A 56,051-nucleotide genomic window follows, 5' to 3' on the forward strand; every position below is an offset into this window, starting at 1 on the left:
TTTGAAGCATGCGGCCTGCGCAGAGATGGCCGGGTTCAACCCGGCTCCTCCGGGAACAGTTCCGCCAGCGCCTCCTGCACCAGCGGGCGCGTCACCCGGCGTCCGCGTTCGAGCGCGAGCCGGTCGAGCCGATCGACGACCTGCCGCGCGGCGGCGAAGGAACGTTCCATCCGCATGGCCAAGCTGTCGATCACGGCGATATCGACCACGAGCTGGCGGTCGATGAAGAGCTTGACCAGCAGTGCCCGCAGCAGCCCGTCATCCGGCGGTTCGATCGTCGCGGCCGGCGCCAGCCGGAGTCGCGACAGCAGATCCGGCACGCTAACGCCCCAGAGATCGGGCGCGCTTCGCGCCGTCAGCAGCAGGAAGCCGCCGCGCGCCTTGATTGCGTTCATCAGGTGAAACAGGGCTCGCTCGTCGAGGCGGCCGGCATCGCAATCCTCGATCACCAGCGCCCCGCCGGACACGAGGTGGGGCACCTCCGCCTCGTTCAGCTCCGCTGCCGAAATCGTCCAGGCATGGGCGGCGCGGGCCCAGATCGCGGCAAGATGGGTCTTGCCGGCCCCTTCCGGCCCGGTCAAGCGCAGCCAGGCCTCCGGCCAGGCTGGCCAGCTCTCGATCAGGCTGTAAGCCGCCTCGTTGGAAGAGCCGACGAGAAAATCCTCGACGCCATGGCGGCTGTCGACCGGCAGGTCGAAGGCGAGCTGGCGCGGGCGTGGCGGAATGTCGGACATGGCGGCTCAGGCGTCGGCGTCGACGCGCGCCTTTGCCGCCGCAGAGCGGGTGGCATCGCCGCCGTGATAGAGATTGCTGGCGAGATATTGCCTCAGGGCAAAGCGGCAGAGCACGCCGATGACAGCCGCGAGCGGCACGGCAAGCAGCAAGCCCACGAAGCCGAACAGCGAGCCGAAGGCAAGCAGCGCGAACATCAGCCAGACCGGGTGCACGCCGATGGAATCACCGACGAATTTCGGCTGGAAGATATTTCCTTCGAGGAATTGCCCGGCCAGGAAGACGCCGAGCGTCGCCAGCGGCCAGGTCCAGTCCGGCCAGAACTGCACCGTCGCGACACCGACCGAAAGCACCAGCCCGGTCAGCGAGCCGACATAGGGAATGAAGGAGAGGAAACCCGAGATGATGCCGATCAGCGCGCCGAAATTCACGCCGATGACGCTGAGGCCGATCGCATAGAAGCCACCAAGCAGAACGCAGACCAGTGCCTGCCCGCGCAGGAAGCCGGCGATCGCCATGTCCATCTCGTGCAGCAGGCTGCGGATGGTGTCGCGATGGTCGAGCGGCAGCCAGCTATCGACGGTCGCGACCATGCGGTCCCAGTCGACCAGCAGGTAGAAGGCGATGACCGGCGTCAGCACCAGGAGCGAGAACACCCCGACGATGGCTGTGCCGCCGCTCCAAAGCGATTGCAGCAGGCCGCCGACCCATTTCATGCCGTCCCCGACGAGATTGCCGAGCGAGTTCTGCGCTTCCTTGGTCAGGTCGGCGCCGCCGAAGCGCTCCAGCCAGGGCGCCCCCTTCTCCAGCACCAGCGCCTGCAGCTTGGCGGCGTCGCCCGGAAGGCGGGCGACGAGCCCGGCAAGCTGCTGGCCGAGCAGCGGCGCCAGCAGCACCAGCCCCAGCACGAAGATGAGCAGGAATACGACGAGGATGACGATCGTCGCCGCCAACCGGTTCATGCCCATGCGCTCCAGCCTGTCGGCGAGCGGGTCGAGCAGATAGGCCAGCGCCAGTGCCGCGATGAAGGGCAGCATCACGTCCCGCAGCATCACCAGAACCAGGACGAATACGAGAAGGGAGCCGACCCAGAAGCCGATCTGGCGCTGCAACGTCATCGATCAGCCTCTCTCGCGTCTCACGGCCGGCGGGACAAGACAAATGTGCATCGAGGCCCGGGGTTCCAAGCCGCAATGGCGGATAAAGCCCCGTCAACCTGCCATGTGGCGCAGCCAGAAGGCGAGATAGGCCGTCATCGAGGCGACCGTCAACAGAGCGACGAGGAGTTCACAGACCAGAGCGGCAGCGCCGAGCTCGATCCCGAAGGCGCGCGAACCGAGCGCCAGCGCGGCGAAGCCGATCTGCGCGGCAGTGTTGAGCTTGCTGACGACGATCGGCGCGATCGTCAACGGCTTGTCGAGCAGCCAGGACAGGATCACCGCCGACACGATCATCAGGTCGCGCGCGACCACGAGGACGACGAGCCAGACCGGGATCGCGCCGACGATCGCCAGAGTGATGTAGATCGAGACGATCAGCGCCTTGTCGGCGACGGGGTCGAGCCAGGCGCCGAGCTCGCTCGCCATGCCGCAGCGCTTGGCGAGGAAGCCGTCGACCGCATCCGAGATGCCGGCGACGACGAAGAGGATGAAAGCTGCCTGCCAGTTCGCACCGACGATCATGACGATGACCAGCGGCACCAGGAACAGGCGACCGATGGTGATCAGGTTGGGGATCGTCATGGCGGCAGTTTCGCGCGAACCGCGGAAAAGACCAATGCTCTCCGGACAGAGATCCTGCGTCCAGTCGGAATGACGTCGCCTCGCCTGTGAGAAATCGACAAAGCCGGCGCAGATGCCTTGCCAGCGCGGGCGCGCTTGCCTATCGCTCGCGCGAGCAGAAGGAAGGCGAAACGCAATGAGCAAGCCCGGCGCAAACGGACTGACCTATGCGCAGGCAGGCGTCGATATCGACGCCGGCAACGCCATGGTCGACGAGATCAAGCCGCTGGTGCGCGCGACGCGCCGGCCGGGCGCCGATGCGGAGATCGGCGGCTTCGGCGGATTGTTCGACCTCAAGGCCGCCGGCTTCAGCGATCCGATCCTGGTCGCGGCCAATGACGGCGTCGGCACCAAGGTCAAGATCGCCATCGAAAGCGGGCTGCACGCAACGATCGGCATCGACCTCGTCGCGATGTGCGTCAACGACCTGATCGTCCAGGGTGCCGAGCCCCTGCTCTTCCTCGACTATTACGCCACCGGCAAGCTCGATCCGAAGGTCGGCGTCGAGATCGTCCGCGGCATCGCCGATGGCTGCCGCCAGGCCGGCTGCGCATTGATCGGCGGCGAGACCGCCGAGATGCCCGGCATGTATGCCGAGAAGGATTACGACCTCGCGGGCTTCGCCGTCGGCGCGGCCGAACGCGGCACGCTTTTACCGCGCGAGGACCTGAAGCCCGGCGACGTGGTCTTCGGCCTGCCCTCCTCCGGCGTGCATTCGAACGGCTATTCGCTGGTTCGCCGCATCGTCGAGGTCAGCGGTCTCGGCTGGCAGGCGCCCGCCCCCTTCGCTCCCGGAAAAAGCCTCGCCGAGGCGCTGCTGGAGCCGACCCGGATCTATGTGAAGCCGCTGCTGCAGGCGCTGAAGGCGACCGACGGCATCAAGGCGCTGGCGCATATCACCGGCGGCGGCTTCCCCGACAATATTCCGCGCGTCCTTCCGGAGGGGCTCGGCGTCGCGCTCGATCTCACCGCCATCCCGGTCCCGGCCGTGTTCGGCTGGCTTGCCCAGGTCGGCGGCGTCGCCGAACGCGAGATGCTGCGCACCTTCAACTGCGGCATCGGCATGATCGTCGCGGCTGATGCCGGCAAGGCGGATGAGGTTCTCGCCGCGCTGAAGGCCGCAGGCGAAGCGCCGGTGAAGCTCGGCGCGATCGTGCCTGTCGCCAGCGGCGAGGAGCAGGTCAGCTATCGCGGCAAGCTCTCGCTGTGAGCGCCATCCCTCCCCGCAAGCGCGTCGGGGTGCTGATCTCCGGGCGCGGCTCGAACATGGTCTCGCTGGCGCAAGCGGCGCAGGCGCCGGGCTATCCGGCGGAAATCGCGCTGGTCATCTCGAACATTCCCGATGTCGCCGGGCTCGACCGGGCACGCGATTTCGGCATCGCCACGGCGACGGTCGATCATCGCCCCTTCGGCAAGGACCGCGAGGCCTTTGAGCGCGCGGTGGATGAAGCGCTGCGGGTGAACCAGATCGACCTGCTCGTGCTCGCCGGTTTCATGCGGATCCTGACGCCCTGGTTCGTGGCGCGCTGGGAAGGCCGGATGATCAACATCCACCCGTCGCTGCTGCCGCTGTTCAAGGGCACGCATACGCATCGGCAGGCGCTGGAAGCCGGCGTCGCCGAACATGGCTGCTCGGCGCATTTCGTCGTACCGGAACTCGATGCCGGGCCGGTGATCCTGCAGGCGAAGGTGCCGGTCCTGCCCGGTGACGACGAGGAGACGCTGTCGCAGCGCGTCCTCGTCGAGGAGCACAAGCTCTATCCGGCGGCGCTGGCGGAGGTCGCGTCCGGCCGGGCCAAGCTCGAAGGCGGCGTCGTGATCCGCGGCTGAGCCGCAGCATCGCCCTCGCGCTTGCAGCGCTCCCATTCCTCCTTCGCCCTCTCCTCCTCCTTCTGCCAGCGGCGGAAGAGATCGGCACGGCGCGCGGGATAGCGCTCCTCCAGCGCGGCGAGGCCGGTCATGCGGTCGGTGCGGAAATGGCGGAAGGCCTGCCGAAGCTCGCACCAGGCGATGACGACGCGCACGCGCTCGTAGAACGTCATGCCGATCGGCCAGATCATCCGCTGCGTCGCCTGGCCGCTCTCGTCGCTGTAGTGGATCGAGAGCTTGCGGCCGTTGCGGATGGCGGCACGCACGGCTGCGACATCGACCTGATCGGCCGGGACGTCGCCGGGGTGGGAGGCCGCAAACAGCGCACCATCGAGCAGGATCGGCCGCAGATGCGGCGGCAGCACCGCCGCTACCTTGCTGACCACATCCTCGGCCGCACGCGCCAGCACCGGATCGGCCCGCTCGCTGAGCCAGCGCATGCCGACCAGCACGGCCTCGATCTCGTCGGGCGAGAGCATCAGGGGCGGCAGGTCGAAGCCTGCGTCAAGCACGTAGCCGATGCCGGCCTCGCCGCGCACGGGTACGCCCTGGCGCACCAGGGCGCCGATGTCGCGGTAGACCGTACGCACGGAGACGTCGAGCTCGGAAGCCAGCGTCTCGGCCGTCACCGGGCGCCTGCGGCGACGCAGGCTCTGGATCATGTCGAGCAATCGTTCAGCGCGCTGCACGGCGGCGTCTCCCCACTCGTCTCCCGATCCAGCACCCATGCCGTTCGACCGAGACGATCGAACGGGCAACGATGTGGACCTGCGGCAGAATGGCTCGACCGCGCTGACAGCTTCTGTCAGGAGCGTGTCAGCAGCAAGGCGGCCGTCGCGAGAGGGATGCCGCCGGCGAGCCGGCGCAGCCGTCAGTTCAGAACGGGCGCTTCAGCTTGCACTGGTCGATGAACTGCAGACCCTTCTGGCGGGCCGTGTCGTTGAAATAGCCGGTGTCGCGGAAGGCCTGGATCTCGTCCTTGGTCATCGCGTTGACCGTGCCCTTGGCGTAGCAGCTGCAGGGGGTGTGGACGGCTTCGCGCGTGGTGCCCATCAATTGCGACTGCGTGATCAGGCAGGCGTCGAAGGCGCGCAGCTGGATCATGTAGGGGGTCAGGTTCTTCGCCGTCGGGTCGGGCGGCGGCAAGGTCGTCGAGCTGCTTGCGGCATAGGCCGAAACGCTCGCCAGAATCGACAGTCCACCGGCCAGAACGACCGCACCCATCCGCCGCATCTTCATGATTCCGCCTGCCCTTCGAGAACGGAGCGCATCGAAGACCACGATGCCGAGCCCCTGCCCCGGCATGGCCATAGTGCGAGCCCGAGGTCAAGAGGCGGATCATCGCCGGACTACCGATTCATGGGTGGCGCGCGCCAGAGCAGGCGTTCGCAGCACTGGCGGCACAATCCGCTCGGAGCCCGCAGGTTCGGGGCATTTGGGAGGACAGCCTGCCCCTACGCCGACACGGTCAATGCGGCCGTTCCCGGTCCTGCATCGCCTTTCCCGAGAACCGCATGCCCCTTTTCGAGCCAAAGCTTCAGTCGGCCTCGGGCGCACTGTCCGCCAGCTCGAGGAACACGGCCGCACAGAGCAGCCAGAGGATCGCCAGTTCCATGATCGCCGCTGCTCCTGGAGCGCCTTTCGGCCGCCATTCCCGGCCTTGCGATCATTCTCCCCGTCATCGATTAACGGGCGGTATCCGGGCCTGCCCCGACCCGCGCCGCGAGCCCTGCCCGTCGCCTCTAGGCGGCCACAGGCACCGCCAGTCCGAGCTCGACCAGAATGGAGCGCGGGCACAAGCAGCCGAGCTGGCTGGGCGGCGGTCCCCAAGCGCCTTGCCACTCGAGGCCGCCCTGCTTCCACGCTTCGACGACCGCGCGCCACTGCCTCCGCTGTTCGGAGGATTTGCGCCGGCGGACCGAGCCGGAGTTCCTTTTTGCCATGTCAGCCTCACCGTCTAGCTGCGACGCAGCATAAATTGTGCATCGCAACGGAGATAAGAAGCCATCGAGCGATGCGCCACCCTCGTTTCGGCAGGGCCAGTATGCACGCGGAGGCTTGGCAGCCGGAGGCGGAGTGCTGTTTGGCGCTTTCGAACGGCTCGACATGGCGTGTCGGCCAGCCGGCAGCTTGGTCCCGCCTCGCCGCCGGGACAGAGCGAAACCGCGCAGAAGCTGATGGCGCGTGAAAGCCCCCTAAGATCAACCACTTGAAAATGTTGAAGATAACGAAATGGGAACCTTAACCGCGCATTAAACCTCCTCCGCCAGATTGCGGCATACCCTATCGGAGACGCCGTCGCGTCGGAGTTCTGGATCATGCGTTGCGTTGCGTATCTGGCGGGCCTTTCGGCCTGCCTCGCCCTGTCGCTGCCTGGCTATGCCCAGGCCCAGTCGAGCGACTACTCGACCCTGACTTCCCCCCAGTCGGCGCAGAACTGGTACATCACGGTCGGCGCCGGCGTACGCTACCAGCCCGACTACACCGGCTCGGACGATTACGTCTTCCGGGCCCGCCCGATCATCTCGCTGGGCAAGGGCCTGAAGAGCACCTGGTGGAGCGCCGAGGACGATACGATGCTCAGCATCGGCGTCTTCTCCGGCCAGGGCTGGCGCATCGGCTTCTCGGGCGACCTGCTCTGGAAGCGCTCGGCCAAGGTCAATCCGGCCCTCGTGGCAGTGCCTGCAACCAAGTTCGGCGCCGAGCTCGGCGGCTTCGCGGAGTTCTACCCGACCTCCTGGCTGCGCGGCCGCGTCGACCTGCGCCGCGGCGTCGTCGCGCATGACGGCGTCGTCGCCGATTTCAAGCTCGACGCCTTCTCGACCGTCGGACAATGGACGCTCGGCATCGGCCCGCGCATGCGGATCACCTCGGCCGACTACGTCCGGACCTATTTCGGCACCCGCGGCGCCCAGCCGGGCACCGGCGGCCTGCTACAGCGCTACAACGCCGGCGTCCACACGGTCGGCGCCCTGGCGCAAGTGACCTATCACTGGTCCGACCAGCTCAAGACCACGGCCTATGTCGAATACAAGCGCCTTGTCGGCGACGCCACGCGCTCGCCGATCGTCAGGCCGTTCGGCTCACGCGATTCGCTCACCTTCGGCCTGTCGGCGAGCTATTCGTTCGACACGGGAACGAGCTACTCCTTCGGGCTCTGACGAGCCGCCGCGCCATGGCGGGGGCTCCCCCTGCCATGACGTCCCCAAACCGCAAAAGAAAAGGCGGGCCGGATACCGGCCCGCCTTTCTGCTTTTCAAGCTGCGGCTGGGATCAGCCGACGATCTCGTTGCCAGCGAAGAACTGGGCGATCTCGATCGCAGCCGTCTCCGGAGCGTCCGAGCCGTGCACGGTGTTCTCGCCGACCGAGAGGGCGAAGAGCTTGCGGACGGTGCCCTCGGCAGCGTTGGCCGGGTTGGTGGCGCCCATCACTTCGCGATACTTGGCGATGCCGTCCTCGCCTTCCAGAACCTGCACGACCACCGGGCCGGAGGTCATGAACTCGACGAGCTCGCCGAAGAACGGACGGGCCGAGTGGACCGCATAGAAGGTCTCGGCCTGGGCCTTGGTCATCTGGATGCGCTTCTGCGCGACGATGCGCAGGCCGGCCTTCTCGATGACCGCGTTGACCGCGCCGGTGAGATTGCGCTTCGTCGCATCGGGCTTGAGAATGGAGAAGGTACGCTGGACAGCCATCGATCGATCCTTGGAAGGGGTACGGAGAAGGGAAATGTGGCGCGCTTATAGCGACCACCTTCGCACCCTACAAGGCTTGTGCGCCGGGCCATCATGCCCGGAATCCATGAGCCGGCGGATCAATTCCATGTTAGGATCGGGCGTTGACGACAAGGAGCCGATCCATGGTGCTCATTGCTCTCGCCTTCGCCAGCTGCCTGGCAATGCTTTGTCAAATCCTGCTCGTGACACCGGACTCCATCACCCGCGACCGCAGGGGCAACCAGCCCCCGCCTTCCGGCGGCATCGCGGCGTTCTGAACGGCGCAGCAGGGCGGCATCCTCCGGATACCGAGCGTGGCCTCAGTGCCGCGTCAGGAAAGCGCGGGCCTCGCGCAGCGCCGACGCGATCTGATCGCGATCCATTTCCAGCGCCAGTTCCTGACGGTGCGCCGCAGCCCGGGCGCAGCCGCGGGCAAAGGCGACGTTGAACCACATCTGCGCCTTGACCAGATCGACAGCTCCCGCCCGCCCCGAAGCGTGCATCAGTCCGAGTTCGTAATAGGCTTCCGCCGACACCTCCGCCGGGATCACCAGCGAAGCAGGAACAGCGCTCATCTCCATGCGTGCCATGACAACCACCCTCTTGTCGTTGTGCCGGCCACCCGTCCAAAGGCCCCGGCTGATGACTGCGAGAGTGGGTTCGATCTTTAAAATGCCTCCTAAATTTCGCGATGAATCGAGTCTCAACGAGACGTAAGCGGGCGGTTAAATCAACGAAGGATTCACCCCGGAATCGCGAAATTCGCAATAATCTCAATACCCTGATCTTGCGTCACCCTGGGGCGCATTGAGAATGGATTCACCTTGCGCGGCGGAAGCGGCGGAAACCTCTTCCGCTGCGGCAGCTTGGAGACGGGCTCGATCCCGGATATAGTTCATATCTGAACCATGCAGGCATAGCTGGTCGGACACGGGAGGATCGGATGCATCACGGAACCGGATCGAAGCTTGCCGCCTTCGCGACACTGGGCCTGCTGGCGAGCGTCACGACTGCTGCAGCGCAGGACGTGGTCGGCACCTGGGAGCGCGATACCGGCGCCTCGCGCGTGCGCTTCACGAAGTGTGGCGAGGCCCTCTGCGGCTCGCTCTCCTGGCTCAAGGAGACGAACGGGCCGGCCAAGGTCGGCCAGCGCATCTTCTACGACATGAAGCCTAACGGCGCGAACAAGTGGAGCGGCAGCGCCTTCAATCCCGAGGACGGCAAGACCTATTCGGGGACGATGACGCTCTCGGGCAGCACGCTGACCACCGCAGGCTGCGTCATGGGCGGGCTGATCTGCCGCTCGGTGAAGTGGAACCGGATGAACTGACGTTTTGCCGCCAACGGCGGGAAAACGTCATCCTCGGGCGTAGCGAAGCGCAGACCCGAGGATCTCATGCCGGAAGAGGCGACCTCTCGTCCTGAGATGCCCGGGTCAAGCCGGGGCATGACGGCCCGTGTTCAGCGCGCCTTCTGGCCGAACAGGATCGCCTTTTCCTCCGGCGTGCTGATGCCCGCCGGATTGCGCAGCTCTTCGCCGATCTTCAGCCCGCGCTGCACGGCCGGGCGCGCCTGCATGGTCTCCAGCCAGCGCGCGACATTCGGGAACTGCTTCAGATCCTGGCCCTGCTTTTCCCAGCCACGGGCCCAGCCGATGCAGGCCATGTCGGCGATGGAATAATCGCCGCAGATATAGTCGCGGCCTTCGAGACGCTTGTTCAGCACACCATAGAGGCGGTTGGTCTCGTTGGTGTAGCGATCGATGGCGTAGGGCACCTTCTCCGGCGCGTAGAGGCGGAAATGATGGGTCTGGCCGAGCATCGGGCCGAAACCGCCCATCTGCCAGAACAGCCATTCGTCGACTTCGACGCGGCCACGCTCGTCCTGCGGATAGAACTTTCCGGTCTTGCGCCCGAGATATTGCAGGATTGCGCCGGATTCGAAGACCGAGATCGGCTTGCCGCCCGGCCCGTCGGGATCGACGATCGCCGGCATGCGGTTGTTCGGGGATATCGCGAGGAAGTCCGGCTTGAACTGGTCGCCCTTGCCGATGTTCACCGGAACGATGGCGTAGGGCAGCCCGGTCTCCTCGAGCATGATCGTGATCTTGGTGCCGTTCGGCGTCGGCCAGTAATACAGGTCGATCGGCTTGGCGGGGGCTGCGGACATCGGTCGCTTCCTTTCAGGCGGGAGGCCTCGTCTCCGAACCTAGGAAGCTTCCGAAGGCCCCGTAAGGGGCTGCGGTGCGCTTTCGGCGCGACCGCGCCATGCCCTGACGGCGGGCTCGCTCAGGGCGAGAGCGCCATCTTGAAGCCTTCGTGGCTCTGCTCGAAGCCGAGGCCAGCGTAGAAGCGATGCGCGTCGGGCCGGGCCTTGTGCGAGGTCAGTTCGACGAGGCCGACGCCCTTCTCCGCGGCGAAGGCAAGCGCATGGCGCATCATGATCGCGCCGATGCCGCGGCCACGGCATTCCGGCGCGACATGGACGCTCTCGATCTTGGCGCGGATGCGCCCGCGCTCGGCCAGGCCCGGCAGAATGGTGATCTGGTAGGTGCCGATGACCTTGCCTTCATGTTCTGCGACGAAGAGCGTGTTGTAGGGGTTGGCCGCGATCACATCGAAGGCCTTGAGATAGACCGGGTCCTGCGCCTCGGCCACGATCTCTCCCGGCGTGCGCTTCTGCACGGAAGCGCCATGCATGATCAGCGCTGCGACGCGCGATACGTCGGCCCTGACCGCCTCGCGCATGCGGATTTCGGAAGCGTCGGTTTTCGTCATAGGCCTGTCTCGTTTGTTGGGTGCCTGCGTCAGGCGACGAAGAGGCGCTTCGCCATCAGGAGCGTATTGGGCGTATCGTCACGCCCGTCGAAGCGCGCCTGCCTTTGCAGGAAGAAGCCCATACGCTCGTAGAAGGTGATGGCCGGCTCGTTCTGGCTCTCGACCTCGAGCCGCGCCACCGGCGCCTCCGGAAAGCAGGCCAGCGCGACCTGCAGCAGAGTGCGCCCGATGCCGACGCCCTGCCGGGTCGGCAGGACATAGAGCCGCGTCAGCAGGGCCGCGCCGTCACGCTCCTGCCGGGCCGAGGCCGTCGCGACGATCTCCTCGCCGACCAGCGCGACGAGGAAGACACCCTCGTCGCGCCCGAGCTGCGCCTTCAGGTTCTCGAGAGAGTGCCAGGCATTGGTGATCTCGGCGACGCGCTGCCAGCCATAGATCCCGTCATAGGTGGCGTGCCAGGTCTCGACCAAAAGCGCCCTGACCGCCGGGAGATCGGCGGCTTCGGCGTCGCGGATGACGAGATCGGCTGGCGTCACATGATCACTCGATGCCGAGTTTCTGCTTCAGGATCTCGTTCAGGGCCTGCGGATTGGCCTTGCCACCCGAGGCCTTCATGGCCTGGCCGACGAACCAGCCCAGCATGGTCGGCTTGGCCTTGACCTGTTCGACCTTGTCGGGATTGGCGGCGATCAGTTCGTCCACGGCCTTCTCGATGGCGCCGGTGTCAGTGACCTGCTTCATGCCGCGGGTCTCGACGATCTCGCGCGGGTCGCCGCCCTCGGTCCAGAGGATCTCGAACAGGTCCTTGGCGATGCGGCCGGAGATGACGCCCTCACCGATCAGGTCGACGAGCCCGCCGAGCTGCGCGGCCGAGACGGGCGAGGTCGTGACGTCCTTGCCTTCCTTGTTGAGGCGGCCGAACAATTCGTTGATGACCCAGTTGGCGGCGGCCTTGCCGTCGCGCCCCTTGGCGACCTCCTCGAAATAATCGGCCTGCTCGCGCTCGGCGACCAGCACCGAGGCGTCATAGGGCGAGAGCCCGTAAGTCGCGATGAAGCGCGCCTTCTTGGCGTCCGGCAGTTCCGGCAGCGCGCCCTTCAGGCTCTCGACGAAGGCATCGTCGAATTCGAGCGGCAGCAGGTCCGGGTCGGGGAAGTAGCGGTAATCGTGCGCTTCTTCCTTGGAGCGCATCGAGCGCGTCTCGCCCTTGCCGGGATCGTAGAGACGGGTTTCCTGATCGATCGTGCCGCCATCCTCGATGATGCCGATCTGGCGGCGCGCCTCGGTCTCGACCGCCTGGCCGATGAACCGGATCGAGTTGACGTTCTTGATCTCGCAGCGCGTACCGAGCGGGTCGCCGGGCTTGCGGACGGAGACGTTGACGTCGGCGCGCAGGTTGCCCTTCTCCATGTCGCCGTCGCAGGTGCCGAGATAGCGCAGGATGGTGCGCAGCTTGGTGACATAGGCCTTGGCCTCCTCGGCCGAGCGCAGGTCGGGCCTGGAGACGATCTCCATCAGCGCGACGCCGGAACGGTTGAGGTCGACGAAGCTCATCGTCGGGTGCTGGTCGTGGATCGACTTGCCGGCATCCTGCTCCAGATGCAGCCGCTCGATGCCGACGGTGATCTGCTCGGTCGGCGACAGGTCGACCACGATCTCGCCCTCGCCCACGATCGGGCTCTTGTACTGGCTGATCTGGTAGCCCTGCGGCAGGTCCGGGTAGAAGTAGTTCTTGCGATCGAAGACCGAGCGGTTGTTGATCTGCGCGTTGAGGCCCAAGCCCGTACGCACCGCCTGCCTGACGCATTCCGCATTGATCACCGGCAGCATGCCCGGCATGGCGGCATCGACGAGGCTGACATGCTCGTTCGGCTCGGCACCGAAACCGGTCGAGGCGCCGGAGAACAGCTTGGCATTGGAGGTGACCTGGGCATGGATTTCCATGCCGACCACGATCTCCCAATCGCCGGTCGCGCCCTTGATCAGCTTCTTCGGGTCGGCGGGGCGGGCATGCGCGTTCATCTGGACTCTTCCGGCTGATAGAGTCGGATCCGATCACGTCGAAACCTGATCGATGAATCCGTCTCCAAGTTATATTAGAGGACGCGTGACCCGATCATATTGCAACGCAATCTGATCGGCGCGTGCTCCAGCGCCTACGCGTTACGATGTCGGCGGGCGGGCGGCAAGCATCCGTTGCACCGGCACGGCACTCACGAGAGGCGAAAATGGCCCACCGCGTTGCGCTCCTGCAACCAGATGGCGGGAATGTGGCTTATGTGGCGCTATATCGCGCCGATTGACGGGTGATGGTTCTTGACATTCGTCACTCGCCACCCCTTCTTGCGCAAAATGCCGGAAACCCTCATTGGTTGGGCCGGCTCGTTACCCGGAGTTCCGTCATGTCACGCAGCCGTTTCATCGGTCTGGTGCTCACCGCCATCTTCACGTCGACCGCCCTGACGGCTTTCGACGCCGCCGCACAGGGGGCTCCTCCGGCCCCTCCGGTCCAGAACGCCAACCCGCTCGCCAAGCGCATCACCAACTGGGACGAGTACACCGGTCGCTTCGAGGCCAGTGAACAGGTCGACGTGCGCGCCCGCGTCTCCGGCTTCATCGACAGCGTGCATTTCTCCGACGGCTCGCTCGTCCAGAAGGGCGACCTGCTCTTTACCATCGATCAGCGGCCTTACAAACTGGCCGTCGACGTGGCCCGCGCCGAAGTCGCGCGCGCCAAGGCCCAGGTCGAGCTCGCCCAGAACGAAGTCGAGCGCGCCGAGGGCCTGACCCAGAACCGCACGATCACGGCGCGCGACGTTGACCAGCGCCGCGCCAACCTGAACAGTGCGGTCGGGTCGCTGCAGGGTGCCGAGGCGAACCTGAAGAACGCCGAGCTCAACCTCGAATGGACCGAGGTGCGCGCGCCGCTCGCCGGGCGCATCTCGAACCGCCGCGTCGATCCGGGCAACCTGATCGCCGGCGGCCAGTCGGGCGCTTCGCTGCTGACGACCATCGTCGCGGTCGCGCCGATCTACTTCACCTTCGACGTCTCGGAAGCCGATTACCTGCGCTATGCCCGGATGAGCAATCCGCGCGACGGGGCCAGCAAGGATGCCGGGACGGTGGTCGAGGTGCGCCTGTCCGACGAACCCAAATGGGGCCGCCGCGGCAAGGTCAACTTCCTCGACAACGCGCTCAACGCCCGTTCGGCGACGATCCGCGGCCGCGCCGTGTTCGAGAACAAGGACCAGTTCCTGACGCCGGGCGTGTTCGGGCGCCTGCGCTTCTACGCCGGCGAATCCGACGCGCTGCTGGTGCCGGACACGGTCATCGCCTCGGACCAGGCCCACAAGATCGTGTTGACGCTCGGCCCCGAGAACAAGGTCGTGCCGAAGCCGGTCGTGCTCGGGCCGCTCAGCGAAGGTCTCAGGGTGATCCGGTCCGGGCTGACGCCCGAGGACAAGGTGATCGTCGGCGGCACCGCCAACCCGATGGTCCGCCCGGGCGTCACCGTCGCCCCGCAGCCCGGCGAGATCAAGGTCGCGACGACCAACTGAGCGCCTGCCGCACCGGCTTTCCGCAAAAGCCGGTGCCCGCCTCTCGGGCCCTGCCTGGCCCGGCATCGAAACACGGACGCCACCGGGCGCCCGCCCGCCTTATTCCGGCCAGGACATTCCCATGTTCCGCTTCGCCCATTTCTTCATCGACCGGCCGATCTTCGCCACCGTGCTCTCGGTGCTGCTGACGATCGCCGGCGCCATTGCGCAGCGCTCGCTGCCGATCGCCGAATATCCCGAGATCGCGCCGCCGACGGTGTCGATCACCGCGACCTATCCCGGCGCCTCGGCCGAGACGGTGGCCGCCACGGTGGCGACGCCGATCGAGCAGGAGGTGAACGGCGTCGACGACATGCTCTACATCACGTCGCAGTCGACCGGCGACGGGCGCGTGACCATCAACGTCGTGTTCAAGGCCGGCGTCGATGTCGACCAGGCCCAGGTGCTGGTGCAGAACCGCGTCTCGCAGGCCGAAGCGCGCCTGCCGGCGGAGGTGCGCCAGCTCGGCCTGCAGGTGCGCAAGGCCTCGCCCGACTTCCTGATGGTCATCAACATGATCTCGCCGGACGGGTCGCGCGACGCGCAGTACATCTCCAACTACGCCTCGCTCTACGTGAAGGACGTGCTGACCCGCGTCGACGGCGTCGGCGACGTGCAGGTCTTCGGCGCACGCGACTTCTCGATGCGCATCTGGCTGGACCCGGCCAAGGTGGCGGCGCGCAACCTGACGGCCGGCGACGTCGTCGCCGCGCTCCGGGCGGCGAACGTCCAGGTCGCGGCCGGCGCGCTGAACCAGCCGCCGGCGAAGTCGGACGAGGCCTTCCAGCTCTCGGTCAACACGCTCGGCCGCCTGACGGATATCTCCGAGTTCGAGAACATCGTCGTGCGCTCGGACGCCGATGGCGGCACGATCCGCGTCCGCGATATCGCCCGCGTCGAGCTCGGCTCGCAGGACTACACCACCAACGCCTATCTCGATAACAAGAACACCGTCGCCATCGGCGTCTTCCAGCGCCCGGGCTCGAACGCGCTCGCGACCTCGGACAAGCTGATCGCGACGATGGCCGACATGGCCAAGCAGTTCCCGGTCGGCCTCGAGCATCGCATCATCTACAACCCGACCGAGTTCATCGGCGAATCCGTCGACGCCGTCGTGCGGACGCTGCTCGAAGCGGTCGTGCTCGTCGTGATCGTGGTCATCCTGTTCCTGCAGACCTGGCGCGCCGCGATCATCCCGATCGTCGCGATCCCGGTCTCGCTGGTCGGCACCTTCCTGGTGATGAGCGCGGTCGGCATCTCCTTCAACACGATCTCGCTGCTGGCGCTCGTGCTGGCCATCGGCATCGTCGTCGACGACGCGATCGTCGTGGTGGAAAATGTCGAGCGTTATCTGGCCGAGGGCATGACGCCCAAGGAAGCCGCGCACAAGACCATGGACGAGGTCGGCGGCGCGCTGCTCGCCATCGCGCTCGTGCTTTGCGCGGTGTTCATCCCGACCGCCTTCATCAGCGGCCTGCAGGGCACGTTCTACCAGCAGTTCGCGGTGACGATCGCAGCCTCGACGGCAATCTCCTGCTTCGTCTCGCTGACGCTCTCGCCAGCGATGTCGGCGGTCCTGCTCAAGGCGCACAAGAAGCATGACGAGCACGAGCAGCACGGCTTCCTCTACAAGCTGGGCGCGCCGGTCCGCTGGTTCTTCCACTATTTCAACGCCGGCTTCGACTGGCTGTCGCGAACCTATGGCCGCGTCACCTCGCGGCTCATCCGGATCGCGGTGATCCTGCTGATCGTCTATTCCGGTCTGATCGCGGCAACCGTCTACGATATCCGCAAGACCCCGACCGGCCTCGTGCCGCAACTCGACCGCGGCTATTTCATCGCCGTGATCCAGTTGCCGCCGGGTTCCTCGCTGCAACGTACCGACACGGTGCTGCGCAAGGCCAACGAGATCCTGCAGTCGCGCCCCGGCGTGGCGCATACCGTCGCCTTCGCCGGCCTCGACGGCGCGACCTTCACGATCGCGCCGAACGCGGGCGTCGCCTTCGTCACCCTCTCTCCGTTCAAGGATCGCGAAAAGCAGGGCCTGACCACACAGGGCATCCTGAACGATCTGCGCCAGCAGATGTTCGGGATCACCGAGGCCTTCACCCTGCTGATCGAGCCGCCGGCCATTCCGGGCATCGGCACCGGCGGCGGCCTGAAGGGCTACGTGCAGGATCGCGGCGGACGCGGGCTTGCGGCGCTTGAGGGGGCGGCCTGGACCGTCGCCGGCTCGGCCGCGCAGGTCCCGGGCATCCAGCAGCCCTTCACGCTGTTCTCGACCAAGACGCCGCAGATCTATGCCGATATCGACCGCACCAAGGCGGAGATGCTCGGCGTGCCGGTGACGCGCATCTTCGAGACCCTGTCGGTCTATATGGGCTCGGCCTATATCAACGACTTCAACCTGCTGGGCCGCACCTTCCGCGTCACGGCGCAGGCCGACAACCCGTTCCGCCTGACCACGCGCGACGTCGCCACGCTCAAGACCCGCAATGCGGATGGCGAGATGGTGCCGATCGGCTCGGTCGCGTCCTTCCATGACACGACCGGCGCCTATCGCGTGCCGCGCTACAACCTGTATCCGGCGGCGGAGGTGCAGCTCTCGATGGCGCACGGCTTCTCGACCGGACAGGGCATCGCGGCGGTCGAGAAGATCGCGGCGGAGCGGCTGCCGGCCGGCTTCGGCTTCGAATGGACCGAGATCGCGCTGCAGGAGAAGCTCGCAGGCAACACCGCGGTGATCGCCTTCGGGCTGGCGGTGGTGTTCGTCTTCCTGCTGCTGGCGGCGCTCTACGAAAGCTGGCTCCTGCCGCTCTCGGTCATTTTGATCGTGCCGATGTGTATCCTGGCCGCGATGTTCGGGGTGAACTACGCCGGGCTCGACCGCAACATCCTGGTGGATATCGGCCTTGTCGTGCTCGTCGGCCTTGCAGCCAAGAACGCGATCCTGATCGTCGAGTTCGCCAAGCAGGCCGAGGACGAGGGCATGCACCGCCGCGACGCGGCAATCGCAGCCGCCAAGACCCGCCTGCGGCCGATCCTGATGACCTCGATGGCCTTCATCCTCGGCGTGCTGCCGCTGACAGTCTCGGTCGGTGCCGGCGCCGAGATGCGCCAGGCGATGGGCATCGCGGTGTTCTCCGGCATGCTGGGCGTGACCTTCTTCGGCCTCATCTTCACGCCGGTGTTCTACGTAATGGTGCGCTGGCTGGCGGATCTGCGCGGGACGAAGCGCAAGGCCGCGGCGGGGCAGCCGACCGGGGCGCATTGAGGCCACGGAAGGCCCGGGACAACCAAACAAGAAAGGGGCCGCAGCGATGCGGCCCCTTTTTCGTTCGCCGTCCCTGCCCGGTCGGCCTAGACCAGACGTCGTGCCAATGCCCGGCAGAGCGGCGCGAGGCCGGCGGCGATCACCGTGCCGATCGCTCTAGCGCCCAAATCCGGAATCGTCTCGCCACGCGCCATCTGGACGATCGTCAGCAGGATCATCAGCGCGGCGATGAGCACGAGCATGCCGGCGAACACCATCAGGCAGGCATAGGCCATCGCGCGGCTGACGATCATCGCCGTCTCCTTTGAAGAGGCAAGCAGCCTAACGGCCGAGCGCAGCTCATGCCATCCCGGGACGGGGCGGCTTCACCAAGCGTCCGGATGGCGAAGCATTCTGTCAGCAGCCCGGCGGCCGAACTCCGCTCAGCCCCACCAGCGCTCGGAGACCGGGAAGCGGCCCGCCGCCTGCTCGATCACTTCGCCGAGCGAGAACAAGGTCTCCTCGTCGAAGGGGCGACCGATGAGCTGAAGGCCCAGCGGCAGGCCCTGCGCGTCGAGGCCAGCGGGAACGGCGATGCCCGGCAGGCCGGCCATGTTCACCGTCACCGTGAAGATGTCGTTCAGGTACATCTCGACCGGATCGGCCGAGCCCTTCTCGCCGATGCCGAAGGCAGCCGACGGCGTCGCCGGCGTCAGCACGGCGTCGATGCCCTGCGCATAGACCGCCTCGAAATCGCGCTTGATCAGCGTGCGGATCTTCTGGGCGCGGACGTAATAGGCGTCGTAATAGCCGGCCGAGAGCACATAGGTGCCGATCATGATGCGGCGCTTGACCTCGGCGCCGAAGCCGGCGGCGCGGGTCTTCTCGTACATCTCGACGATGTCCTTGCCCTGCTCGCGCAGGCCGTAGCGGACGCCGTCATAACGGGCGAGGTTCGAGGAGGCCTCGGCCGGGGCGACGATGTAATAAGCCGGCAGGGCGTATTTGGTATGCGGCAGCGAGATCTCGACGATCTCGGCGCCTGCGGCCCTCAGCCATTCGATGCCCTGCTGCCAGAGCGCATCGATCTCGGCATTGAGGCCGTCCAGCCGGTATTCACGGGGGATGCCGATCTTCATGCCCTTCACCGAACGGCCGACCGCGGCCTCGTAATCCGGCACGGCCATATCCACCGAAGTGGTGTCCTTGGGATCGTGGCCGGACATGGAGCGCAGCATCACCGCCGCGTCGCGCACGGTCTTGGCGATCGGCCCGGCCTGGTCGAGCGAGGAGGCGAAGGCGACCGTGCCCCAGCGTGAGCAGCGGCCATAGGTCGGCTTGATGCCGACCGTGCCGGTGAAGGCGGCCGGCTGGCGGATCGAGCCGCCGGTATCGGTCGCGGTCGCGGCCAAGCAGAGACCGGCGGCGACGGCCGAAGCCGAACCGCCCGACGAACCGCCCGGCACGAGATGGTTGCCTTCGACGGCGCCACCGGCGCCAGAACCGACATTGGAACCATTGCGGCGCCACGGGTTCACGACATTGCCGAAAGCGCTGGTCTCGTTGGACGAGCCCATGGCGAATTCGTCGTTGTTGAGCTTGCCGAGCATCACCGCGCCGTCGCGCCAGAGCTGGCTCGTCACGGTCGATTCATAGGCCGGCACGAAGTTGCCGAGGATCTTCGAGCAGGCGGTGGTGCGCACGCCGTTGGTCGCGAACAGGTCCTTGATGCCGAGCGGCAGGCCTTCGAGCGGGCCAGCCTCGCCCTTGGCGAGCTTCTCGTCGGAGGCGGCAGCCTGCTTCAGGGCGTGCTCGGGAGTTTCCAGCACATAGGCGTTGAGGGCGCGGGCCTTCTCGACGGCGGCGGTATGCGCCTTCGTCAATTCGGTCGCGGAGAAGGTCTTGGCCTTCAAGCCGTCGCGGGCCTCGGTCAGCGTCAGGCGGGTGAGATCGGTCACGGGAGAATTCCGGAATTATCTGGTCGCAAGGGCCGGATCGCAACGCGCATCCGGGATGATCGAAAGCGCGCGGCTAGCGGCCGCTCACTCGATCACCTTCGGCACCATGAAATAGTTGTCCTCGGAGGCCGGGGCGTTGGCGACGATCGCGTTGGCGATCTCGCCGTCATTGACCACGTCCTCGCGCTGCATGATCGCCATCGGCGTCACCGAGGTCATCGGCTCGACGCCGTCGACATTCACCTCGTTGAGCTGCTCGACGAAGCCGAGAATGGCGTTGAGCTCGCCTTGCAGCTTGGGCAGATCGGCCTCCGGCACGGCGATGCGCGCGAGATGCGCGACGCGTTTGACGGTGGCGAGATCGACCGACATGGCGGACTCCTGGATAGGGCGCGGATCACGCGCCGGAAAACGGTTCGCCGCGCTATAGCGCGGCGAACGGGCAAACGTAAATCAGCATTGATCGATCAGGCCGGATTCTCCGGCTCAGATCGCGAAAGCCTCACCCTTCTTCGGCAGGATCACGTCGATGCCGCTGCCCTGCATGCCGGCGACGAAGGCGTCGGCATTCTGGTCGATGATCGGGAAGGTGCCGTAATGGCTGGGGATCGCCAGCTTCGGCTTGACGAAGCGGGTCATGGCCAGCGCGGCGACCTTGCCGCCCATGGTGAAACGGTCACCGATCGGGCAGATGCAAGCCTCGACGCCATGGATCTCGCTGAGCAGCGCCATGTCGGAGAAGATGTCGGTGTCGCCCATGTGCCAGAGCGTCTTCTCGCCCTTGGCCTTGATGATCGCGCCATTGGCGCTGCCGACGGGGACGTTGACGCCGCCCTCGCCCATGCCGGCCGAATGATCGGCGCGGGTGAGCGTGACGCTGAACGGGCCGAGATCGACCGTGCCGCCGGTGTTCATCGGGCTGAAATTCTTCAGGCCCTGCGAGGCCAGATGCATGGCGAGGTCGTAGTTCGTGATGACGGTCGCACCGTTCTTCCCGGCGATATCGAGCGTGTCGCCGACATGGTCGCCATGGCCGTGGGTGACCACGATATGGCTGATGCCCTTGGAGATCGCGGCGACATCGCCCTCGAAGGCCGGATTTCCGGTGAAGAACGGATCGATCAGGATGGCAGCGCCGTCGAGATCGACGCGGAAGGCGGAATGGCCGTACCAGGTGAGTTTCATGCGAAGGCTCCGGGCTTTCGAAATGCCGGCCTCTATCTAGGCCGATCCGGGCCGCCGACCAAGTCGACATTGCGGGCGGAGAGAGGCAGGTTGGCGCGATGTCAAACCTACGGAATCGTCCCATGACCGACGCAACCACGGTCTCCAGTCAAGAATTGGCCCGCCGGATCGCGCAGGGGCATGGCGACGAGCCGGCCGATCTCGTCGTCAAGGGCGCGAAGCTCCTAGACCTCGTCACCGGCGCGCTGGTCGAGAGCGATATCGCGATCTGTGGCGACACCATCGTCGGGACCTACGGGACCTATGAAGGCAGGCGCGTCATCGACGCCAAGGGTCTCATCGCCGTGCCCGGCTTCATCGACACGCATCTGCACATCGAGTCCTCGCTGGTGACGCCGCTCGAATTCGAGCGCTGCGTGCTGCCGCATGGCGTCACCACCGCGATCTGCGACCCGCACGAGATCTCGAACGTGCTCGGCACCGAGGGCATCCGCTATTTCCTCGCCTGCGCCGAGGCGATGCGGATGGATCTGCGCGTCAATCTCTCGAGCTGCGTGCCTGCGACGCATCTGGAGACCGCAGGCGCCCGACTCGAAGCCGCCGACCTGACGCCGATGATGGATCACCCCAAGGTGATCGGACTGGCCGAGTTCATGAATTTCCCGGGCGTGATCCATCGCGACCCCGGCTGCCTCGCCAAGCTCGAAGCCTTCTCGCATCGCCATATCGACGGCCATGCGCCGCTTGTCCGTGGCATGGACCTCAACGCCTATCTCGCGGCGGGCATCCGCACCGACCACGAGACGACCACCGCCGACGAGGCCCGCGAGAAGCTTGCCAAGGGCATGGCGATCCTGATCCGCGAGGGCTCGGTCTCGAAGGACCTGCATCAGTTGATCCCGCTGATCTCGCGCGATACCTCGCCCTTCCTCGCCTTCTGCACCGATGACCGCAACCCGCTCGATATCGGCGAGGAGGGCCATCTCGACTACATGATCCGCACCGCCATCGCCGAGGGCGCGGATGTTCTGGCGACCTATCGCATCGCCTCCTTGTCGGCGGCGCGGAATTTCGGGCTGTTCGATCGCGGCTTCATCGGGCCGGGCAAGCGCGCCGATATCGTGCTGGTCGAGGACCTCGCCGCCTGCTCGGTGAAGCAGGTCTTGACCGGCGGCCGGCTGGTCGAGGAGTCTCTGTTCGCGGACCGGGCGACGATCGCTCCGGTCGGACTCGGCAGCGTGAAGAGCCGCAAGCTCACCCCGGCCGATTTCGCGGTGAAGGCCCGCGACGGCGAGACGCCGGTGATCGGCGTGGTGCCCGGGCGGATCATCACCGAGCGGCTGGCGATGGCCCTGCCCTCGCGCGACGGCGAGGCCCTGCCCGACCTCGCGCAGGATGCGATCAAGGTCACGGTGATCGAGCGGCACGGCAAGAATGGCGGCATTGCGGGCGGCTTCGTCCATGGCTTCGGCATGAAGCGTGGCGCCATCGCCTCCTCCGTCGGCCATGACAGCCATAATCTCTGCGTCGTCGGCGTTGACGAGCCCTCGATGGCGGCTGCCGCCAACCGATTGATCGAGATCGGCGGCGGCTTTGCCGTGGCCGATGGCGGCAAGGTCGCGGCGGAACTGGCCCTGCCGGTCGCCGGGCTGATGAGCGAACAGCCCTTCGAGGCAGTCAGGCACGATCTTGAAAAGCTACGTGCCGCGGCGAAGACGCTCGGCGTCGTACTGGCTGAGCCCTTCCTGCAGGTCGCCTTCCTGACCCTGCCCGTGATCCCGCATCTCAAGATCACCGACAAGGGGCTGGTCGATGTCGACCGGTTCGATTTCGTGTGAGCTTTTGATGGCGAGCTGGAACGTTTGCTGAGCGCGCAGCGTCCGCGTTGCGGCGAACGCGGAGTTTCCGCTTGACGATGAATAGGGGCAGCGACAGTGTCGCGGGACATGCTCGGAAACCGGAACCTCTGTGATCGACGCCGACGTTGCTTCACACAAGCGGCGGCTCTTCCGGCTGCGCGTCGATCAGTGCCCTTCCGCATGATGACAGCCTCACCATAGGCTTCATCCGCCGAAGCGGCCCCCGACCCGTGTTCCCGAACCTCCGCAGCCCTCGGCTCCGGGGGTTTTCTTTTGCCCGAACCCCAGAAGGACATCATCATGAGCATTCGCGTCGGCATTGTCGGGATCAGTGGCTTCGGCGGCGGCGAAGCACTGCGCCTGATCGCGAGCCACCCGTCTTTCGAGCTGGTCTACGCGGCCGGCGACAGCAGCGCCGGCAGCCGCTTGGTGGATCGCTTCCCCGGTGTGCCGACCAAGCTGGCCGGACTGGTGATCGAGAAGTGGGAGCCTGCAACCTTGCCGAAGCTCGACGTGCTCTTCGCGTCGCTGCCCACGGGCGCCTCGGCCGACGCGCTGGCGCGCGTGCCCAAGGACGTGAAGATCGTCGATATCGGCGGCGACCACCGCTATGTCGAGGGCTGGGCATACGGCCTGGCCGACATCTGGCCGACGCAGATCGAGGGCCGGACCCGCGTTGCCAACCCCGGCTGCTTTCCTGCAGCGACGCTGAACGCGCTGGCCCCGCTGCTGGTCAACAAGCTGATCGAGCCCGGCAACATCGTGATCGACGTCAAGACGGGCATCTCCGGTGCCGGCCGGGGCGGCGACAGCAAGTTCGGCTATGCCGAGAGCAACGAGAACCTGGTGCCCTATGGCCTGCTCAAGCATGTCCATATGCCCGAGATTGCCAAGACGATCGAACGGCTGAGCGGCGGCAGCGCGGCCGGGCTGGTGTTCACGCCCCATCTGGTGCCGATGACTCGCGGCATCCTGGCCACCATCTACTGTCGCGGGCGCGCCACCACGGACCAGTGCCTGGACGCGGCGCGGCGCTTCTATGCCGAGCGGGCGTTCGTCCGCGTGACCAACAAGCCACCGCAGACCAAATGGGCGACCGGCTCGAATCTCGCATTCGTCAGCTATGCGGCCGACCCGGAGCGCGACCTGATCATCGCGATGGGCGTGGTCGACAATCTCGGTAAAGGCGCAGCTGGTCAGGCGCTGCAGAATGCGAACCTGATCTGCGGTCTACCGGAAAGCACGGGGCTGGACGGCGCACCTGTCTGGCCATGAAACGAGCCTCGAGGCGATTATTCAATCCGTTTCGAGGTTGGCCAGGGAGCGAAAGCCGTCGCTCCCGGCTGTCGAGATCGCCCTAAATCCGCTCGTCCAGCGCCGCCATGACCTTCTCGGCCACCAGCCCCGACACCCGCCCGTTCGATTCCACCGTATTCCCGGCGATATGCGGCGTCAGAATCAGGTTCGGCGCCCCGGTGAAGACCTTGGCGGCGTCCTTGCCGAGCGGCTCCTGCTCGTAGGCATCGATCGCCGCGCCGCCGAGCTTGCCGGCCTTGAGCGCCTTCACCAGAGCCGCCTCGTCCAGAATGCCGCCGCGCGCCGTGTTGATCACGATCGCGTCCGGTTTCATCCGGGCGAAGGCCTTGGCGTCGATCATGCCACGGGTTTCCGAGGTCAGCGGGACATGCAGGCTGATGATGTCGGCCTGCGCCAGCAATTCGTCGAGCTCCAGCCGCCGCACGCCGCTCCAGGCCGGATCATCGATGGGGAGGCGCGGATGGTAGGCAGCGACCTCCATCCCGATCGCGCGGGCATGGTGGGCGACGTCGCGGGCGATGGAGCCGAAGCCGACAAGGCCCATCAGCTTGCCGGCGATCTCGCGGCCGATCAGCCTGGTCTTGGGAAACTCGCCGGCCAGCATCGCGGCATTGGCGTAATAGGCGCCGCGCAGCAGGGTCATCGTCGTGCCGATGACGTATTCGACGACGGAGAGGCTGTTGGCGCCGGTCGCCGGGAAGACGCGGATGCCACGGGCGGCGCAAATCTCCATGTCGAGATTGTCGAGGCCGACGCCGAGGCGGCCGATGACCTTGAGCGCCCTCGCCGCTTCCAGCACCTTGCCACGCACCTGCGTCTGGTTGCGCACGATCACGGCCGGGACATCGGCGAAAAGCCGCGCCATCTCGTCGATATCGGCATAGAGCTCGGGGTCGTAATGGACCGCGAACCGCGCTTTCAGGTTGGCGAGAGCGGTGTCGTCGATGAACTCGGTGATGACGATATCGGTCATGATGCAGTGCTGACGCTGAAACGGAGGCGTTGATCGGGGCCGTAGAGCGGCGCGACGAAGGTCTCGACCAGCCGCCCGCCATTCTTCTCGATGATGCGGCGCGAGGCCTGGTTGGTCGCGTCGCAGGTGATGCTGATCTCGGGCAGCCCGGCTTCGCGCGCCACGCCGAGCATCGCCGCAAGCGCCGCCGTCGCGTAGCCGCGCCCGGCGAAGGCCGGCAGGATGGTGTAGCCGACATGGCCGAGCACATGCTCCGGCAGGGCGAGGATCGGGCGACCCGCCGCATCCTCCTGCCAGCGCAGGTTGATCGAACCGATGAAGGGCCGCTCGGGACGATCCTCGGCGAAGATCCAGCGCGTCGGGCCGGGAATGCGGTCGACCTCGCGGCCATCCGGCAGGCGGATGCGGCCGGGGCCGCCACGGATCTCGGCGAGGAAAGCGTCGGGATCGGCGGCAATGGCAGCGAGATGCTCGGGCGCGACGTTGCGCGTCGTATTCGGCGACCAGCCGCCGCGCAACGCCGCCTGATAGGCGCCAAGCAGGTGCTTGTCGGGAACATGGAGCGAGATGCGCGCCGGCACGGTACTATCCTTTATGCGGCAACGCCGCTTTTCAAGCGCGCGGATATAGCCTGATAGCCGGCGATGCGCGATGGCTTCCGCGCTACAGCCGCCGGGAACTCGTCATTCTCCGGGCGCATCGGAAAAGGTATCGCTCGCGAGGCCGGCCGGCGCGTGATACCGCCATGCCATGACCAGCGCCGTCGTCCCGCTCGAAGCCTTCCTCGACCTGCCGGCGCATGCCCGGCTGCTCGGGCTCGATCTCGGCAGCAAGACGATCGGGCTGGCGCTCTCGGATGTGGAGCGGCAGATCGCGACGCCGCTGGAGACGATCCAGCGGGTCAAGTTCGGGCTCGATGCAGCAGCGCTGCTGAAGATCGCCGGCAAGCACCAGGTCGCCGGGCTGGTCATCGGCCTGCCGCTCAACATGGACGGCACGGAAGGACCGCGCGTGCAGTCGACCCGCGCCTTCGTGCGCAATCTCATTCCCCTCACCGAACTGCCGATCGTGTTCTGGGACGAGCGCATGTCGACGCTTGCCGTGACGCGGACCCTGCTCGATGCCGACGCCTCGCGCGCCAAGCGCGCCGCCGTCGTCGACAAGATGGCGGCCGCCTATATCCTGCAAGGCGCGCTCGACCGGCTGGGCCGGCTCGGACCGCAGGAGGACGGCGAAGACGAAAGCCAATACGACTGAAGGCCGCCCGCCGGATGGCGAAGCGGCCTTCGTGAAAGCCGTCCGCGCCAGCCAGGACCTATTGGAAGATCTGGCCGCGCTTGAACGCCTTCTTCTGCGCCTCGCGCTCGTTCTTGACCGCGCGCTTCTGCTCTTCAAGGCTCATCCCGGCCATCGGATTCTGCGTGCGGCGACCGTAGCCACCGCGCCCGTCGTCCCGGCCGAAACGCGAGCCACGATCATCGTCACGCCAGGAGTCGCGGCGTTCATAGCCGTTGCGTTGATAGCCGTTGCGCTCATAGCCGTTGCGTTCCTGGCCACGGCGCTCGTAGCCGTTGCCCTGGCCGCCGTAATACTGGGCGGCGGCCGGCTGAGCGGAAGCCCAGGCCAGCGCGACCAGACCGAGGCTTGCGACCAGTGTCTGTCGAAGCGATTTCATCGTGGCGATACCCCCATCGGAAAGTCCATGACCGCGCTTCATGACGCCAAATCCCAAATATATCGTCACACAGAAAGGCCCGCGCGATTGCGCGGGCCCTGCCGGTCTAGCTGCGATCCATCTCAGCGATAGTCGCGGAAATCATAGGGCTGATAGCCATAGGGGGCGTAGTAGCGCCTCGGCGCGACGTAGACCGGCGCCGGCGGCGCATAATAGCCATCGTCGTCGTAGTAGCTCGGCCCCGCATAAGCATTCCTGTTGGCCGCAATGGCCGCGGCCCCGAGGATGCCGAGACCGATCGCACCGGCAACCGCCGCGCCGCGCGACGAGCCGCGCCAATGGCCACGATAGCCATGACGGTAGCGATACTGCGTATATTCGGCCTGGGCCTTGTCGAGGCGCGCCGCGTCGAAGCCGCGCGTTTCGGCCGCCATGGCGGGAACGGCAAAGCTGCCTGCGGCAACGCTCGCGGCGGTCAGCGCAACAGCGACTTTCTTCTTCAGAGACATCATGACGGCATCTCCTTTCACGAGATCACCCAATGTTGAAGTCAGCATGGGGCAATCCGGTTGAATGGGACCTGAACCAATCGCGGCAGCATTGCGGCAGGGACAGGACGGTCCTTCTCCCGCGCCCTTGCCGGCCACGAGCGGGCATGACAGGGACAGGTCAGTTCGACAGTAAAACGGCTGCCCATCTCCATTGTTCCCGACAGCCTCTCGCCACGGCCTCCTGCCCCGCCCTCGTTTCCGGCCCCTCCATGCTCGATAGCCTGATCGCCGTCTTCCTCGTCATCGCGACGGGCTGGTTTTTGAAGGCGCGCAACATCGTCTCGCCGGCGCATTGGATCGGCGTCGAGCGCCTGACCTACCAGGTCCTGTTTCCGGCGGTGGTGATCCATACGCTGGCCATGGCCGACCTGCGCAGCGTTCCGGTCCTCGGCATGGGCGCGAGCCTCGTCCTCGCCATCCTCAGCGTCGCCGCCCTGCTCCTGCTCGCCCGCCCGCTGCTGTCGCAGGCCGGTATCGGGGGACCGGCCTTCACCTCGATCTTCCAGGGCTCGGTGCGCTGGAACAGCTTCGTTGGCCTCGCGCTGGCGGCCGGCCTGCAGGGCCGCACCGGCACGACGCTGATGGCGATCGCCGTCGCCACGATGATCCCGCTGCTCAACGTCATGTGCGTCTTCGTGCTCGCCCGGTTCGCCAGCGGCAAGCCGATGAGCCTGAGCGCGATGATCCGCTCGATTCTCTACAACCCCTTCATCTGGTCCTCGGCGGTCGGCCTCGTGTTCAACCAGGTGCAGTGGCTGCTGCCCACCGCCTTCACCGGCTATCTCGACGTACTCGGGCGCGCCTCGCTCGGCATCGGGCTGCTCGTGGTCGGCTCGGCGCTCGACCTCGACCGCCTGGCCCGGCCGCGGCTGGCGCATGCCGTTGCCGTCGGGCTCAAGCTCGCGGTCATGCCGGTGCTGGCCTGGCTCTATGCCGGCTGGTTCGGCGTCACCGGCCCGGCCCTTGCGATGACGGTGGTCGCAGGCGCCGTCCCGACGGCCACCGCCGCCTATTTCCTGGCGCGCGATCTCGGCGGCGACGCACCGCTGATGGCCGAGATCACGACGCTGCAGACGCTGCTCGCCCTGGCGACGCTTCCGGCAGCGGTCTTTCTTCTGGCATAGTATACGGAAACTTGAAATTCATTCATAAATGCAATCTATGCTTGCATATCTGTCCGGGAAGCAAAGCCCGCCGGACGAGTCGATCCCCGATTATGCGAGGGAATCCATTCGCCATGAAACACAAAGTCTCCAAGCTGGTCGCACTTGAGCCCGATCCGGGAGGGCTCAGCGAAGACGACATTCCCAGCCGGCCGATGTCGCCGCTGGAGGCCGCCTGCTTCATCGAGGGGATGGCGGCGGAACTCCGCGCCATGGCCCGCGATGCCAAGCTCAGCGCCCTCAGCTACTTTCTCGAAATGGCCAGAATCGAGGCCTCGGCGGAAATCGAGCGACTGGCATCGCCGCGCAGCGACCGTCATTGAAACCGGCCTGGCCGGTTCAGGGCAGGTTGCGCGACAATGCCCCGCCGGGGTGGCGCCGTATCGTTCCCGAGAGCTCCAGCTCGACGAGGATATGACCGATCTCGCGGGCCGCAAGCCCGCTGGCACGGACGAGATCGTCAAGCCCGATCGGAGTGGGGCCGAGAAGATCGAGCACCAGCCGGCCGGAATCGGCAGCGCCCTTCGCCTGCAATGATGACGGTGGCTCCGGCTCGAAGCCGTCTTCATGCCGGGCATAGCCGGGCGCCGGCATGATCTCGGGCAGGTCGAGTTCGTCCCACATCGCCTCGGAGGCGGGCTCTCCGATGACCTCGCGCATGGCTTGCACCGGGAAGGACAGGTCGAGCTCGCGCTGGCGCAAGGGCTGAAGCGCTTCGATAACATGGGCCGCCTCGGCGCAGAGCGTCGCCCCTTCCCGGATCAGGTGGTTGCCGCCCTCGGCGCGCGGATCGAGCGGCGAGCCCGGAACGGCGAAGACCAGCCTGCCCTGCTCGTTGGCGAAGCGCGCGGTGATCAGGGAGCCCGAACGGCGCGCCGCCTCGACCACGACCGTGCCGAGTGACAGCCCCGAGACCAGGCGGTTGCGGCGGGGGAAGTCGCGCGCCCGCGCGACCCAGCCGAGCGGCATCTCGCTGATCAGCGCGCCGCGCTCCAGGATGCGGCGGGCGAGCGGGATGTTCTGCGGCGGGTAGATCTCGTCGAGCCCGCCGGCGAGCACGGCGACCGTGCCGGTTTCGAGGCTTGCCTCATGGGCTGCCGTATCGATGCCGCGCGCCAACCCCGAGACCACGGTGAAATCGGCCTCGCCGAGCTCGCGGGCAAGCCGCGCCGTGAACTTCATCCCCGCGGCCGAGGCGTTGCGCGAACCGACCATGGCCACGCCAGGGCGTTGCAGGATGTCGCCGCGCCCGAGCACCGCCAGCAAGGGCGGGGCCGAATCGATCGCCTGCAGCGGGACGGGATATCCGACTTCGCCGAGCGCGATGAAGCGGCCGCCGAGGCGCGACAGTCCCTCGAATTCGCGCTCGGCCTCGCCTGCCGGGCAGATGCGGATGGCGCGGCCTGCCTGCCGGGCGAGGTCGGGCAGCGCATCGAGTGCCGCGGCCGCGCCGCCGCAGCGGTTCATCAGGGTGCGGAAGCTGCGCGGGCCGATGCTCTCGCTGCGGATCAACCGCAACCAATCGAGACGCTGGCGATCGGAGAGGACGATCCCAGCCATGCCCCTGTCAGCCCTTCTGGCCGATCTTGCCTTCGCGTCCGGCCAATAGCCGGGCGATGTTCTCCCGGTGCATGATCCAGAGCAGGACGGTGAGCCCGGCCATGACGAGCGCCGCCTTCGGCATCCCGACCCAGAACCAGAGCAGGAGCGGCGTCAACACGCTCGCGACCAGAGCCGAGAGAGAGGAATAGCGGAACAGATAGGCCAGGCTCAGCCAGATCGCGGCGAAGACCAGCGCGATCGAAGCCTTCACGCCGATCAGCACGCCAAGATAGGTCGCGACGCCCTTGCCGCCCTTGAAGCCCAGCCAGACCGGGAAGAGATGCCCGAGGAAGGCGCCGGCGCCGGCCGCCAGCGCGGCCTCGGGGCCGCCGAGGAAGCGCGCGCCGACCAGGACAGCCACCGTGCCCTTCAGCATGTCGCCGACAAGGGTGGCCGCCGCGAGCTTCTTGTTGCCGGTGCGCAGCACATTGGTCGCGCCGATATTGCCGGAGCCGATGCTGCGCAGGTCCGGCCCACCGGCGAGCCTGGTCAGGATGATGCCGAAGGGGATCGAGCCGAAGAGATAGCCGACGACGAGGGCGATCAGCGTGGCGGAGCCGGAGAGGCCCCAGTTCAGAACATCCGTCATGCCGCCCGTTCCCCCGGTTCGCAGGTAGCCTAGCCCGGCTCGGCTTCGTAGACCACCCGGCCGCCGACGAAGGTCGCCTGAACGATGCCTTCCAGCCGTGCCTCGTCGAAGGGCGAGTTCTTGGCGCGGGACTTGAGCTTGCGCTTGTCGACGACGAAGGGCGCCTCGGGATCGAACAGAACGAGGTCGGCGGGCGCCCCGACAGCGAGCCTGCCGGCGGAGAGCCCGAGCAAGGCGGCCGGCCGCGCCGACAAGGCGGCGAGCAATTGCGGCAGGCCGATCTGCCCGGCCTGGACCATGCGCTGGGCAGCCGAGAGCATGGTCTCGATGCCGAGCGCGCCGTCGGCGCATTCGGCGAAGGGCTGGCGCTTGGTCTCGACGTCCTGGGGATCGTGATCGGAGACGACGACGTCGATCACGCCCTCGGCCAGCGCCGCGACCATCGCGAGGCGGTCGTCCTCATGACGCAGCGGCGGCGTGACCTTGCAGAAGGTGCGGTACTCGCCGACGTCGTTCTCGTTGAGAGTGAGATTGTTGATCGAGACCCCGCAGGTGACGCGCACGCCGTCCTGCTTGGCACGACGCACCAGCTCGGCCGATTCCGCGCAGGAGATCATCGCGGCGTGGTAGCGGGCGCCGCTGGCGCGAGCGAGGCGGATGTCGCGCTCCAGCATCACCGTCTCGGCCTCTACGGGTATGCCCGGCAGGCCCTTGCGGCTGGCGAACTCGCCCTCGTTCATCACGCCCGAGCCGCGCAGCTCGGGGTCCTCGACATGGTTCATGATCAGGGCGTCGAAATTCCGGGCATAGATCATGGCGCGGCGCATGACCTGCGGATTGCGCAGGCCCCTGGCGCCGTCGCAAAAGGCGACCGCGCCGGCTTCCAGCAGCAGGCCGAACTCGGTGATCTCCTGGCCATGCAGGCCCTTGGTCAGGGCGGCACAGGAGAGGACGTTGACGACGGCCTTGTCGCGGGCGCGGCGCTTGACGAAATCGATGATCGCGGGGTCGTCGATCGGCGGATTGGTATCCGGGCGGCAGACGACCGTGGTGACGCCGCCGGCGGCCGCGGCCTGTGAGCCGGTACCGAGCGTCTCGCGGAATTCGGCGCCGGGCTCGCCCAGAAAGGCGCGGAGGTCGACAAGGCCGGGCGTCAGAACCTGGCCCTTCGCATCGATGCGGCGCACGCCCTCGCCCGTAGCCGGGGCGCCCTGCCATTCGACCGCGGCGATCGTGCCATTGCGGAGCAGGACGGAGCCCGCTTCTTCGCGACCGGTTGCGGGGTCGATCAGGCGAGCGTTGACGATCGCCAAGTCCCGCGTCGCGATGTCCTGCGTGTCAGCCATGTCCGCTCTCTTTACGCTTACGCATTCGGCAGATGCTGGGCCAGCGCGTCGAGCACGGCCATGCGGACGGCGACCCCCATCTCGACCTGCTCGCGGATCAGCGACTGGGCGCCGTCGGCGACCGCAGAAGAAATCTCGACGCCACGATTCATCGGGCCGGGATGCATCACCAGCGCGTCAGCTTGAGCGCGCTCCAGCTTCTCGTGGTCGAGCCCGTAATAGCGGAAATACTCCTTCGGCGAGGGCACGAAGGCGCCATGCATGCGCTCGAGCTGGAGGCGCAGCATCATCACGATGTCGGCGCCCTCCAGCCCTTTGTTCATATCGGTGAAGATTTCGACGCCCATGCGCTCGATGCCAACCGGCAGCAGCGTCGTCGGCGCGATCAGCCGGACTTTCGCGCCCAGCGCATTGAGGAGGATGATGTTGGAGCGGGCGACGCGCGAATGCAGGATGTCGCCGCAGATCGCCACCGTCAGGCCCTGGATGCGGCCCTTGTTGCGGCGGATCGTCAATGCGTCGAGCAGCGCTTGCGTCGGATGCTCGTGGGCGCCGTCGCCGGCATTGACCACCGAGCAGCCGACCTTGCGGGCGAGCAGGTTGACCGCGCCGGCTGCATGGTGGCGCACGACGATGATGTCCGGTCGCATCGCGTTCAGCGTCGCGGCGGTGTCGATCAGCGTCTCGCCCTTCTTCACCGAAGAAGAGGCGACGGACATGTTCATGACATCGGCGCCGAGGCGCTTGCCGGCCAGCTCGAAGGAGGCCTGCGTCCGGGTCGAGGGCTCGAAGAACAGGTTGATCTGGGTGCGGCCGCGCAAGGTCGCCGCCTTCTTCTCGACCTGGCGGGAGAGCGCGACATAGTCCTCGGCCCTGTCCAACAGCGCCTCGATGTCCAGATGGGACAACCCCTCGATCCCGAGGAGATGGCGGTGCGGATAGAGCGGTGCTGGCGATGTCATTTGAAGCAGGCTGTTTAGGCGCGAGTCGGGTGCGGCGCAAGCTCCTCCCGGCTGGGAGGACACATGTCCTGTGGGTGTTGTCTTGCGGGTCTTGGAGCTTTCGCCGAAACGGCGCTACCAATCGGGTTTTCCGCCGTGTGAGGATACCGCCTTGTCCAGCCCGACCGATGCCTTCGTTCCCGCCCCCAATGGGGCCCTCTGGCAGACGATCGCGCCCGCCGAGGCCGGCTTCGACCCGGAGAGGTTGAAGGCCGCGGTCGAGTTCGCCCACGAGCAGGAGAGCCCCTGGCCGCGCAGCCTGTACTATCCGGACGGCAGCTATGTCGGGAATGTCGAGTGGAACGAGCGCGGCCCCTGGACCGAGATCGTCGGCCCGGTGCGCGAGCGCGGCGGCCCGGCCGGCCTGATCCTGAAGGGCGGGTGCATTGTCGCCGAATGGGGCGACACCGCCCGCACCGACATGACCTTCTCGATCGCCAAGAGCTATCTGGCGGTCCTCGCCGGCATCGCCTTCGACGACGGGTTGATCAAGGATGTCGAGGAGCCGGTCGGTGCGACGGTCGCCGGCCCGGTCTTCGCCGGCGCCCATAACGGCCAGATCACCTGGCGGCACCTGCTGCAGCAATCCAGCGAGTGGCAGGGCGAGATCTTCGGCAAGTCCGACCAGGTCGACCATAACCGCCAGATCGGCCCCGGCGCCGACAACAGCCGCAAGGGCCAGCGCCGCGAACTCAAGACGCCGGGCTCCTTCTACGAATATAACGACGTGCGCGTGAACGTCCTCAGCTATGCGCTGCTGGAGCGCTTCCGCCGCCCGTTGCCGGAGGTGCTGCGCGAGCGGGTGATGGACCCGATCGGCGCCTCGCCGGACTGGCGCTGGGAGGGCTACAGCACCTCCTTCACGGATATCGACGGACGCTCGATCCAGTCGGTGCCGGGCGGGGGCCATTGGGGCGGCGGGCTGTTCATCGGCGCGCGCGACCATGCCCGCTTCGGCCTGCTGATCGGCCGCGAGGGCGACTGGGGCGGCCGGCAGATCCTGTCGCGCGACTGGGTCAGGCGCATGCTGACGCCCTCGCCCACCCTGGCCAATTACGGCTATCTCTGGTGGCTGGCGGCGCGCCCTGGCGTGCCGGCCGCGTCCTTCTCGGCGCTGGGCGCCGGCAGCAACGTGATCTGGGTCGATCCGGAGCAGGATGTCGTCGCGGTGCTGCGCTGGATCAACGGCGCCCAGACCGACGGCTTCATCGACCGGCTGGTGGCGGCGCGGGGCTGAGGCCCCCGCTTGCAAAGCCGGCGATCGCCCCCATGTCTCACCGCTGCATCAGCGGGCCGGCGATCGTCGTTGTCATCCATTCGGGGTTTGACAGAGCCGGCGCGCTGAACCACTTTCGCGCGCATCTTCCGAACCGCAGCGGTCTTGCGGGTCGCGGGACCGTCCGTTACGGCCGGTTCCGCGCTCTGATCAAGGCTGTTATCGAGACACGAAAATCATGAAGCTCCTCGTCGTCGAGTCGCCGGCCAAGGCCAAGACGATCAACAAGTACCTGGGCTCCGACTACGAGGTCATCGCCTCGTTCGGGCATATCCGTGACCTGCCGGCCAAGGATGGCTCGGTCGAGCCCGACAACGACTTCTCCATGAAATGGGAGATCGAGGGCCGCGGCGCCAAGCAGGTCGCCGAGATCGCGCGCGCCGTGAAGGGCGCCGAGAAGCTGATCCTCGCCACCGACCCGGATCGCGAGGGCGAGGCCATCTCCTGGCATGTGCTGGAGGCGCTGAACCAGAAGAAGGTGCTGAAAGGCATTCCCGTCGAGCGCGTCACCTTCAACGCCGTCACCAAGGACGCCGTGCAGAAGGCGCTGGCCAATCCGCGCCAGATCGACCAGGCGCTGGTCGATGCCTATCTGGCGCGCCGCGCGCTCGACTATCTCGTCGGCTTCACGCTCTCCCCGGTGCTGTGGCGCAAGTTGCCGGGCGCGCGCTCTGCCGGCCGCGTGCAGTCGGTGGCGCTGCGCCTCGTCTGCGACCGCGAGCGCGAGATCGAGGCCTTCCGGGCCCGTGAGTACTGGTCGCTGGTCGCGACGCTCGCGACGGAATCCGGCCAGACCTTCGAGGCCCGCCTAGTGGGCGCCGACGGCAAGAAGATCACCCGGCTCGATATCGGCAACGAGGAGGAGGCCAAGGCCTTCAAGGCGGCGCTGGAAACCGCCCTCTTCGCCGTCAGCGAAGTCGAGGCCAAGCCGGTCAAGCGCCATCCGCAGCCGCCCTTCCAGACTTCGACGCTGCAGCAGGAAGCCTCGCGCAAGCTCGGCCTCGCTCCGGCACGGACGATGCAGCTCGCCCAGCGGCTCTATGAAGGCGTCGATATCGGCGGCGAGACCGTCGGCCTCATCACCTATATGCGTACCGACGGCGTCGACATGGACCCCTCGGCGATCACCGCGGCGCGCAACGTCATCGGCAAGGAGTTCGGCGCCAAATACGTGCCGAACGCGCCGCGCAAATACATGGTCAAGGCCAAGAACGCGCAGGAGGCCCACGAAGCCATCCGCCCGACCGATCTCGGCCGCCTGCCGGCCATGGTCGCGCGCCAGCTCGAACCCGAGCAGGCCAAGCTCTATGAACTGATCTGGAAGCGCACCATCGCCAGCCAGATGGAATCGGCCGAGATGGAGCGCACGACGGTCGACATCGCGGCCAAGGTCGGCGCCCGCAACCTGGAATTGCGCGCCTCCGGGCAGGTCGTGCTCTTCGACGGCTTCCTGACGCTCTATCAGGAAAGCCGCGACGACGAGGAAGACGAGGACTCCAAGAAGCTGCCGGCGATGAAGGCCGGCGACACGCTGGAGAAGCGCGGGATCGCCGCCGACCAGCATTTCACCGAGCCGCCGCCGCGCTTCTCGGAAGCGAGCCTGGTCAAGCGCATGGAAGAGCTCGGCATCGGCCGGCCCTCGACCTATGCCGCGACGCTCTCGACTTTGCGCGACCGCGAATATGTCCGCATCGAGAAGAAGCGCCTCGTGCCCGAGGACAAGGGCATGCTGGTCACGGCGTTCCTGGAGAGTTTCTTCAAGCGCTATGTCGAGTTCGACTTCACCGCGAATCTCGAGGAGAACCTCGACCGCGTTTCGAACGCCGAAGTCGACTGGAAGGCGCTGCTGCGCGCGTTCTGGGACGAGTTCCAGGCCTCGATCGGCGAGACCAAGGACCTGCGCGTCGGCGATGTGCTGGAAGCGCTGAACGGCATCCTCGGCGAGTACATCTTCCCGAAGAAGGCCGACGGCTCCGATCCGCGGGTCTGCCCGACCTGCGGCAACGGCCAGCTTTCGCTCAAGCTCGGCAAGTTCGGCGCCTTCGTCGGTTGCTCGAACTACCCGGAATGCCGCTATACGCGGCCCCTCTCCGTCCCGGCCACCGATGGCGAGGCCTCGGCCGAAGGCGGCCAGGGCACGCCCGGCGTGCGCATCCTCGGCACCGATCCGGTGACGAACCTCGAAGTCACGCTGCGCGACGGCCGCTTCGGCCCCTATATCCAGCTCGGCGAGGGCGAGAAGCCCAAGCGCTCCAGCCTGCCCAAGGGCATGAGCCCGTCGAGCGTCACGCTGGAGAAGGCGTTGGCGCTGCTCTCCCTGCCGCGCGAAGTCGCCCGGCATCCCGAGAGCGGCGAGCCGATCCTCGTCGGCATCGGGCGCTTCGGGCCTTATGTCCAGCACGGCAAGGTCTACGCCAATATCGACAAGGACGACGACGTGCTCGAGCTTGGCGCCAACCGCGCCATCGACCTGATCGTCGCCAAGGAGGCCGGCGGCGGGCGCGGCGGCCGGGCGGCGACGCCGGGCCGGGCACTGGGCGATCATCCCGCCGGCGGGGCGCTGGAGGTCAAGGCCGGCAAATACGGCCCCTATGTCGCCTGGGGCAAGATCTTCGCGACCCTGCCCAAGACGATGACCGCGGAGAGCATCACGCTGGAACAGGCGATCGAGCTGGCGAACGCCAAGGCCGAGGCGAAGGGCGGCAAGGGTAAGCCGAAGGCCGCCAGCGGTGCAGCCAAGGCCAAGGCTCCGGCCAAGAAGGCCGCTGCAAAGAAGGCGCCTGCCAAGAAGACGGCTGCCAAGACGGCGGCGGCCAAGAAAGCGGCCGAGCCGAACGCGACGGAGAAGAAGGCGCCGAAGGCGGCGCGCGGCTAACCGCGCCGCGCCTCACGGAGAAGCCTGGATGCGGCGCGCGAGCTGGCTCCTGATCGGAGGCGGGGCGGTTCTCTGCCTCGTCGCCTTCGCGGGCTGGGTCGCGTTGAACTTCTTCGCCTGCGGCCTGCATTCGGGCGGCTGCAGCCTCTCCCGCTTCCGCTTTCGCTGGGAGGATACCGAAGCCCTTATGGTCTTCGTCCCGCCCTTCTTCCTGGGCTGCGTTCTGACCGCGATCGGAATCGCGTTGCGGACGGCAAATCGTCAGCGGCAGCCTTAGCGCAGTCGCCTGCGCTCAGAGGCTCGCCACCACAACGATGCGCTTGATCTCGCCGCGCAGGAAAGCCTGCAGGAAGCGATCGTAATCCTTGAAGGAAATACAGCCGTTCGAGTCGCCGCGCGGGCCGAGCAGATAGGTATGGGCGAGCAGCCCGGCCCGGCCGTGGATCGCGCCGCTGCCGCCGACCGGATTCAGGCGAATGGCGCGCACGCCGTGGAACAGCGCCTCGCGCTCGGTCAAGGTATAGGTGTGCGGCGGGGTGACGCCCTTCATCCGGACATGGGCGTAGCGGACATCGTCCATCATCTCGCCGAGGCCTGAATGAGCCTCCAGTCGCTCGCCATTCGGCAGATAGACCATCTTGGCCGCGATATCGTAGATCGCGGTGCCGGCCTCGGCGGTGCGCGTGGGGGTGCCGGCGGAGGGGCTGAGACGGGTGATGCGGCCACGATCGATGATGTCGTCCTGCGGCGCGGCATAGGCGAGCACGGTCCCGGCCGGCTCCTGCTGCTTCTGCACGCCGAAGAGCTTCTCGAAGAAGCTGCGGTTGTCCCCGGGCGTCGGCGCTGCGGCGGCCGTCCGGTTGCGACGCGACGTCGTCGGCTGGGCGACGCGCGGCTGGGCTTGTTGCGGCTGGAGCTGCTGCGGACCGGCCTTCGGCAGTAGATCCAAGGGGCGCGGCACCGGCATGGGCGCGGCCTTCTCCGCCAGCGTGACCGGGGGCTGCGGCGGCAGCGGCAAGGCGGGCTCCGCGGGCGCGACAGCGGCGAGCGACGAGGATGGCGGCACCGGGGCCGCCGGCTGGAACGCGGAGCGGACGGGAGCGCCCTGGACGAAGGACGCACCCTTGCCGCCCGACAGGGAGGGATCGAGCAGGCCGCTATAGGCCGGCGCCGGCTGCTGCGCGACATGACCGGCCGATCCCTTATGGGCGATTGCGGCGGGCATCTTCTCCGCATCGGGGCCGGGCGCGCCCTGCCCCAGCATCCAGAATCCGGACATGGCGCCGCCGCTCAGGGCGAGCGCGAGGAGAAGCCCCTTCAGCAAGGGCCTGCGGCGACGACGCGGCCGCACATAGGGCGCGCCACCTTCCCGCACATAGGTCGCATAGGTCATCCGCCGCACTCTCGATACGCTTACGCCACGCCCGGCGGCCGCAGGCACAGCACGGCCGCACGCGCCTCGACCGAGGGAGGCGCGGTGCGCATCGCGGTGTGACAGGACATGCCGGGAGAACCCAAACTTCGTTCCGTATCGATAAGGCGCCGCCTTGGTTAATCGCCGGTGAACCGGATCGATAATTTTTCGCGGTTCGCGCGCGGCGGCACTGGGCCCGGCGCGCGCCTCCAAGGCCACGCGAAGACGGCACGATCGAGACCGGACGATGGAGGAAGAAAGACGGGATTTTTTCGCGACCTGCCCCGATTGGCCCATTTTTTCGGGCGAGGCTGTCATTCCAACCTATTTCTCACCAACCGGCCTTCGAATCGGATATGTCGCAAGCATCGCAACCGCAGGAGTTGCAGCCGCCGGAATCGCAGGATTCAGTGGCCGCTGCGCCGGAGGCCGGGACCGCCGTGAGCCAGCCAGCCGAGCCCCGGACGAGTTCCGTCGCAGCGCTCGGCGCAATCGTCAGCGGCGCATTGATCCTGCAGATCGCCTCGACCATCGTGAACACGGTCGTGCCGTTGAAGATGGCGCTTGAGCAGAAGGCGCCGCTGCTGATCGGCCTCGTCGGCTCGGCCTATTCCGTCGGCTTCCTCGCCGGTTGCTTCGTCATCCCCGCCTTCATCCGCCGAGTCGGGCATATCCGCGCCTTCGGCGTCTTCGCGGCGCTGCAGGCGGTGCTGACGATCAGCTTCGCGCTCACATCGCTCGATTTCTGGGGCATCTCACGGCTCGGCATGGGCTTCGCCGGCGCCGGCCATGCGATCTGCATCGAGAGCTGGATCAGCGGCCAGGCCAAGGCCGGCCAGCGCGGGCGCCTGTTCGGCTTCTACCAGATCCTCAACCGCCTGGCGCTGATCGGCTCGCAGATCGGTGTCGGCTATGTCTCGCTGCAATCGCACGATGTCTTCCTGCTGGCGAGCGCGACCTTCTCGATCGCGCTGATCCCGGTCGGCATGACCCGCGCCAAGGGACCTGAATCGGGCGAGGTCGTCTCGGTCCGGCTCAACACGATGTGGCAATACGCGCCGGCCTCGGTGATCGGCTGTCTCTATGTCGGGCTGATGGGCGGCGCGCTGACCAATATCGCACCGGCCTACGGCATCCTGATCGGCCTCGACCAGGCCTGGGCGATCCTGCTGACCGCCGGCATCCAGATCGGCGCGCTCGTGCTGCAATGGCCGCTCGGGCTGCTGGCGGACCGCGTCGAGAGCCGCAAGATCATGCTGACCGCCACCGTCTCGGTCGTGCTCTGCTCGCTGGCGCTCGGCGTCGTGCTCTGGCTCTCCGTGCCTCATACGCGCTTCTGGCTGTTCGGGCTTTTCGCCCTGATCGGCGCAGGGGCGATGCCGATCTACACGGTCGCCGTCGCGCATGCCTATTTCCGGCTCGGCCGCGAACGGGCGCTCGGCCTCTCGGCGCAATTGCTCTTCCTCTGGGCGACAGGCTCGGCGATCGGCCCCCTGGTCGCCGCCGCCTTCATGCAGACGGTCGGGCCGAACGGTCTGCTGGCCTATCTCGGCCTGCTCTCGGCGGCGGCTGCGGCCTATCTCGCCTTCCGGCTGCGGCGCAACCCACCTTCGGCCAGCCCGTTCGGCGAGCGCCCTGCCACGGCGCCGACCATCCCGGAGGTTTCACCTTCCGGGCGTTCGCAGGGCGCAAAATAGAGTCTCAGCCCTCGATGACCGGCGCGTGGCGGCTGGGCTTGGCCTTGAGCTTCAGCGTCTCGAGCTCCTCGCGCTCCCGCGGCGTGTTGCGCATGAGCTGGTCCTTGCCGGGCCCGTACTGCACCGGCTGGTCGGCATCGACGCCGTACCAGGCGGCAGCGCGCAGCACGAAGGATGGATCGGCGAGGTGCGGCCGCCCGAGCGCGACGAGATCGGCGCGGCCGGCCGCGATGATGGTGTTGACCTGATCGGCTGTCGTGATGTTGCCGACGCACATGGTCGCCACCTGCGCCTCGTTGCGGATGCGGTCCGAGAACGGCGTCTGGAACATGCGGCCGTAGATGGGGCGCGATTCTGCTGCGGTCTGGCCGGTCGAGACATCGACGAGGTCGCAGCCCTCGGCGGCGAAGGCTTCGGCAATGGCGACGGAATCCGCCGCCGAGAGGCCGCCCTCGGCCCAGTCGGTCGCGGAGATGCGCACCGACATCGGCTTTTCGCGCGGCCAGGCCTCGCGCAGAGCCCGGAAGACCTCCAGCGGATAGCGCAACCGGTTCTCGACCGAGCCGCCGTACGCGTCCGTGCGCTGGTTGGTCAGCGGCGAGAGGAAGCTCGCCAGCAGATAGCCATGGGCGCAGTGCAGCTCCAGCATGTCGAAGCCGGCGCGCTCGCCACGCTCGGCCGCGGCGACAAATTCCGCCTTGACCCGGTCCATGTCGGCGCGGGTCATCTCGCGCGGCACCTGGCTTTCGGGATAGTAGGGCAAGGCTGAGGCTGAGACGATCGGCCAGGCGCCTTCCGGCAGCGGTCGGTCCATGCCCTCCCACATCAGCCTGGTCGCGCCCTTCCGGCCGGCATGGCCGAGTTGCAGGCAGATCTTCGCCGTCGAATGGACGTGGACGAAGTCGACGATCCGCTTCCAGGCGGCTTCCTGCGCATCGTTCCAGAGACCGGTGCAGCCGGGCGTGATGCGCGCGTCCGGCGCGACGCAGGTCATCTCGGTGAAGATCAGGCCGGGGCCGCCGATGGCGCGCGAGCCGTAATGCATCAGGTGCCAATCATCAGGCAGGCCGTCCTGCGCCGAATACTGGCACATCGGCGAGAGCGTCATGCGATTCTCGACCCGCATCTCGCGCAGCTTGAAGGGCTGGAAGGCCGGCGGCACCGGAGAGCCGTCCTTGCGGCGCTTGGCAAAGTCTCCGAGCCCGTCGGCGACGAGCCTGTCGACGGCCGTCACCATCTCCGGCGCGCGCAGCGCCAGATTGTCGTAGGTGATCGCCTTGGAGCGAGTCATCAGGCCGAAGGCGAAGCGCAAGGGCTCGAAATCCCAGAAGCGTTTCAATTCCTCGAACCAGACCAGCGAGACGTCCGCTGCATGCTGGGTCTTCTCGACCTCCTCGCGGCGCTGCGTCTCGAACAGCTTCAGGCCGGCCGCGACATCGAGCTTCGCCTGCCCCATCGCCCTGTGCAGGGCGATGGCATCCTCCATCGCGAGCTTGGTGCCGGAGCCGATCGAGAAATGCGCGGTCGCCTTGGCGTCGCCGATCAGCACGACATTCTCGACCACCCAATGACGGCAGCGGATCATCGGGAAATTGCGCCAGAGCGAGCGGTTGGTGATGAGCTCGTGGCCCTGCAGTTCCTCGGCGAAGACTCCTTCGAGGAAAGCGGCCGACTGCGCCTCGTCCATGGCGCCCAGGCCAGCCTTCGCGAAGGTCTCGGGGTCGGTCTCCAGCACCCAGGTCGAGCGGCCGGCCTCGTACTGGTAGCAATGGGCGATGAAGACGCCGTGCTCCGTCTCCTTGAAGAAGAAGGTGAAGGCGTCGAAGGGACGGGTCGAGCCCATCCACGTGAAATGGTTTGGCCGCAGGTCGGTTTGCGGCTGGAAGCGCTCGCGCCAGTTCTCGCGGATGCGGCTGTTGATGCCGTCGGCGCCGACGACGAGGTCGTAGTCGCGCTTCAATGTCTCGGCATCGGCGATCTCGCTGCCGAAATGCAGGTTGACGCCGAGCTCGCGCGCCCTCGCCTGCACCAGCATCAGGAGCGAGCGACGCGAGCAGCCGCAGAAGCCGTTGCCGGGCACGCGGAAGGTGTCGCCCTTGAAGTGGATCTCGATATCGTCCCAGTAGGCGAAATTGTCTCGGATCGCGGCATAGCTCTGCGCATCCGCAATCTTGAACGTATCGAGCGTCTGGTCGGAGAAGACCACGCCGAAGCCGAAGGTGTCGTCCGGCTGGTTGCGCTCGAAGACGTCGACCGTCAGCTCCGGCCAATCCCGCTTCATCAGCAGCGCGAAATAGAGTCCCGCCGGCCCTCCGCCCACGACCGCGATACGCATCGACGCCTCCATCCGGGAGCCGGGTCGATCCGGCTTGAGAAATTATTTTAAGCCTGAAATGTTTTTGTCCTCAAGAGGATTTTGCGGCAACCGCCGCGGGACCATGCCGCTCGATACTCAAAAGCGCCCCGCCGGATTACCAGCTTGCGTTCGAAATACTCTTGCATCGCGGCTGCCATCAGGCTGCTTGCAAATTCCTTCAGACTTAAAATATATTCTCATCCGGAGGTCGAGCGGCCATGACACTGCGGGAACAGCGTGCACTGGTGACGGGCGGCGGACGCGGCATCGGCCGGGCCATCGCCGCCGGGCTGACAGCAGCCGGAGCCAGGGTCAGTATCCTCGGGCGCGACGAGGCGACTTTGCGGGGTGCCGTCGCAGCTGGCCTCGCGGCCGATTACGCAACTTGCGACGTGCGCGACGAAGCCTCGGTTGCCGCGGCGCTGGACCAGCTCTCGCGCGAACCAGCCTTCGACATCGCCATCGCCAATGCCGGCGCGGTCGAGACCGGCCCGTTCATGCGCAGCGACAACGAACGCTTCCGTCGCATGCTCGACATCAACCTGATCGGCACGGTGAACCTGTTCCACGCCACTTTGCCGGCCATGCTGGAGCGCCGCCGCGGCCGCCTGATCGCCATCGCCTCGACGGCGGGGCATCGCGGCTACCCTTATGTCAGCGCCTATACGGCGGCGAAACATGCCGTGGTCGGGCTGGTGAAGTCGCTGGCGCTGGAGACGGCGCGCTCCGGCGTCACCGTCAACGCGGTCTGTCCGGGCTATGCCGATACCGACATGGCGACCGCCAGCATCGACAATGTCGCCAACAAGACCGGCAAGAGCCGCGAAGAGGCGCTGGCGGCGATGATCAAGGACAATCCGCAAGGCCGGCTGATCGCGCCGGAAGAGGTCGCCGCCGCCGTGCTCTACCTGTGCGGGCCGGGCAGCGATGCCGTCACCGGCCAGTCGCTCATGATCAATGGCGGGGAGTTCTGAGATGGAAACGCCCTCTTCCGCCCTCGTGCTGGACCGCGAGACCAAGGCCAGCGAGCGCCCCGGCGACCACAAGGACGAACTCCGCCTGTGGCTGAGGATGCTGACCTGCTCGACTCTGATCGAGACCGAGATCCGCAACCGACTCCGCGAGGAGTTCAAGACCACGCTGCCGCGCTTCGACCTGATGGCGCAGCTCGACAAGACGGCGGTCGGCATGACCGTCGGCGAGGTCTCGCAGCGCCTGATGGTCTCCAACGGCAATGTCACCGCCGTCGTCGCCGGGCTCGTGACGGATGGGCTCGTCGACAAGCGCTCCGCCCCGCAGGACCGGCGGGTGCAGATCCTCACCCTGACCGCACAGGGCCGCAAGATCTTCCGCGCCATGGCCGAGCGCCATGAGGACTGGATCGCCGAGTTGTTCGCCGGGCTCGACCAACCGGCCATCGCGCAGCTTTTCCGGCTGCTCGGAGAGACCAAGACCTCGCTGCATCGTGCCATCGCGGGGCGGATCGGCGAAGCCGCCAAGGGAGATGCCTGATGGCCGAGATCGCCAATGCCACGACCCTGCCTCTGGCGGGTTTCACGCCGGAGCATTTCAGCCTCTCGGTCTCCGGCAAGGTCGCGACGGTGACGCTGAACCGGCCTGAGAAAAAGAATCCGCTGACCTTCGCAAGCTACCGCGAACTCACGGATTTCTTCCTCGCCGCGCAGAAGGAAGAGGCGGTCAAGGCGATCGTCGTCACCGGCGCCGGCGGCAATTTCTCCTCGGGCGGCGACGTGTTCGAGATCATCGGGCCGCTGGTCGCGATGGAGACCAAGGACCTGCTCAAGTTCACCCGGATGACCGGCGAATTGGTCAAGGCGATGCGGGCCTGCCCGCAGCCGATCGTGGCGGCGATCGACGGTGTCTGTGCCGGCGCGGGCGCGATCGTCGCGATGGCTTCCGACCTCAGGCTCGGCACGGCCGGCAGCAAGATCGCCTTCCTGTTCAACCGCGTGGGCCTTGCCGGTTGCGACATGGGCGCCTGCGCGATGCTGCCGCGGATCATCGGCCAGGGCCGCGCCGCGGAACTGCTCTATACCGGCCGCGTGCTCAGGGGCGAGGAAGCCGAGCGCTGGGGCTTCCTCAACCGCATCTGCGCCTCCGAGGCCGTGCTGCCGGAAGCGCAGACGCTCGCTGCCGAACTGGCTGATGGCCCGACCTTCGCCAATGCGATGACCAAGCGCATGCTCGAAATGGAATGGGCGATGTCGGTCGAGAGCGCGATCGAGGCGGAAGCCGTGGCGCAGGCGCTGTGCATGCAGACCGAGGACTTTTCCCGCGCCTATCACGCCTTCGCCAACAAGCAGAAGCCGGTCTTCGAGGGCAACTGAGATGGCCAGCGCTTCTCGTCTCGGCCTCGACATCCTCGGCGACACGCTCGACTGGCCGTTCTTCGAGGAGAGCCACCGGAATTTCGCCACCGAGCTCTCCGGCTGGGCCGATTCCTACCTCGCCGACCTGCCGCATACGCAAGTCGACGAGGCCTGCCGGGCGCGTGTCGCGGCGCTCGGCGCCGCGGGCTTCCTGAAGGCTGCCGTGCCGGCTGCCTATGGCGGGCTCACCGAAAAACTCGATGTCCGCACGCTCTGTCTCGCCCGCGAAATCCTGGCGGCGCATGACGGGCTCGCCGATTTCGCCTTCGCCATGCAGGGACTCGGCACCGGCGCGATCTCGATCGCCGGCTCCGAGGCGATGAAGCGGCACATCCTGCCGGATGTCGCTGCCGGCAAGCGCATCGCCGCCTTTGCGCTGTCCGAAAAGGAAGCCGGCTCGGATGTCGCAGCGATGGCGACGACCGCGACGCCGGACGGCAATACCCATGTCCGCATCGACGGCGAGAAGAGCTGGATCTCTAATGGCGGCATCGCCGACCATTACGTCGTCTTCGTTCGCACGGGCGAGGCGCCCGGTGCCCGCGGGCTCTCCGCCTTCCTGGTCGAGGCCGATACGCCCGGCCTGACCATCGCGGAACGCATCGAAGTCATCGCGCCGCACCCGCTGGCGACCCTGCGCTTCGAGGGCTGCCGCGTGCCGCTCGAGAACGGCATCGGCGGTCCCGGCGACGGCTTCAAGGTCGCGATGGCGACGCTCGACATCTTCCGCTCGACGGTCGGCGCCGCCGCGCTCGGCTTCGCGAGACGGGCGCTGCATGAGACGCTCGCCCACGCCAATGGCCGCAAGCTCTTCGGCGGCACGCTCGGCGATCTCCAGCTTTCGCAGGCGGCCATCGCCGACAGTGCTGCCGAGGTCGATGCCGCCGCTCTCCTCGTCTACCGCGCCGCCTGGACCAAGGACCGGGGCGCGGCGCGCGTCACCCGCGAGGCAGCGCTGGCCAAGCTCGTCGCGACCGAGAACGCCCAGAAGGTGATCGACCGGGCTGTGCAGATCCATGGCGGGCTCGGCGTCACCAAGGGCGTCAAGGTCGAGGAACTCTACAGGGAGATCCGGGCGCTGCGGATCTACGAGGGCGCCTCGGAAGTCCAGAAGGTCGTGATCGCGCGCGACCTCCTGAAATCACATGCCGGAAGAGCAGATCGTTAGAGGCGGATTCACCGATCGGGCTGGCGGCCTGTTCGGATCGGGCTCTCGCAGGGGAACGCCATGACAGCAACCGGATTCGCGAGATCGGGGCATCAGGACAGCTTCGCGCGGGACAACCTGCCGCCGCGCGAAAGCTGGCCCGATCTGAGGCTGGAGGAGGCGGGGCTCACCTACCCCGAGCGGCTGAACTGCGTCGCGGAGCTGCTCGACCGGCATGTCGACGAGGGGCGTGGCGGACGCACCGCCGTGATCGCCAACGACCTGCACTGGAGCTATGCCGACCTCACTGAGGTGGTGAACCGCATCGCCAATGTGCTGACCCGCGATCTCGGCATGGTCAGCGGCAACCGCGTGCTGCTGCGCGCCGGCAACACGCCGATGATGGTCGCCGCCTATCTCGCCGTCATCAAGGCCGGCGGCGTCGCGGTCGCGACCATGCCGATGCTGCGGGCGGGCGAGCTTGCCTATCCCCTGCGCAAGGCCAAAATCACGCTCGCGCTTTGCGACCACCGCCTCACTGCCGAGCTGGAGACCGCCAAGGGGCAGGTGCCGGAATTGGCCCGCATCGTCGCCTTCGGCAGTGCCAAGAGCGAGCTGGAAGCTCTGATGGCGCAACCGGGCTACGAGCGTTTCGAGGCCGTCGACACCGCCCGCGACGATGTCTGCCTGATTGCCTTCACCTCCGGCACCACCGGCGAGCCCAAGGGCACGATGCATTTCCACCAGGACATGCTGGCGATCTGCGACTGCTACGGCGCGCGCGTGCTGAAGGCCTCTCCGGATGATCGCTTCACCGGCTCGCCGCCGCTCGCTTTCACCTTCGGGCTCGGCGGGCTCGTGCTCTTCCCGATGCGGATCGGCGCGGCGATGGTGCTGCCCGAGAAGGCCGGCCCGGCCGATCTGATCGACGCGATCGAACGCCACAAGGTCAGCGTCGTCTTCACTGCGCCGACCGCCTATCGCGCCATGCTCGACAAGCTCGACGGGCGCGACATCGCCTCGCTCCGAACTTGCGTCTCCGCCGGCGAGGCGCTGCCCAAGGCGACCTTCGAGGCCTGGCAGGCGCGGACCGGCATGCCGCTGCTCGACGGCATCGGCGCAACCGAGATGCTGCATATCTTCATCGGCGCGCCGCGCGAGGCGATTCGGCCGGGCGCGACCGGAACTCCGGTACCGGGCTATGAGGCGAAGATCGTCGACGCCGAGGGGCGCGATGTGCCGGACGGCACGCCCGGGCGCCTCGCCGTCCGCGGCCCGACCGGCTGCCGCTATCTCGCCGACCCGCGCCAGGCGGTCTATGTCCTGAACGGCTGGAACATCACCGGCGACACCTATCTGCGCGATGCGGATGGCTACTTCTGGTACCAGGCCCGCTCCGACGACATGATCGTCTCGGCCGGCTACAACATCGCAGGTCCCGAGGTCGAAGCCTGCCTGCTGACGCATGAAGCCGTGGCCGAATGCGGCGTGGTCGGCGCGCCCTGCCCCGAGCGCGGTCAGATCGTGAAGGCCTATGTCGTCTTGCGCGAAGGTGTCACTGGCGACGCAGCGCTGGTCAAGGCGCTGCAGGAGCATGTGAAAGCCGGTATCGCGCCCTATAAATATCCCCGCGCTATCGAATTCGTCCCGGTCCTGCCGAAGACCGCGACCGGCAAGCTGCAACGCTTCGCCTTGCGCCAGATGGCGCAAGGCGAGACCTGATTTTCCCATCGACAGAGCCTGAACGGCCGAAACCGAGGCGATACGCCATGTCCGAACTCCCGCAATCCCGCGCCATCCTGCCCGAAGGCTGGCCGCAGCCGCGCGGCTATGCCAACGGCATGGTGGCGGAAGGCCGCGTGCTGGTGACCGGCGGGCTCGTCGGCTGGGACGCGCAAGGCGTCTTCGCCGAGGGCTTCATCGGGCAGCTCCGCCAGACCTTTCTCAACATCAGGGCGGTGGTCGAGGCCGGCGGCGGGCGCGTCGAGGATATCGTGCGCCTGACCTGGTATGTCACGGATATCGCGACCTATCGCGCCAGCCTCAGGGAGATGGGGCCGGCCTATCGCGAGGTCTTCGGCCGGCATTTCCCGGCCATGGCGGTGGTCGCCGTCACCGCACTGGTCGAGCCGGAGGCGCTGCTGGAGATCGAGGCGACGGCGGTGGTCGGTGCCTGACCCCGCGCCCTAAATCCCCGCGCCGTCCTGCAACGCCCCGACCGGCGCCTTGCGCCAGAGCCGCATATGCAGCGCCCGCAAGCCAGGTCGCAGCAGGATGTCACCGAAGGCGAGCGCCAGGGATGCTGCCGCATTGGCCGTCAGCACGAAGGCCGCCGCGAACAGCCCGGCCGTGCTCAACACACGCCAGCTGATCCCGGCAAGCCATGCCCGGCGGTCCGGCGTGCCCCGCCGGCCGACGATGCGAAGGACGCCGCGTTGCGCCCGTACCAGCGCCCCGCCCTCGCCCACGGCCTGTCGAGCCTCGCCCTCGGCGGGTTCGACGAAGCCGAAGGCCACCGTCTCGTTGCTGATCCGGTCGATCAGGATGAAGCCGCCGAGCTGGTGGCTCTGCGCGTAGGGCAGCGAGACCAGCGGCCGATCGAGCCGGAGCGTGACGAGACCGATGCCGTTCATGCCCAGGCTCTGCGCCGGCAGCGGCTGGAAGCCCTCGATATCGATGCTGTGATGCAGCGTCTCGACCGTCGCGTTGGCACTCTGCGTCGCAAGCTTCACCAGAAATTGGCCGCCTTCGAGCATGGCCCGCTCGCCCGTCCAGAGCAGGCGTGCCTTCAGGCCGCGGCTCACCGGCAGCGCCGCCCCGGCAGCGGCGATGACGTCGCCACGCGAGATGTCGATATCGTTCTCCAGTGCGACCGTCGCGGCCTGGCCGGCAGCGATCTGGCTTGCCTCGCCGGCTGCGCCGATCAAACGTGCGATGCGGCTGGTGCGGCCAGAGGGCAGCGCGACGACGGGGTCTCCGACACGAGCGCGACCAGCAACCGGCGTACCAGCATAGCCGCGGAAATCGAGATCGGGCCGGTTGACCCATTGCACCGGCAGGACGAAGCCTTCGTCACTCGGGGCAGCGCGGGCGACCGCGACGCCCTCAAGATAGGGCAGTAGCGCCGGGCCATCATACCAGGGCATCAGCGTCGACGGGCGCATGACGTTCTCGCCGTCGCGGGCCGAAACCGGGATGAAGCGGATCGAGGCAAAGCCGAGGCTTTTCACCGCCGCGCGATAATCGGCTGCGATCCGCTCGAAAACCGCTTCGTCATAACCGACGAGGTCCATCTTGTTGATGGCGACGACGACATGGCGGACACCGACCAGCGAAACGATGAAGGAATGGCGGCGCGTCTGCGGCAACAGCCCTTTGCGTGCATCCACCAGGATAACAGCGAGATCGGCGGTGGAGGCGCCGGTCGCCATGTTGCGGGTGTATTGCTCGTGGCCGGGCGTGTCGGCGACGATAAAGCTGCGCGTCTGCGTCGCGAAATAGCGATAGGCGACATCGATGGTGATGCCCTGCTCGCGCTCGGCCGAGAGGCCGTCGACCAGCAAAGCGAAATCGGGCGCCTCGCCTTGCGTGCCGAACTTGCGGGAATCGCTGTCGAGCGCGCTGAGCTGGTCGTCGAAGACCGCGCCGGCCTCGTAGAGCATGCGGCCGATCAGCGTCGACTTGCCGTCATCGACCGAACCGCAGGTGATGAAGCGCAAAAGCGAATGCTGGCCGGTTTCGGATGATGCCGGCGCATCGTTGGCCGGAAGCGGCGTCTGCACCGGTTTCGGTGCCTTCTTTTTGGCGAGCGCGAAGCCCATCAGAAATAGCCTTCCTGCTTCTTCTGTTCCATCGAGCCCGAGCCGTCATGGTCGATGACGCGGCCCTCCCGCTCGGAGGATCGTGACGAACGCATCTCGGCGATGATGTCGGTGAGGTTGGCGGCCTCGCTCTCGACCGCGCCGGTCAGCGGGTAGCAACCCAGCGTGCGGAAGCGGACCATCCGGGTTTCGATGGTCTCGCCGGGGCGCAGTTCCATGCGCTCGTCGTCGCGCATGATCCAGGCGCCATCACGCCGGACGACCGGGCGTGGCGCGGCGAAATAGAGCGGCACGACCGGGATGTTCTCCAGCGCGATGTAGTCCCAGACATCGCGCTCGGTCCAATTGGAGAGCGGAAACACGCGAAAGCTCTCGCCGCGATGCTTGCGGGTGTTGAAGAGCTGCCAGGGTTCGGGCCGCTGGTTCTTCGGGTCCCAGCGATGCTCGGGTGAGCGCAGCGAGAAGATGCGCTCCTTGGCCCGACTCTTCTCCTCGTCGCGGCGCGCTCCGCCGAAGGCGGCGTCGAACTTGTGGAGATCGAGCGCCTGCTTCAACCCTTGCGTCTTCATCACGTCGGTATGGATGCGCGAGCCGGAGGCGAAGGGATTGATCCCGGCCTCGACGCCCTCCCGGTTGATATGGACGATCAGGTCGAGGCCGAGCCGCTGCGCCGTCTCGTCACGGAAGGCGATCATCTCGCGGAACTTCCAGGTCGTATCGACATGGAGCAGCGGGAAAGGCGGCCTGGCCGGATAGAACGCCTTCATCACGAGGTGCAGCAGGACGGCCGAATCCTTGCCGATCGAATAGAGCAGCACCGGCTTGTCGCAGGTCGCGACGACCTCGCGGATGATGAAGATCGCCTCCGCCTCGAGCTTCTGGAGATGGCTGAGCTGGATCACTGACGCACCTCCACAGCCGAGAGCCCGGCGTGCGCCAGTTTCCCGTCCGGCCCGACATGCAGGCCGCATTCCTTGGCCGCATCGTCCTCCCACCACCAGCGGCCGGCCCGCTCGGGCTCGCCGGGGCGGATAGCGCGGGTGCAGGGCTGGCAGCCGATGGAGACGAAGCCCTGCGCGTGCAGCGGATTGACCGGCACGTCGTTCTGCTGCGCGAAGGCGAGCGCGCGCTCTCGCGACCAGTCGATGAGCGGGCTCGCCTTGACGAGGCCGCGGGCCGCATCGGCCTCGGCCAGCTTCACCCCGCCTCGCGCCGCCGACTGATCAGCGCGCAGGCCGGTCAGCCAGATATCGGCGCCGGCGAGCGCTCGGCCCAGAGGCTCGACCTTGCGGATGTCGCAGCAGGATTTGCGGGCGTCGCGCGAGGCATAGAAGCCGTTGATGCCGTTCTGGCGGACGTGGAGTTCGAGCGTATCGTGGCGAGGGTAATACGGGCGGATCACGATGCCGTAGCGTTCCTCGGTCTCCTGCCAGAGCGCATAGACCTCGGGAAAGAGCCGGCCGGTATCGAGCGTGGCGAAAGTCACCGGCAGCTTCGCGGTCGCGATGAAATGGGTGAGGACCTGATCTTCGAGACCGAAGGAGGTGGTGAAGACTACTCGCCCGTTCGCTTCCGCGACGATGCCGGAAACGCGCGCGGGCACGTCCGCCTTGCCGAACGCCGCATCGAGCGCGGCCGCGCGATGCGCCAGCAGCGCCTCTGCCGGCGTTGTCGTCGAGGGTTCGTCCGAGCCGAAGCCGTTCGCCATGGTCGTGGCCGCCTGTTCGGTAAATCGAACGAACCACTTATACCCATGGCGGCAAAGGTTCAATTTACAGCAGGTAGCGTGTTTTTTCTTATTTTACTTCCATTGGAGAAGTTTGTTTTGGTGAGTGCTCTGCACGCCCCTTAGCTGCGCAAATTCAATGGAAATCCCGGGATTTCGGGAGAATGCGCACATTACGTGGGTGGCGGTGGCGCGGCAAAGGCGGGTTCTTCAGTTCGTCGATGGGCATCGGAACCTCGGCGCGGTGGGTATGCGAGAGCGAGAGCAGGTCGACCGAGCGGTCGGCGATACGCTGGGCCATGAGATGGGTGACGCCCTCGACGCTTTTCTGCACCCTGCCCTCGACCAGCATCAGCCGCGCGCCCATGACCTCGCGGCGGAAACGCTCGAACAATCGCGCCCAGATCACGACATTGGTGATGCCGGTCTCGTCCTCCAGCGTGACGAAGATGGCATTGCCCTTGCCCGGCCGCTGCCGCACCAGCACGATTCCCGCTGTGCGGACGAAGGCGGCATCGGGTTTCTCCTCGGTCTCGGCGCAGCTCAGCACGCCCTCGCGACGGAAGCGCGGGCGCAGGAGCTGCATCGGATGCCCCTTCAGCGAGAGCCGAACGGTCTGGTAATCGGCGACGATATGCTCGGCCAGCGGCATGACCGGCAGCGCCATGCCCTGTTCCGAACCCAGTTCGCGAGCCTGCGCGGCCTGGAAGAGCGGCAGCGCCGGATCATCCGGCAGGCGACGCACGGCCCAGAGCGCCTCGCGCCGGTCGAGCCCGAGCGAGCGGAAGGCATCGGCATCGGCAAGCAGGCGCATGGCGCGGGCGGGAAGATTGGCTCGGCGCATCAGTTCCTCGACGTCGCGATAGGGGCCGCGCACTTCCCGTTCCTCCGCGATGGCTTGGCCCCACTCATCCTTGAAGCCGTCGATCTGGCGGAAGCCGAGGCGCAGGGCGAAGGGATCCCGTTTGCTCTCCTGATGCGGCCGATCATGATAAGAACTTGATTCCGAAACAGCTTCCAAGCTGTTGTCCAAGAAGCTGGAATTGACATCGGCGGGTCGTGGTTCGACACCGCCGTTCTCCTCCGCCTCCCGCACGATCTGGGCTGGAGCGTAGAAGCCCATCGGCTGGGAATTCAGCAATGCGGCAGCGAAAGCGGCCGGGTAATGCTTCTTCAGGAAGGAGGAGATGTAGACCAGCTTGGCGAAGGAAGCCGCGTGGCTTTCCGGGAAGCCATAGCTGCCGAAGCCCCTGATCTGGTCGAAGCAACGCTGAGCGAAGTCGCGCTCATAGCCGCGCGCGACCATGCGCTCGACCATCATGTCCTGAAAATGATGGATCGTCCCGGCATTGCGGAAGGTCGCCATCGCCTTGCGCAGACCGTTGGCCTCGATGTCTGAGAATTTCGCGGCGACCATGGCGAGCTTCATCGCCTGCTCCTGAAAGAGCGGGACGCCCTTGGTCTTGTCGAGCACGGCAACCAGTTCGTCGGCCTTGCCATGCTCCGGTGAAGGCGACGGATAGGTCACCTCTTCGATCCCCGCCCGCCGTTTCAGATAGGGGTGGACCATGTTGCCCTGGATCGGACCGGGGCGGACGATCGCGACCTGGATGACGAGGTCGTAGAACTCCCGCGGCCTGAGCCGCGGCAGCATGTTCATCTGGGCGCGGCTCTCGACCTGGAAGACGCCGAGCGACTTGCCCTCGCAGAGCATGTCATAGGTCGCTTCGTCGCCGTCCTTGAAGTCGGCGAGCGCATAGTCCTTTCCCCCGTTCTCCCTGATCAGATCGAACGCCTTGCGGATGCAGGTCAGCATGCCCAATGCGAGCACATCGACCTTCATCAATCTGAGCTCGTCGATGTCGTCGCGGTCCCATTCGATGAAGGTCCGGTCCTCCATCGCGGCGTTGCCGATCGGCACGGTCTCGTCGAGGCGCCCGCGCGACAAAACGAAACCGCCGACATGCTGCGAGAGATGGCGCGGATAGCCCAAGAGCCGGGTGGCGAAATCGACGGCGCGGCGGATCGTCGGATTGGTCGGATCGAGCCCGGCCTGACGGACGCGGGCATCGCCGATCTCGCTGCCCCAGCTACCCCAATTCGTATCGGCGATGCGGGCTGTGACGTCCTCGGTCAGGCCCAGCACCTTGCCGGCCTCGCGGATGGCGCTGCGCGGCCGGTAATGGATCACGGTCGCGGCGATTCCGGCGCGATGTCGGCCGTATTTCCAGTAAATCCACTGGATCACCTCCTCGCGCCGCTCATGCTCGAAATCGACGTCGATATCGGGCGGCTCCTTGCGCTCGGTCGAGATGAAGCGCTCGAACAACACGTCGTTCTCGGCGGGGTCGACAGCGGTGATGCCGAGCACGTAGCAGACGGCGGAATTGGCGGCCGAGCCGCGGCCCTGGCAGAGGATACCCTTGCTCTCGGCGAATTCGACGATCTGGCGGATGGTCAGGAAATAGCGGGCGTATTCGAGCTTCCCGATCAGATCGAGTTCCTTCGCCAAGAGCTTCTCGACCTTCTCCGGCACGCCCTCAGGGTAGCGGATCAGGCAGCAGCGGCGGACCAGTTCGACCAGCCAGTCCTGATCCTTCCAGCCGGGCGGGATCGGCTCGTCGGGGTACTCGTATTTGAGCTGGCCGAGATCGAACTCGATACGGGAGAAGAGATGTTGCGTCTCGGTGATGGCCTCGGGCGCATCCCTGAAGAGGCGGGCCATTTCCTGCGGCGGCTTGAGATGACGCTCGGCATTGGATTCGAGCAGGCGCCCCGCCCGCTCGATCGTAGTGCCCTCGCGAATGCAGCTGAGCACATCCTGCAGGTCCCGCTGCGCGATGGAATCATAGAGCGCGTCATTGGTCGCGATCAGCGGGGTGCGGGTCGCGGTGGCGATAGTCTTGAGGCGCGCAAGGCGGCGGCGGTCGTCGCCGCGCCGGTGCATGCTGGCGGCGAGCCAGACCGCGCCGGGCGCTGCATCATCCAGCCGAGCAAGGAGCGCAGGCAGGCCATCGAGGCTGCGGCCGGGCATCAGGATCAGCAGCAGGTCGCGAGCATCGCTCAGGAGGTCGTCGAGGACGAGACGGCATTCGCCCTTCCTCACGCCGTCCTTCAGGTTGCCATGGCTGAGCAGGCGGCAGAGCCGGCCCCAGCCGTCACGATTGGCGGGATAGACGACGATATCCGGCGTGCCGTCGGCGAAGACGAGGCGGGTTCCGGTCGCGAGCTTGAAGCGCTTCGCCATCGCCTTCATCCGCTCGGGCGTGAAAGGCAAGGCGGCGAATTCGGCGCTCTCGGCCCAGTAATACTCCCCGGGGCTGCCGCCCTCCCTGACCTTGTCGGGCGCGGGCAAACCGTCCTCGCGCAACTGCTTCAGCGCCGCCCAGGCGCGCACGACGCCCGCCACCGTGTTGCGGTCGGCGATGCCGATGCCGGAATAGCCGAGCAGCAGCGCCGTCAGCACCATATGCGGCCCCGGCGAGGCGCCGCGCAGGAAGGAAAAATGCGAGGCGGCAACGGGTTCGGCGAAGGCATTCGCAATCTGATTCATGCGAAGAGCCCGTGCAGGAACCAACGCGGCGGGGCGCTGTCGGCCTCGTAGAAGCCGATCCGGTAGAGCCAGAAACGGCGCCCTTCAGCATCCTCGACGCGATAATAGTCGCGCATCGGCTCGTCCGAGCCGTCGCGCCACCATTCGGGCGCGATGCGCTCGGGACCTTCGGCGCGGGCGACGTCATGGATGAGGCGCCGCCAGCGGAAGCGGATCGGCGGGCCATCCGGTACTTCCGCGATGGCCTCGACCGGCTGGGGCGGCTCGAAGAGCTGGAGCGGACGGGCCGGCGGCTCCTGCGGTTCTGGCCCGGACCAGGACGCTTCCGGCAATGGCGCGGCCGCGGAAAGCGCTTTGGCGGCGCGGACGGGATGATGCGTGTCCTGCGCCGCGAAACGCAGCACCCGGTCGCGGCCGAAACGGGTGACGAGCCGGTCGACCAGGTCGGCCACCGCCTCCTCCTCGACCGCGCGGCCATCGAGGCTGTGCTGCGGCGTGTCGAGCGGCTCGCAGAGCGGCACTGCGAGCTTGATCGCATCGAAGCCGAAGCCGGGATCGAGCGGATCGGCCAGGGTCTCGATGCGCTCGCGATAGAGCCGGAGCAGCGCCTTGGCATCGCGCGAGGGCCGGCCGGTCTCGATGGCGAGGCGGCGTACCGCTCCGTCGCTGCGGAAGAAGCCGAGTTCGAAGATACGACCGCCCTCGCCGCGCATCTCCAGCACCCGCGCCGCCTCCCCGATCAGCCTGACGACCACGGCCTCAAGGCTCGCCGGATCGGCGAAAGGCTCGGCGAATTGGCGCTCGACCACGCAGTCGGGCGGCGGGCGCAAGGGCGTGATGCGGCGGTCCTCA

At 66.9% G+C, this 56,051-nt stretch carries 52 protein-coding genes (1 of these 52 only partly in view); 22 read left to right on the forward strand and 30 right to left on the reverse strand.

What is annotated here, in order from left to right; genetic code table 11:
• Positions 1-35: 35 nt before the first annotated feature.
• The 3 genes from AC1RLU_RS07725 to AC1RLU_RS07735 form a co-directional block, all read right to left on the reverse strand.
• Complete coding sequence (locus AC1RLU_RS07725) at positions 36-734, reverse strand: P-loop NTPase family protein (RefSeq protein ID WP_091855438.1); 699 nt, start codon at positions 732-734, stop codon at positions 36-38.
• A gap of 6 nt (positions 735-740) precedes the next feature.
• Positions 741-1,850: an AI-2E family transporter gene (locus AC1RLU_RS07730; protein WP_492794828.1), complete on the reverse strand. Its 1,110-nt coding sequence runs from the start codon at positions 1,848-1,850 to the stop codon at positions 741-743.
• A gap of 93 nt (positions 1,851-1,943) precedes the next feature.
• On the reverse strand, positions 1,944-2,474 hold the full coding sequence (locus tag AC1RLU_RS07735) for a CDP-alcohol phosphatidyltransferase family protein (protein WP_091855440.1): 531 nt from the start codon (positions 2,472-2,474) through the stop codon (positions 1,944-1,946).
• A gap of 175 nt (positions 2,475-2,649) precedes the next feature.
• On the opposite strand from AC1RLU_RS07735, the gene purM reads away from it, so the two are divergent.
• Together purM and purN are read left to right on the forward strand one after the other, a co-directional pair.
• Positions 2,650-3,723: a phosphoribosylformylglycinamidine cyclo-ligase gene (gene purM / locus AC1RLU_RS07740; RefSeq protein ID WP_492794830.1), complete on the forward strand. Its 1,074-nt coding sequence runs from the start codon at positions 2,650-2,652 to the stop codon at positions 3,721-3,723.
• A 56-nt stretch (positions 3,724-3,779) separates the two neighbouring features.
• Positions 3,780-4,343, forward strand: a complete 564-nt coding sequence (gene purN, locus AC1RLU_RS07745) for a phosphoribosylglycinamide formyltransferase (RefSeq protein WP_492795241.1) — start codon at positions 3,780-3,782, stop codon at positions 4,341-4,343.
• Here purN and AC1RLU_RS07750 read toward each other — a convergent pair.
• Positions 4,271-5,071, reverse strand: coding sequence for a helix-turn-helix transcriptional regulator (locus AC1RLU_RS07750; protein WP_113587397.1), 801 nt, complete (start codon positions 5,069-5,071; stop codon positions 4,271-4,273). The two genes, purN and AC1RLU_RS07750, sit on opposite strands and share 73 nt — an antisense overlap.
• A 187-nt stretch (positions 5,072-5,258) precedes the next feature.
• Positions 5,259-5,606 carry a hypothetical protein gene (locus tag AC1RLU_RS07755; protein WP_492794832.1) on the reverse strand — a complete coding sequence of 116 codons (348 nt, stop codon included), beginning with the start codon at positions 5,604-5,606 and terminating at the stop codon, positions 5,259-5,261.
• A gap of 1,094 nt (positions 5,607-6,700) precedes the next feature.
• On the opposite strand from AC1RLU_RS07755, the gene AC1RLU_RS07760 reads away from it, so the two are divergent.
• Positions 6,701-7,543 carry a MipA/OmpV family protein gene (locus AC1RLU_RS07760; protein ID WP_492794833.1) on the forward strand — a complete coding sequence of 281 codons (843 nt, stop codon included), beginning with the start codon at positions 6,701-6,703 and terminating at the stop codon, positions 7,541-7,543.
• Between the two features lie 112 nt (positions 7,544-7,655).
• Here AC1RLU_RS07760 and ndk read toward each other — a convergent pair whose 3' ends face one another.
• Positions 7,656-8,078: a nucleoside-diphosphate kinase gene (ndk, locus tag AC1RLU_RS07765; protein ID WP_061963812.1), complete on the reverse strand. Its 423-nt coding sequence runs from the start codon at positions 8,076-8,078 to the stop codon at positions 7,656-7,658.
• A 164-nt stretch (positions 8,079-8,242) separates the two neighbouring features.
• Here ndk and AC1RLU_RS07770 point away from each other — a divergent pair, with 164 nt between their 5' ends.
• Positions 8,243-8,377 carry a hypothetical protein gene (locus AC1RLU_RS07770; RefSeq protein ID WP_274532841.1) on the forward strand — a complete coding sequence of 45 codons (135 nt, stop codon included), beginning with the start codon at positions 8,243-8,245 and terminating at the stop codon, positions 8,375-8,377.
• 42 nt (positions 8,378-8,419) lie between these two features.
• Here the strand turns inward: AC1RLU_RS07770 and AC1RLU_RS07775 are convergent, their stop codons facing one another.
• Complete coding sequence (locus AC1RLU_RS07775) at positions 8,420-8,674, reverse strand: hypothetical protein (protein WP_492794835.1); 255 nt, start codon at positions 8,672-8,674, stop codon at positions 8,420-8,422.
• 368 nt (positions 8,675-9,042) lie between these two features.
• Here AC1RLU_RS07775 and AC1RLU_RS07780 point away from each other — a divergent pair, with 368 nt between their 5' ends.
• The gene (locus AC1RLU_RS07780; protein WP_492794836.1) at positions 9,043-9,429 is read left to right on the forward strand and encodes a DUF2147 domain-containing protein; all 387 of its coding nucleotides are present in this window, start codon (positions 9,043-9,045) and stop codon (positions 9,427-9,429) included.
• 131 nt (positions 9,430-9,560) lie between these two features.
• Here AC1RLU_RS07780 and AC1RLU_RS07785 read toward each other — a convergent pair whose 3' ends face one another.
• From AC1RLU_RS07785 to gatB, 4 genes are all read right to left on the reverse strand, one after another.
• The gene (locus AC1RLU_RS07785) at positions 9,561-10,268 is read right to left on the reverse strand and encodes a glutathione S-transferase N-terminal domain-containing protein (protein ID WP_492794837.1); all 708 of its coding nucleotides are present in this window, start codon (positions 10,266-10,268) and stop codon (positions 9,561-9,563) included.
• A gap of 119 nt (positions 10,269-10,387) precedes the next feature.
• Entirely contained in the window at positions 10,388-10,876 is a 489-nt protein-coding gene (locus AC1RLU_RS07790) for a GNAT family N-acetyltransferase (RefSeq protein WP_492794838.1), read from the reverse strand.
• 29 nt (positions 10,877-10,905) lie between these two features.
• Positions 10,906-11,412: a GNAT family N-acetyltransferase gene (locus AC1RLU_RS07795; protein WP_061963820.1), complete on the reverse strand. Its 507-nt coding sequence runs from the start codon at positions 11,410-11,412 to the stop codon at positions 10,906-10,908.
• 4 nt (positions 11,413-11,416) lie between these two features.
• On the reverse strand, positions 11,417-12,898 hold the full coding sequence (gene gatB, locus AC1RLU_RS07800) for an Asp-tRNA(Asn)/Glu-tRNA(Gln) amidotransferase subunit GatB (RefSeq protein ID WP_492794839.1): 1,482 nt from the start codon (positions 12,896-12,898) through the stop codon (positions 11,417-11,419).
• 380 nt (positions 12,899-13,278) lie between these two features.
• On the opposite strand from gatB, the gene AC1RLU_RS07805 reads away from it, so the two are divergent.
• Positions 13,279-14,433: an efflux RND transporter periplasmic adaptor subunit gene (locus AC1RLU_RS07805; protein ID WP_492794841.1), complete on the forward strand. Its 1,155-nt coding sequence runs from the start codon at positions 13,279-13,281 to the stop codon at positions 14,431-14,433.
• 121 nt (positions 14,434-14,554) lie between these two features.
• Positions 14,555-17,746 carry an efflux RND transporter permease subunit gene (locus tag AC1RLU_RS07810; protein WP_113587390.1) on the forward strand — a complete coding sequence of 1,064 codons (3,192 nt, stop codon included), beginning with the start codon at positions 14,555-14,557 and terminating at the stop codon, positions 17,744-17,746.
• Positions 17,747-17,832: 86 nt separating this feature from the next.
• Here the strand turns inward: AC1RLU_RS07810 and AC1RLU_RS07815 are convergent, their stop codons facing one another.
• The 4 genes from AC1RLU_RS07815 to AC1RLU_RS07830 form a co-directional block, all read right to left on the reverse strand.
• Positions 17,833-18,039 carry a hypothetical protein gene (locus AC1RLU_RS07815; RefSeq protein ID WP_061963828.1) on the reverse strand — a complete coding sequence of 69 codons (207 nt, stop codon included), beginning with the start codon at positions 18,037-18,039 and terminating at the stop codon, positions 17,833-17,835.
• A 129-nt stretch (positions 18,040-18,168) separates the two neighbouring features.
• Entirely contained in the window at positions 18,169-19,683 is a 1,515-nt protein-coding gene (gatA, locus tag AC1RLU_RS07820; protein ID WP_492794842.1) for an Asp-tRNA(Asn)/Glu-tRNA(Gln) amidotransferase subunit GatA, read from the reverse strand.
• 84 nt (positions 19,684-19,767) lie between these two features.
• The gene (gene gatC / locus AC1RLU_RS07825; protein ID WP_492794843.1) at positions 19,768-20,055 is read right to left on the reverse strand and encodes an Asp-tRNA(Asn)/Glu-tRNA(Gln) amidotransferase subunit GatC; all 288 of its coding nucleotides are present in this window, start codon (positions 20,053-20,055) and stop codon (positions 19,768-19,770) included.
• Between the two features lie 114 nt (positions 20,056-20,169).
• Positions 20,170-20,868 carry a metal-dependent hydrolase gene (locus tag AC1RLU_RS07830; RefSeq protein WP_492794845.1) on the reverse strand — a complete coding sequence of 233 codons (699 nt, stop codon included), beginning with the start codon at positions 20,866-20,868 and terminating at the stop codon, positions 20,170-20,172.
• Positions 20,869-20,990: 122 nt separating this feature from the next.
• On the opposite strand from AC1RLU_RS07830, the gene ade reads away from it, so the two are divergent.
• Positions 20,991-22,706, forward strand: a complete 1,716-nt coding sequence (gene ade / locus AC1RLU_RS07835; protein WP_492794846.1) for an adenine deaminase — start codon at positions 20,991-20,993, stop codon at positions 22,704-22,706.
• Between the two features lie 321 nt (positions 22,707-23,027).
• Positions 23,028-24,002: an N-acetyl-gamma-glutamyl-phosphate reductase gene (argC, locus tag AC1RLU_RS07840; RefSeq protein WP_492794847.1), complete on the forward strand. Its 975-nt coding sequence runs from the start codon at positions 23,028-23,030 to the stop codon at positions 24,000-24,002.
• A gap of 82 nt (positions 24,003-24,084) precedes the next feature.
• Here argC and AC1RLU_RS07845 read toward each other — a convergent pair whose 3' ends face one another.
• Together AC1RLU_RS07845 and AC1RLU_RS07850 are read right to left on the reverse strand one after the other, a co-directional pair.
• A complete protein-coding gene (locus AC1RLU_RS07845) occupies positions 24,085-25,017 on the reverse strand; it encodes a hydroxyacid dehydrogenase (protein WP_492794849.1) in 933 nt (310 codons plus the stop codon).
• Entirely contained in the window at positions 25,014-25,598 is a 585-nt protein-coding gene (locus AC1RLU_RS07850) for a GNAT family N-acetyltransferase (protein ID WP_244511864.1), read from the reverse strand. Before AC1RLU_RS07850 ends, AC1RLU_RS07845 begins: the two co-directional genes overlap by 4 nt.
• A 169-nt stretch (positions 25,599-25,767) precedes the next feature.
• Between AC1RLU_RS07850 and ruvX the strand changes: the two genes are divergently transcribed.
• On the forward strand, positions 25,768-26,274 hold the full coding sequence (gene ruvX / locus AC1RLU_RS07855) for a Holliday junction resolvase RuvX (protein ID WP_061963842.1): 507 nt from the start codon (positions 25,768-25,770) through the stop codon (positions 26,272-26,274).
• Positions 26,275-26,332: 58 nt separating this feature from the next.
• Here ruvX and AC1RLU_RS07860 read toward each other — a convergent pair whose 3' ends face one another.
• A complete protein-coding gene (locus AC1RLU_RS07860; protein ID WP_492794851.1) occupies positions 26,333-26,692 on the reverse strand; it encodes a hypothetical protein in 360 nt (119 codons plus the stop codon).
• Between the two features lie 122 nt (positions 26,693-26,814).
• Positions 26,815-27,204 (reverse strand): hypothetical protein, encoded by a 390-nt coding sequence (locus AC1RLU_RS07865; RefSeq protein ID WP_492794853.1) that lies wholly within the window; start codon positions 27,202-27,204, stop codon positions 26,815-26,817.
• A 248-nt stretch (positions 27,205-27,452) separates the two neighbouring features.
• Between AC1RLU_RS07865 and AC1RLU_RS07870 the strand changes: the two genes are divergently transcribed.
• Both AC1RLU_RS07870 and AC1RLU_RS07875 read left to right on the forward strand, forming a co-directional pair.
• Positions 27,453-28,367, forward strand: a complete 915-nt coding sequence (locus AC1RLU_RS07870) for an AEC family transporter (RefSeq protein WP_492794855.1) — start codon at positions 27,453-27,455, stop codon at positions 28,365-28,367.
• Between the two features lie 113 nt (positions 28,368-28,480).
• A complete protein-coding gene (locus tag AC1RLU_RS07875; RefSeq protein ID WP_492794857.1) occupies positions 28,481-28,729 on the forward strand; it encodes a hypothetical protein in 249 nt (82 codons plus the stop codon).
• 16 nt (positions 28,730-28,745) lie between these two features.
• Here AC1RLU_RS07875 and dprA read toward each other — a convergent pair whose 3' ends face one another.
• Genes dprA through AC1RLU_RS07895 form a run of 4 tightly spaced genes read right to left on the reverse strand, consistent with a single transcriptional unit; the run spans position 28,746 to position 32,905 of the window.
• Entirely contained in the window at positions 28,746-29,957 is a 1,212-nt protein-coding gene (dprA, locus tag AC1RLU_RS07880) for a DNA-processing protein DprA (RefSeq protein WP_142115847.1), read from the reverse strand.
• Positions 29,958-29,973: 16 nt separating this feature from the next.
• A complete protein-coding gene (gene plsY / locus AC1RLU_RS07885; RefSeq protein WP_061963852.1) occupies positions 29,974-30,597 on the reverse strand; it encodes a glycerol-3-phosphate 1-O-acyltransferase PlsY in 624 nt (207 codons plus the stop codon).
• A 29-nt stretch (positions 30,598-30,626) separates the two neighbouring features.
• The gene (gene pyrC / locus AC1RLU_RS07890) at positions 30,627-31,943 is read right to left on the reverse strand and encodes a dihydroorotase (protein ID WP_492794859.1); all 1,317 of its coding nucleotides are present in this window, start codon (positions 31,941-31,943) and stop codon (positions 30,627-30,629) included.
• A 17-nt stretch (positions 31,944-31,960) separates the two neighbouring features.
• The gene (locus tag AC1RLU_RS07895; RefSeq protein WP_091855463.1) at positions 31,961-32,905 is read right to left on the reverse strand and encodes an aspartate carbamoyltransferase catalytic subunit; all 945 of its coding nucleotides are present in this window, start codon (positions 32,903-32,905) and stop codon (positions 31,961-31,963) included.
• A 151-nt stretch (positions 32,906-33,056) separates the two neighbouring features.
• Here AC1RLU_RS07895 and AC1RLU_RS07900 point away from each other — a divergent pair, with 151 nt between their 5' ends.
• The 3 genes from AC1RLU_RS07900 (at position 33,057) to AC1RLU_RS07910 (ending at position 37,372) form a co-directional block, all read left to right on the forward strand.
• The gene (locus AC1RLU_RS07900; protein WP_492794861.1) at positions 33,057-34,181 is read left to right on the forward strand and encodes a serine hydrolase domain-containing protein; all 1,125 of its coding nucleotides are present in this window, start codon (positions 33,057-33,059) and stop codon (positions 34,179-34,181) included.
• Between the two features lie 217 nt (positions 34,182-34,398).
• Complete coding sequence (gene topA, locus AC1RLU_RS07905; RefSeq protein ID WP_492794862.1) at positions 34,399-37,095, forward strand: type I DNA topoisomerase; 2,697 nt, start codon at positions 34,399-34,401, stop codon at positions 37,093-37,095.
• Between the two features lie 28 nt (positions 37,096-37,123).
• Positions 37,124-37,372: a hypothetical protein gene (locus tag AC1RLU_RS07910; protein WP_492794863.1), complete on the forward strand. Its 249-nt coding sequence runs from the start codon at positions 37,124-37,126 to the stop codon at positions 37,370-37,372.
• A gap of 15 nt (positions 37,373-37,387) precedes the next feature.
• On the opposite strand, the gene AC1RLU_RS07915 is transcribed toward AC1RLU_RS07910, so the two are convergent.
• Entirely contained in the window at positions 37,388-38,488 is a 1,101-nt protein-coding gene (locus tag AC1RLU_RS07915) for a DUF2778 domain-containing protein (RefSeq protein WP_061963862.1), read from the reverse strand.
• A 461-nt stretch (positions 38,489-38,949) separates the two neighbouring features.
• Here AC1RLU_RS07915 and AC1RLU_RS07920 point away from each other — a divergent pair, with 461 nt between their 5' ends.
• Complete coding sequence (locus AC1RLU_RS07920; protein WP_162260047.1) at positions 38,950-40,206, forward strand: MFS transporter; 1,257 nt, start codon at positions 38,950-38,952, stop codon at positions 40,204-40,206.
• Positions 40,207-40,210: 4 nt separating this feature from the next.
• Here AC1RLU_RS07920 and AC1RLU_RS07925 read toward each other — a convergent pair whose 3' ends face one another.
• Positions 40,211-42,541 carry a bifunctional salicylyl-CoA 5-hydroxylase/oxidoreductase gene (locus AC1RLU_RS07925; protein ID WP_492794865.1) on the reverse strand — a complete coding sequence of 777 codons (2,331 nt, stop codon included), beginning with the start codon at positions 42,539-42,541 and terminating at the stop codon, positions 40,211-40,213.
• 239 nt (positions 42,542-42,780) lie between these two features.
• Here AC1RLU_RS07925 and AC1RLU_RS07930 point away from each other — a divergent pair, with 239 nt between their 5' ends.
• Genes AC1RLU_RS07930 through AC1RLU_RS07955 form a run of 6 tightly spaced genes read left to right on the forward strand, consistent with a single transcriptional unit; the run spans position 42,781 to position 48,276 of the window.
• Positions 42,781-43,536, forward strand: a complete 756-nt coding sequence (locus tag AC1RLU_RS07930) for an SDR family NAD(P)-dependent oxidoreductase (RefSeq protein ID WP_492794866.1) — start codon at positions 42,781-42,783, stop codon at positions 43,534-43,536.
• Between the two features lies 1 nt (position 43,537).
• Positions 43,538-44,074: a MarR family winged helix-turn-helix transcriptional regulator gene (locus AC1RLU_RS07935; RefSeq protein WP_492794867.1), complete on the forward strand. Its 537-nt coding sequence runs from the start codon at positions 43,538-43,540 to the stop codon at positions 44,072-44,074.
• On the forward strand, positions 44,074-44,910 hold the full coding sequence (locus AC1RLU_RS07940) for an enoyl-CoA hydratase family protein (protein WP_113587375.1): 837 nt from the start codon (positions 44,074-44,076) through the stop codon (positions 44,908-44,910). The genes AC1RLU_RS07935 and AC1RLU_RS07940 overlap by 1 nt, the downstream gene beginning before the upstream one ends.
• Position 44,911: 1 nt before the next feature.
• Positions 44,912-46,120 carry an acyl-CoA dehydrogenase family protein gene (locus AC1RLU_RS07945; protein ID WP_492794868.1) on the forward strand — a complete coding sequence of 403 codons (1,209 nt, stop codon included), beginning with the start codon at positions 44,912-44,914 and terminating at the stop codon, positions 46,118-46,120.
• Positions 46,121-46,180: 60 nt separating this feature from the next.
• A complete protein-coding gene (locus AC1RLU_RS07950) occupies positions 46,181-47,821 on the forward strand; it encodes a benzoate-CoA ligase family protein (RefSeq protein WP_492794869.1) in 1,641 nt (546 codons plus the stop codon).
• A gap of 47 nt (positions 47,822-47,868) precedes the next feature.
• On the forward strand, positions 47,869-48,276 hold the full coding sequence (locus tag AC1RLU_RS07955; protein WP_492794870.1) for a RidA family protein: 408 nt from the start codon (positions 47,869-47,871) through the stop codon (positions 48,274-48,276).
• 9 nt (positions 48,277-48,285) lie between these two features.
• On the opposite strand, the gene AC1RLU_RS07960 is transcribed toward AC1RLU_RS07955, so the two are convergent.
• From AC1RLU_RS07960 to AC1RLU_RS07980, 5 genes are all read right to left on the reverse strand, one after another.
• Positions 48,286-49,920: a sulfate adenylyltransferase subunit 1 gene (locus tag AC1RLU_RS07960; protein WP_492794871.1), complete on the reverse strand. Its 1,635-nt coding sequence runs from the start codon at positions 49,918-49,920 to the stop codon at positions 48,286-48,288.
• A complete protein-coding gene (cysD, locus tag AC1RLU_RS07965; protein ID WP_492794872.1) occupies positions 49,920-50,822 on the reverse strand; it encodes a sulfate adenylyltransferase subunit CysD in 903 nt (300 codons plus the stop codon). The genes AC1RLU_RS07960 and cysD overlap by 1 nt, the downstream gene beginning before the upstream one ends.
• Positions 50,819-51,628: a phosphoadenylyl-sulfate reductase gene (locus AC1RLU_RS07970; RefSeq protein WP_492794873.1), complete on the reverse strand. Its 810-nt coding sequence runs from the start codon at positions 51,626-51,628 to the stop codon at positions 50,819-50,821. Before AC1RLU_RS07970 ends, cysD begins: the two co-directional genes overlap by 4 nt.
• A 154-nt stretch (positions 51,629-51,782) precedes the next feature.
• Positions 51,783-55,199, reverse strand: a complete 3,417-nt coding sequence (locus AC1RLU_RS07975; RefSeq protein WP_492794875.1) for an error-prone DNA polymerase — start codon at positions 55,197-55,199, stop codon at positions 51,783-51,785.
• Positions 55,196-56,051, reverse strand: the 3' portion of a protein-coding gene (locus AC1RLU_RS07980; protein WP_492794876.1) for a Y-family DNA polymerase. The gene runs 689 nt beyond the window's last position; the window shows 856 of its 1,545 coding nt (coding positions 690-1,545); the start codon falls outside the window, past its right edge; its stop codon occupies positions 55,196-55,198. The genes AC1RLU_RS07975 and AC1RLU_RS07980 overlap by 4 nt, the downstream gene beginning before the upstream one ends.

This window comes from Allobosea sp. GW822-FHT05A11, assembly GCF_058800455.1.

Excerpts from the sequence above, each read along its gene's own strand:
- AC1RLU_RS07895 (WP_091855463.1), bottom strand. The coding sequence starts at position 32,905 with ATGACATCGCCAGCACCGCTCTATCCGCACCGCCATCTCCTCGGGATC.
- purN (WP_492795241.1), top strand. The coding sequence starts at position 3,780 with ATGGTCTCGCTGGCGCAAGCGGCGCAGGCGCCGGGCTATCCGGCGGAA.
- topA (WP_492794862.1), top strand. The coding sequence starts at position 34,399 with ATGAAGCTCCTCGTCGTCGAGTCGCCGGCCAAGGCCAAGACGATCAAC.
- AC1RLU_RS07950 (WP_492794869.1), top strand. The coding sequence starts at position 46,181 with ATGACAGCAACCGGATTCGCGAGATCGGGGCATCAGGACAGCTTCGCG.
- pyrC (WP_492794859.1), bottom strand. The coding sequence starts at position 31,943 with ATGGCTGACACGCAGGACATCGCGACGCGGGACTTGGCGATCGTCAAC.
- AC1RLU_RS07935 (WP_492794867.1), top strand. The coding sequence starts at position 43,538 with ATGGAAACGCCCTCTTCCGCCCTCGTGCTGGACCGCGAGACCAAGGCC.
- AC1RLU_RS07845 (WP_492794849.1), bottom strand. The coding sequence starts at position 25,017 with ATGACCGATATCGTCATCACCGAGTTCATCGACGACACCGCTCTCGCC.
- AC1RLU_RS07925 (WP_492794865.1), bottom strand. The coding sequence starts at position 42,541 with ATGCGTATCGCGGTCGTGGGCGGAGGGCCGGCGGGACTCTATTTCGCG.
- AC1RLU_RS07910 (WP_492794863.1), top strand. The coding sequence starts at position 37,124 with ATGCGGCGCGCGAGCTGGCTCCTGATCGGAGGCGGGGCGGTTCTCTGC.
- AC1RLU_RS07870 (WP_492794855.1), top strand. The coding sequence starts at position 27,453 with ATGCTCGATAGCCTGATCGCCGTCTTCCTCGTCATCGCGACGGGCTGG.
- AC1RLU_RS07830 (WP_492794845.1), bottom strand. The coding sequence starts at position 20,868 with ATGAAACTCACCTGGTACGGCCATTCCGCCTTCCGCGTCGATCTCGAC.
- gatC (WP_492794843.1), bottom strand. The coding sequence starts at position 20,055 with ATGTCGGTCGATCTCGCCACCGTCAAACGCGTCGCGCATCTCGCGCGC.
- AC1RLU_RS07775 (WP_492794835.1), bottom strand. The coding sequence starts at position 8,674 with ATGAGCGCTGTTCCTGCTTCGCTGGTGATCCCGGCGGAGGTGTCGGCG.
- AC1RLU_RS07975 (WP_492794875.1), bottom strand. The coding sequence starts at position 55,199 with ATGAATCAGATTGCGAATGCCTTCGCCGAACCCGTTGCCGCCTCGCAT.
- AC1RLU_RS07865 (WP_492794853.1), bottom strand. The coding sequence starts at position 27,204 with ATGATGTCTCTGAAGAAGAAAGTCGCTGTTGCGCTGACCGCCGCGAGC.
- AC1RLU_RS07785 (WP_492794837.1), bottom strand. The coding sequence starts at position 10,268 with ATGTCCGCAGCCCCCGCCAAGCCGATCGACCTGTATTACTGGCCGACG.
- AC1RLU_RS07915 (WP_061963862.1), bottom strand. The coding sequence starts at position 38,488 with ATGACCTATGCGACCTATGTGCGGGAAGGTGGCGCGCCCTATGTGCGG.
- AC1RLU_RS07735 (WP_091855440.1), bottom strand. The coding sequence starts at position 2,474 with ATGACGATCCCCAACCTGATCACCATCGGTCGCCTGTTCCTGGTGCCG.
- AC1RLU_RS07815 (WP_061963828.1), bottom strand. The coding sequence starts at position 18,039 with ATGATCGTCAGCCGCGCGATGGCCTATGCCTGCCTGATGGTGTTCGCC.
- purM (WP_492794830.1), top strand. The coding sequence starts at position 2,650 with ATGAGCAAGCCCGGCGCAAACGGACTGACCTATGCGCAGGCAGGCGTC.
- AC1RLU_RS07810 (WP_113587390.1), top strand. The coding sequence starts at position 14,555 with ATGTTCCGCTTCGCCCATTTCTTCATCGACCGGCCGATCTTCGCCACC.
- AC1RLU_RS07780 (WP_492794836.1), top strand. The coding sequence starts at position 9,043 with ATGCATCACGGAACCGGATCGAAGCTTGCCGCCTTCGCGACACTGGGC.
- AC1RLU_RS07960 (WP_492794871.1), bottom strand. The coding sequence starts at position 49,920 with ATGGGCTTCGCGCTCGCCAAAAAGAAGGCACCGAAACCGGTGCAGACG.
- AC1RLU_RS07875 (WP_492794857.1), top strand. The coding sequence starts at position 28,481 with ATGAAACACAAAGTCTCCAAGCTGGTCGCACTTGAGCCCGATCCGGGA.
- AC1RLU_RS07940 (WP_113587375.1), top strand. The coding sequence starts at position 44,074 with ATGGCCGAGATCGCCAATGCCACGACCCTGCCTCTGGCGGGTTTCACG.
- AC1RLU_RS07970 (WP_492794873.1), bottom strand. The coding sequence starts at position 51,628 with ATGGCGAACGGCTTCGGCTCGGACGAACCCTCGACGACAACGCCGGCA.
- ade (WP_492794846.1), top strand. The coding sequence starts at position 20,991 with ATGACCGACGCAACCACGGTCTCCAGTCAAGAATTGGCCCGCCGGATC.
- AC1RLU_RS07945 (WP_492794868.1), top strand. The coding sequence starts at position 44,912 with ATGGCCAGCGCTTCTCGTCTCGGCCTCGACATCCTCGGCGACACGCTC.
- AC1RLU_RS07770 (WP_274532841.1), top strand. The coding sequence starts at position 8,243 with ATGGTGCTCATTGCTCTCGCCTTCGCCAGCTGCCTGGCAATGCTTTGT.
- ruvX (WP_061963842.1), top strand. The coding sequence starts at position 25,768 with ATGACCAGCGCCGTCGTCCCGCTCGAAGCCTTCCTCGACCTGCCGGCG.
- AC1RLU_RS07725 (WP_091855438.1), bottom strand. The coding sequence starts at position 734 with ATGTCCGACATTCCGCCACGCCCGCGCCAGCTCGCCTTCGACCTGCCG.
- AC1RLU_RS07790 (WP_492794838.1), bottom strand. The coding sequence starts at position 10,876 with ATGACGAAAACCGACGCTTCCGAAATCCGCATGCGCGAGGCGGTCAGG.
- AC1RLU_RS07755 (WP_492794832.1), bottom strand. The coding sequence starts at position 5,606 with ATGGGTGCGGTCGTTCTGGCCGGTGGACTGTCGATTCTGGCGAGCGTT.
- AC1RLU_RS07955 (WP_492794870.1), top strand. The coding sequence starts at position 47,869 with ATGTCCGAACTCCCGCAATCCCGCGCCATCCTGCCCGAAGGCTGGCCG.
- AC1RLU_RS07730 (WP_492794828.1), bottom strand. The coding sequence starts at position 1,850 with ATGACGTTGCAGCGCCAGATCGGCTTCTGGGTCGGCTCCCTTCTCGTA.
- AC1RLU_RS07930 (WP_492794866.1), top strand. The coding sequence starts at position 42,781 with ATGACACTGCGGGAACAGCGTGCACTGGTGACGGGCGGCGGACGCGGC.
- AC1RLU_RS07805 (WP_492794841.1), top strand. The coding sequence starts at position 13,279 with ATGTCACGCAGCCGTTTCATCGGTCTGGTGCTCACCGCCATCTTCACG.
- AC1RLU_RS07860 (WP_492794851.1), bottom strand. The coding sequence starts at position 26,692 with ATGAAATCGCTTCGACAGACACTGGTCGCAAGCCTCGGTCTGGTCGCG.
- AC1RLU_RS07760 (WP_492794833.1), top strand. The coding sequence starts at position 6,701 with ATGCGTTGCGTTGCGTATCTGGCGGGCCTTTCGGCCTGCCTCGCCCTG.
- plsY (WP_061963852.1), bottom strand. The coding sequence starts at position 30,597 with ATGACGGATGTTCTGAACTGGGGCCTCTCCGGCTCCGCCACGCTGATC.
- argC (WP_492794847.1), top strand. The coding sequence starts at position 23,028 with ATGAGCATTCGCGTCGGCATTGTCGGGATCAGTGGCTTCGGCGGCGGC.
- gatB (WP_492794839.1), bottom strand. The coding sequence starts at position 12,898 with ATGAACGCGCATGCCCGCCCCGCCGACCCGAAGAAGCTGATCAAGGGC.
- ndk (WP_061963812.1), bottom strand. The coding sequence starts at position 8,078 with ATGGCTGTCCAGCGTACCTTCTCCATTCTCAAGCCCGATGCGACGAAG.